Raw genomic sequence first — 57,671 nt, forward strand, 5'->3', positions numbered from 1 at the left:
GCGGTTAGGACAGCGCCCTTTCACGGCGCAGACAGGGGTTCGATTCCCCTTGGGCGTACCATTGCTGGTTTTTCTTTTTCCCTTATAATTCAATCCATTAGCGCTTGATTGGCGCCGTTTCGTGCTGCCTGAACTTATTCACAGACAGGTGAAAAAAGGGGCTTGCATGTCAGAAATTTCCTGACTATAAGCGCCCCACACCAGCAGGCGCCCATCGTCTAGCGGTTAGGACAGCGCCCTTTCACGGCGCAGACAGGGGTTCGATTCCCCTTGGGCGTACCATTGCTGGTTTTTCTTTTCCTTTAGAATTGACGCAAATATTACTGGCTGAATTGCCAGGATGCTGTTACGCGCCGGGCTGCAACCTTTTCGAAAGGACAGCATAATGTCGAAAGCAACAGCAATCGTTCCCACCGCCCATGCCAGCCGCTACCTTCAGCAGCTCTGCAAACATTGGGCGCACAAATTCGCAGTCGAATTCACGCCGGAACACGGCACCATCGATCTCGGCGAGAATCGTCTCGTGATTCTCGATGCCGATGCGGAAAAACTGACCACAACGGTTGAAACCTCGGAAGAAAACCTCGCCCGCCTCGAAGAGGTCGTGGCAAGTCACGTCGTCCGCTTCGCTTTCCGCGAGGAACTCGTCTTCAATTGGGTAAAACAGTAACACAAGCGGGGCGGCGTTTACCCTATCTGTAAAAAGCCCGCAAATTGCCCGGAATAGCCATTATCGCATCACAATCCGGGCAAATTCTCCCGCGAAATTCTTCCCAACTTCGAACAAGTGATTTGATGGGGAAGAATAATGACAAGCGAAACAAGAACCACCCTCACCTTTCTCGGGGCCGGCCTCGTTGCAGCCGCAATGGTTCTCGGTGCGGATATGAGCTGGGCCGACGTCGTTAAGGCGCTGTTCTAGGCCAACTGCTCTCGTTCACTGACTAATTTCGCAACGTAATCAGAAAAGCCTTTCGCGCACGCGCCGAACTACTCTAAATCGGCACATGATTTTTCAAACACCTTTGGTTACCGGCAGGCTGGAACGCCGCTACAAAAGATTTCTGGCCGACGTCACACTTGACGATGGGCGTTTCATCACTGCTTCCGTGCCCAATACCGGCTCCATGCTCGGATTGACCGCTCCAGGTTCTCGCGTCTGGCTGAGTGTTTCGGATGCCCCTCACCGGAAATATGCCCATACGCTGCAGATTGTCGAAGCGGATAACACACTGGTCGGCGTGAACACCGGCTTGCCGAACAGGATCGCCGAAGAAGCAATCCTCAACGGTCTCATTCCTGACCTCGCAGGATATGCCAGCCTCAAGCGTGAACAGAAATATGGCCGCAACTCGCGCATCGACCTTTTATTGGATGACGGCCCGCGCCAGCGAGCCTATGTCGAGGTCAAGAATGTACACTTTATTCGCACGCTCGGATTGGCGGAATTCCCCGATACGGTGACGGCGCGAGGCGCAAAACATCTTGATGAACTCGTCGACGTTGTTGCCGCTGGTCATCGGGGCGTGATGCTGTTTATTATCCAGCGAAACGATTGCAGCAGATTCAGCATTTCGGGTGATCTCGACCCCACTTACGCACGCGCTTTTGAACGTGCGCGTGCAAACGGGGTTGAGGCTTGGGCCGTTCGGTGCCACATAACGGACAAAAGCATTGATGCCAGTAAGCTGGTGCCAATTGAGTAGATTAAGACGGATCGAGTGATGGTAACCTATATCGAAGCAACAAGCGCACCCATGAAATATACGGGCCAGATCAGGCTCTATGGCCCCGAGGCTTTCGAGGGTATGCGCACGGTCTGCAACCTGACGGCACGCTGTCTCGATGCCCTCAACGATATCGTCAAGCCGGGCGTGACCACCAATGAAATCGATCGCTTCGTGTTCGAGTTCGGCATGGATCACGGCGCGTTTCCGGCAACGTTGAACTATCGCGGCTACACGAAATCAACCTGCACGTCGATCAATCACGTCGTCTGCCATGGCATTCCGAACGAGAAGCCACTGCGCGAGGGTGATATCGTCAATATCGACGTGACTTATCTCCTTGATGGCTGGCACGGCGATTCAAGCCGCATGTATGCGGTAGGCGAAATCAAGCGCGCCGCTGAGCGGTTGCTTGAAGTCACCTATGAAAGCCTTCTGCGTGGGATTGCCGCCGTAAAGCCTGGCGTGAAAACCGGCGCTATCGGCGCCGCAATTCAGACTTTTGCCGAAGGCGAGCGCTGTTCCGTTGTGCGCGATTTCTGTGGTCACGGCGTGGGACAGCTGTTCCATGATGCGCCGAATATTCTCCATTACGGCACGCCGAATGAAGGTGTTGAGATCAAGGAAGGCATGATCTTCACGATCGAGCCGATGATCAATCTCGGCAAGCCGCACGTGAAGGTTCTCGCCGACGGCTGGACCGCGGTTACCAGAGACCGTTCGCTGACGGCACAATATGAACATACGGTGGGTGTTACGAAGGATGGCTGCGAGATATTTACACTCTCTCCGGCCAATGTCTTCGGCCCATCTTCCATGAGATAACAACGAAGAGATATAGTTCTCGGTAATTGTCTGGTCTGTTTTTGCGGGGGTTTAAACAGGATGGCAAAGAGCAAGAATGAGCCGGGTAACATTGAGTTGCCCGGTTTCAGTGATACACTTCAACTTACGCCGAAGATCGACAAACCGCATTATGCCGGGCATCGTGATCGTCTCAAACAGCGCTTTCGGGATACTCCCGATGCGCTGGCGGACTATGAACTGCTCGAAATGTTGTTGTTTCGCGCCATTCGCCGCGCCGACACCAAGCCGCTTGCCAAAGCTCTGCTGATGCGGTTCGGCTCGATTGCCGAAGTACTGGCCGCCCCCGAAAAGCTGATTGCCGAAGTTCCCGGCGCCGGTCCTACTGTGGCGCATGAACTCAAGCTTGTAGAGGCTGTCGCCAAGCGAAGTGCGCGCAGCACTGTCATGGAGCGCGAAGTACTCGGCTCTTGGAACAAGGTGATCGAATATTGCACCGCGGCCATGGCTTACGAGACCCGCGAGCAGTTCCGCATCCTGTTTCTCGACAAGAAGAACAAACTGATTGCCGACGAAGTCCAGCAGACGGGCACGGTGGACCACACGCCGGTCTATCCGCGCGAAGTGGTCAAACGGGCTCTGGAACTCTCCGCCACCGCCATTATTCTGGTCCACAACCATCCTTCCGGTGATCCCACACCATCGCGCGCCGACATCGATATGACCAAGCAGCTCGTCAACGCTGCCAAAGCACTCAACATCACGGTGCATGATCATGTCATCGTCGGAAAGCACGGCCATGCCAGCTTCCGTGGACTGGGATTGATCTAACAAAAATTTCCGCATCCAGCAGTTACCGATTGTTAAGCATAGCGCGAAGAATGGTTGCGCATTGCATGGAAATCGCTCGAATTTTCTTAAATTTGGACACAATCAGAGGTGAGACGAGAGCCAGTTCGAAGGCACGGCCTTTCGATGGGTATAATGAATTCAGGCATGTTTCCCGCCAACGTTTCCAGACGGGAAAATCGGAGTAAAAAATGTTGAAGCGTTCTATCACCGCAGTGGCGCTTGGCGCCGCAATCGTTGCTTTTGCAGGTTCGGCTTTCGCTGCCGACATGATGGGAGCAACCGACTATTCCTATAATGATCCTGTCGCCGCAGGCCCGCATGACTGGTCCGGCAACTATATCGGCGCACAGGTTGGCGCTTCTTCGTCCAGGGTTCCCGGTCCTTTCACCAACCGCACTGGTGCTCTTGGCGGCGTTGTCGTGGGCAAAAACATGCAGAGCGGCAATGTCGTGTTTGGCGGAGAACTCGAAGGAAACTTCGCCGAAGCCGAACATCGCATCGGCAATGGCGGCAGCCTTCAGCAGTCATGGAACGGCAATGCCAAGGGCAAGGTCGGCTATGCTTTCGACAAGACGCTCGTTTACGGCACGGCTGGCTACGGCGTGACCCGCTTCAAGGCCAAGGACAACACCACCTCGGCTCCGGGCTGGGAAGGTGGCGCACTGGTTGGCGCTGGTGTTGAACAGGCCCTGAGCGGCCCGCTTTCCGTAAAGGCCGAATATGACTTCCAGCGCTTTAACGATGTGAAGTCCCGTGTCAACGGCGTGGAACAGCGCAACAATCTGAAGAACCATTCGATCAAGGCCGGTCTGAACTACAAGTTCTAGGCCTCGCGATCCGATGCGAAACTTCATTCTGTTTTTGCATCAAGCAATTCTGCATTTGCACAAAGGGCTGCGTTTCATAGCGCAGCCCTTTCGTTTTGCATAAATTTATCTTCATTTCGCAGTCTGACTACGTCATTCGATGGCTTGACTCCGACAGGCACTAACCGATTATAAATTGGTAGTGGAAGTGCGGGGAACAATAAGAGCGAAAAGCTCAACCACCATATCGGGAGGTTATCTTACCTTGCCGTGTTGTTTCCTCGCGCCTGAACACTTGGATATGTGGCTCTGCTGTCGCAGACCATGCAGTCAGGAATGAAAGAATGCAGCGCGTTTTTGACGGACACAACGATGTCCTTCTGCGGCTTTGGGAAAATGCCCGCAAGGGCCAAGACCCGATCAAGGAATTTATCGACGGGACGGATATCGGCCATATCGATCTGCCCCGTTCGCGCAAGGGCGGTCTCGCCGGTGGCATATGCGCCATCTACATACCTTCGGGCGAGCATATCGAACTGGGCAAGCCTGATGCCAATGGCCACTACGAAACGCCGCTTTCAGTGCCGCTGGAACGTAGCCCCTCCCTCGACATCGCTCTCGAAATCGCAGCCATCGCGTTGAAGCTGGAAGCTGCCGGGGGCTGGAAGCTCTGCCGCAACGGTCGTGAACTCGACGAAACGCTGAACAGCGACACATTCGCCGCCGTGCTGCACATGGAAGGCTGCGAAGCCATCGATGCCGATCTGGCTGCTCTTGAGGTCTTTTATGCTGCCGGCTTGCGTTCGCTCGGACCGGTCTGGAGCCGCAACAACGTTTTCGCTCACGGTGTTCCATTCGCCTATCCGATGAGCCCCGATACTGGCCCGGGCTTGACCGATGCAGGCAAGCGCCTGGTCAAAGCGTGCAACACCAAGGGCATTCTGATCGACCTGGCGCATATCACCGAAAAAGGTTTCTGGGATGTGGCCAAACTGAGCGATCAGCCGCTGGTCGCCAGCCATTCCAACGCACACGCCCTCACTCCTGTCGCCCGCAACCTGACCGACCGTCAGCTTGATGCGATCCGCGAGAGCAAGGGTCTTGCCGGACTGAACTACGCCACGACGATGCTGCGCGCGGACGGTAAGGAAGACGCCAACACGCCGCTGTCCGATGTAGTTCGCCACGTGGATTACATGGTTGAACGCATGGGCATCGACTGCGTAGCGCTCGGTTCGGACTATGACGGCGCAACAATTCCAGCCGAAATTGGCGATGCCGCAGGCACGCAAAACCTTGTCGATGCACTGCGAAAAGCGGGCTATAGTGAACAAGAGCTAGCAAAACTTTGCCAGGACAATTGGGTACGGGTTCTGAAACAGGCTTGGCACGAAGCGGCCTGATCTGGTGCGCATCCCGAAAAGTGTGAAATGGTTTTCGGAATAAGATGCGCAAAAAAACAAAGACAAAATCCCAAACAAAATCATAGGAAGGGGACTCTCAACATGATGCATTTCGGACGTTTTCGTATTCTGGCTGCGGGTGCAGCACTTGCCGCGGTACTGGCCGCAAATCCAGCCTGGTCGGCCACGCCAGCCGACACACTGGTTCAGGCATGGGCCATCGATGACACGATCACGCTGGACCCGGCAGAATCCTTCGAACTGAGCCCGGCCGAATTCATCGGCAACGCTTATGACATGCTCGTTCGCCTCGATATCAACGACACGTCGAAAGTCATACCGGGCGTCGCTGAAAGCTGGACCGTTTCTGACGATGGTCTCACCTATACGTTCAAGCTGAAGAAGGACATCAAGTTCGCCTCCGGCAACCCGATAACGTCTGCCGACGTGGCTTATTCTTTCGAACGCGCTGTGCGTCTCGACAAGAGCCCGGCTTTCATCCTGACCCAGTTCGGCCTGACCAAGGATAACGTCAACGAAAAGGCGAAAGCCGTAGACGATACTACCTTCGTCTTCACCGTCGACAAGCCATATGCACCAAGCTTCGTGCTGAACTGCCTGACCGCGACCGTGGCCGCAATCGTCGACAAGAAGCTCCTCGAAGAGCATGCCGCAAAGGTCACGCCGACCGACGATTACAAATACGACACCGACTATGCCAACGCATGGCTGAAGACCAAGTCGGCAGGCTCGGGCCCGTTCACGATCCGCGAATGGCGCGCCAATGAAGTCGTCATTCTGGAACGCAACGACAATTTCTACGGCGAAAAGGCAAAGCTCAAGCGCGTTTTCTATCGTCACGTCAAGGAAAGCGCGACGCAGCGCCTGATGCTTGAATCCGGCGACGTCGATGTGGCGCGCAATCTGGAACCGGGCGACTATGAAGCCGTTCTGAAGAACGACAAGCTGACGACCGCCAGCGCTGCCAAGGGCACGGTCTATTACATCAGCCTCAACCAGAAGAACGAAAACCTGGCCAAGCCGGAAGTTCGCGAAGCGTTCAAATATCTGGTCGATTATGATGCAATCGGTTCAACCCTCATCAAGGGCATCGGTGAAATCCGTCAGACCTATCAGGCAAAGGGCGTTCTTGGTTCTCTCGATGCTGCACCCTACAAGCTCGACGTAGCCAAGGCGAAGGAACTGCTCGCCAAGGCAGGCCTGAAGGATGGTCTATCGGTCACGTTCGACGTCCGTAACGGCCAACCGGTCACCGGCATTGCCGAATCCTTCCAGCAGACCGCTGCTCAGGCTGGCGTGAAGATCGAAATCATCCCCGGCGACGGCAAGCAGACACTGACCAAGTATCGTGCCCGTAACCACGACATGTATATTGGCCAGTGGGGCATGGACTATTGGGATCCGAATTCCAATGCCGAAGCTTTCACCAGCAACCCGGATAACAGCGACGACGCATCGACCAAAACGCTTGCATGGCGCAACGCCTGGGACATTCCTGAGCTGACCAAGCAGACGCAGGCAGCTCTTCTGGAACGCGATAACGACAAGCGTGCTGAACAGTACAAGAAGCTTCAGCAGGAAGCTCTCGACCAGAGCCCGTTCGTCATGCTGTTCCAGCAGGTTGAAGTTGCAGGTATCGCCGGCAACGTGAAGGGCTACAAGCTCGGCCCGACATTCGACTCCAATTTCCTGGCGCCCATCAGCAAGGAATAGTTGGCTGCGCCTCAGCGCATGAAAGCTTTTCATGCGCTGAATCGGCTTAAAAACAAAAGGATGGAGCGGTTTTCTGAATCAAAACGGAAAGCCGCTCCAGAGCATTTCCAGCGAACCGGTTTCGCTCCCGGAAATGCGTCACAACAGGAAATGGAACGGCTCATCGAAACCGTTCTAGGGCTTTTCAAGCAAAGATGACTGAGGCTTCAGACCAGAACCTGTTCTGAAATGCTCTCATTGTCGGAAGCGGTCAAAACATTGAGCAACACTGGAACCACCAAAAAGGTAAGGCGAGCGCCACGGCGTTCAACGGTCCTTGCCGCGTCGTTAGCCAGTTTTCTGGTCATCGTCGTCACGACCTATCTGGGCCTTCTGGCCGTCACATTCTTTATCGGCCGTGTGGTGCCGATCGACCCTGTGCTTGCCATCGTCGGCGACCGCGCTCCTGCGCATGTCGTGGCGCGCGTGCGGGAAGAAATGGGCTTTAACCTGCCCTATTACCAGCAGTTCTATCTTTACGTTAAGGGTGTGCTACAGGGCGATTTTGGCACTTCGGTACTGACGACCAATCCGGTCATGACCGACATTCGCCGCGTTTTCCCCGCGACCATGGAACTCGCTACCGTCGGCACCATCATCGGCGCTTTGTTCGGCATTCCGCTCGGCGTTCTCGCCGCCGTGAAGCGTGGTAGCCTCGTCGACCAGATTGTGCGCGTGATCGGCCTCGTTGGCTATTCGGTGCCGATCTTCTGGCTCGGTATGCTGGCACTTCTGATCTTCTATGCGCGGCTCGGCTGGACCTCGGGTCCCGGACGTATCGACATCACATTCGAATACACGTTCACGCCGATCACCGGTTTCTACCTGATCGACGCGATCATCCAGCGCGACTGGCCAGCTCTCAAGGATATCGTCTCCCACCTTATCCTGCCGTCGGCTTTGCTCGGCTATTTCTCCTTGGCCTATATCAGCCGCATGACCCGTTCCTTCATGCTCAACGAGCTGGAACAGGAATATATCGTTGCTGCTCGTGCCAAGGGTATTTCGGAAACCCGCATCATCTGGGGCCATGCGCTGCGCAATGCCGCCGTCCCGCTCGTGACAGTGATTGCGCTTTCCTATGCCGGACTTCTGGAAGGTTCGGTTCTGACCGAAACCATCTTCTCCTGGCCCGGCCTCGGACTCTATATCACCAATTCCCTCCAAAACGCTGATATGAATGCCGTTCTCGGTGGCACTATCGTTATCGGGTCGGTCTTTATCGCGCTCAACCTCGTGTCCGATCTTCTCTATCGGGTTCTCGATCCAAGGACGCGCGTACGATGAGCCAAATGACAGATACTTCCAACCTCTCATGGCGTGAATGGCTGCTTACCGAGCGGCCACAATCACGCACGCAAGCCCGTCTCGGCCGGGCCTATATGGTCTGGCGGCGTTTCACCGCCAACAAGCTGGCGGTTCTCGGCCTCCTGATCATCATCGGATTGCTCGTCGTTGCAGCGCTGGCCGATGTGCTGGCGCCGCATTCGCCGGTTATCGGCGATCTGGCCAATGCCCGCCTGCTGCCGCCGGGAACACCCGGCTATCTGCTCGGCACCGACGATCAGGGCCGCGATATTCTTTCGCGTCTGATCTATGGCTCCCGCCTCACTCTCTATGTGGTGTTGCTGGTCGCCATCATCGCCGCGCCTATCGGCCTTCTGGTTGGTACTGTCGCCGGTTATGCCGGCGGCTGGGTCGATGCCGTACTGATGCGCATCACCGATATCTTCCTTGCCTTCCCGAAGCTCATTCTCGCGCTGGCCTTCGTTGCTGCTCTCGGACCCGGCATCGAAAATGCCATCATCGCCATCGCGATCACCTCATGGCCACCCTATGCGCGTATTGCGCGCGCGGAAACGCTCACGGTGCGCAACTCGGATTATATCTCCGCTGTTCGCCTGATGGGCGCTTCGCCGATCCGTATCGTCGTGCGCCACATCATGCCGCTCTGCACATCTTCGCTGATCGTGCGTGTGACGCTCGACATGGCAGGCATCATCCTGACGGCAGCGGGCCTCGGCTTCCTCGGCCTCGGCGCTCAGCCGCCATTGCCTGAATGGGGCGCGATGATCGCTTCCGGTCGCCGCTTCATTCTCGACCAGTGGTGGGTTGCAGCCATGCCGGGTATTGCGATCCTGATCGTCAGCCTTGGCTTCAATCTTCTGGGCGATGGCCTGCGCGATGCGCTCGATCCGCGGGGTAACAATCAATGAAGCCTCTTCTCACTGTTGAAGACCTGCGCGTCACCTTCCCGACGCGCACAGGCGCAATCGAGGCCGTGCGCGGTGTCAGCTTCGAGCTTGGCCGCGAGCGTCTCGGTATTGTTGGCGAATCCGGTTCTGGCAAATCCCAGACCGGCCGCGCCATCATGGGGCTTACCCCGCTCCATGCGAAGATCACCGCCAGAAAACTCGAGTTCGATGGCATCGACCTTCTAAACGCGTCGGCCCGTGAACGCCGCGCCTTGCGCGGTGGCCGCATAGCCATGGTGTTGCAGGACCCGAAATATTCGCTCAACCCTGTCATGACCATCGGCAAGCAGATCGCCGAAACGCTGAAGGCCCATGGCAAATTCAGCAGCGATGAAATCCGCAAGCGCTCAATCGCCATGCTCGAAGCCGTGCAGATTCGCGATGCTGAACGCGTCATGAGCCTTTATCCGCACGAAGTTTCGGGCGGTATGGGCCAGCGCGTCATGATCGCCATGATGCTGGTCGCCGAGCCGGAAATGCTGATCGCCGACGAACCAACTTCGGCCCTCGACGTGACGGTTCAGCTTGAAGTGCTCGGCATTCTGGACAAGCTGGTTGCCGAACGCGGCATGGGGCTGATCTTCGTCAGCCACGACCTGCGCCTCGTTTCTTCATTCTGCGACCGCGTTATCGTCATGTATGCGGGCAAGATCGTGGAGGAAATTGCGGCGAAGGACCTCGCCAATGCGAAACATCCCTATACGCAAGGATTGCTGAACTGCATGCCGAAAATCGGAGCCGATCGCCATCCCCTGCCAACCTTGCAGCGCGAGGAGGCTTGGAAGCTATGACAGGGGAAACTATGAGCACGGCATCTGCACTGAGCGTCGACAATATCGACGTCTATTTCGACCATTTCCATGCGCTGAAATCGGTGAGCATCGACGTAGCGCGCGGCGAATCCTACGGCCTCGTGGGTGAATCCGGTTCCGGCAAGTCGACCCTGCTACGTGCCGTTGCAGGACTGGCACCCGTTGAAGACGGCGAAATCCGCATAGACGGGCAATTGCTGAAGACGCCGCGCGACAAGGCATTCTATCGCAATGTCCAGATGGTGTTTCAGGACCCTTACGGCTCGCTGCATCCCCGGCAAACGGTGGACCGGCTGCTGCTGGAACCGCTTGCCATCCACGGCGTCGGCGACACCGAACAGCGCATCGTGAAGGCGCTCGATGAAGTCGGCCTCGGTTCCGGCTTCCGCTTTCGCTATCCGCACCAGCTTTCAGGCGGCCAGCGCCAGCGTATTGCCATTGCCCGCGCCCTGATCGTTGAGCCCAGCATATTGCTGCTCGATGAGCCGACCTCGGCGCTCGATGCATCGGTTCAGGCGGAAGTGCTGAATCTGCTGGAGCAGGTTCGGCGTGACCGCAACCTGACCTTCGTCATGGTCAGCCACGATCTTGGCGTTGTGACCCATATGTGCGACCGGCTTGCTGTCATGCGTAATGGAGAGGTCGTGGAACAGCTGCAGGCAGACGATCTTGTTAGCGGCAATATCCATGCCGACTATACGAAGAACCTGATGCAGGCCAGCGAAGGCTTCCGCAGGTAATGCAAAAACTTGTCTCCCAAAAGTGGTAATCGGTTTGGGGGATAAAGACATGCAAAAAACAAAGGGGACCTGCCGGTCCCCTTTTTCATTGCATCAATCGTCGGATGCCTTGCGCGGTGTGTCGCCATCCTGCCCGCGCCGCCAATAGGCGACAATAAGCTGGCGATCCTTCGCAACATTACGTTCCTTGCGCATATAGGTGCGGATCGACCGGAATGCGTTGAACTCGCAACCGGCCCAGACGTAAATGTCTTCCTCGTCTTCCGGTAGTTCGACTGCGCGGACCGCATCCTGCAACAATGTCGTCGTTCCGGCTTCCGCACCGTCACGGTTCAGCCACTGCAGATCGACATCGGCACGAGAGACAAGTTCCTGCTCTTCCGAAGCACTGCCGATCTCGACGCGCACGACCGCCTTGGTCCCTTCCGGCAGACGCTCCAGAATGCGCCCGATGGCAGGTAGCGCGGTTTCGTCACCCGCAAGCAGATACCACTTCGCATCGCCCGCATCGCCACCGCCCGGCCCCGTCATCCCGACAATATCGCCCGGCTTGGCGCTGACAGCCCAGCCGGAACCCGGCGCGTCGCAATCATCGCCATGGACGACCATATCGATATCCACCCAGCCGGCTACGCTATCGATGTTGCGGATCGTATAGACACGTGTGGCAAGCTTGGCTTCGCCATCCGGCCAGACAGGACGGCCATCTTCGCCGGTTGTGGGCCATTGCGGTTTGGCAAGACCTTCCGGCGGAAACAGCAGGCGGATATGAAGACCCAACTGCGAGAAGCGGAACAGGTTGTCGCCCTTCAGACGAATACGACGCATATGCGGCGTTACGTTCGATACTGCAACGACCTGCATCTCGCGGAAGTAAGGCAGCGGCAACCCGGCGGCCCCATCACCTTCCCAGATGATTTTCGGTTTGGCGCTGCCCTTGTCGAGAAATTCCAGCACATGCTCGGCGATGGAATATTTCATATAGGCAAGACCGGTTTCGTCCTCGCTTTTGACGTCGACGCTAACCGTTTCATCATCCCATTGCACATCAGCCTGACCGAAGCTCAGCACCAGCTTGGCCGTGCTGCCCTGCCGATGCACGTCGGCATGCTCGACAAAATGATCGAGGAGCTGATTGACCACATGACCGGCATTTGTGAGCGCAAAGCGGGTATTGGCGTTGAGTTCGGACATGCCCCGTCCTCCTTTGGGAAACAATTTCCCCAGCCTTACCCGAATATAACATGACTATTCAAGTCATCATTTCGATTTGAACCCGCAATAAATTGTGACGGGCAGTGCCTGTCGCCAGACATCGAAAGAGCCAAGTGCACCCGCTTGCGCAACGCCAAGACGCGTCAATTCTCCGCCGAATTTCTCACGCCAGTTGAAAAGCAGCATCTCGCTTTGCAAGGTCACTGCATTCGCGACAAGCCTGCCACCCGGTTTCAGCGCGTTCCAGCAGGCTTCCAGAACGCCGTCATCCGTTACACCGCCGCCGATGAAGATCGCATCCGGCGCTTCCAGCCCTTCCAGTGCACAGGGCGCCCCGCCCTTGACCAACTGCAATCCGGGGACACCCAATGCCGCGCGATTTCGCTCGATCATCCCCTGCCGCTGTTCGTCCGCTTCTATGGCAATCGTGCGACATGAAGGATGAACACGCATCCATTCAATGCCGATCGATCCGCAACCGGCGCCGACATCCCAAAGCAATTGACGCGGCAATGGCTGCAATCGCGATAGAGTGACAGCACGAACGTCGCGCTTGGTCAGTTGTCCGTCATTCTCAAACGCTTCATCGGGCAGACCCGCGACGGGAGAAAACACGCGCGCATCCGGCGCAGCAACACATTCAATCGCCAGTACATTGAGATCGGCGCATCGCTCATGGGACCAGTTTTCGGCGGAACCCTGAACCCGGCCTTCCTTTGGCCCGCCAATATGTTCAAGCACCGTCATCAGGCTTTGGCCAAAACCCTTGTCCTTGAGCATTGCCGCGGCTTTTGCTGGCGTCGAACCATCATTGCTGAGCACGAGAAGTTTCTCGCCGGGCAGAATGTGCGGGAGCAAAAGTTCGAACGGGCGACCGTGCACGCTAACAGACCGCACATCCTGAAGAGGCCAGCCCATGCGCGCAGCGGCGAGTGAAAGAGAGGACGGATAGGCAAGAACAAGCATTTCCTCTGGCGAGAAATGCCGGGACAAAGTCGCTCCCACACCAAAAAACATTGGATCGCCGCTTGCCAGCACAACCACCGGCTGGCCGCGATACGCCTCAATCATCACGAAAGCTTCGTCGAATGGAGATGGCCAGGCTACGCGCTCGGCTTTGATATCGCCACTCAGAAAGTCCAAATGGCGCTTGCCGCCGAAAATGACCGCAGCAGAGTTGAGCGCGGCGAGCGCGGTTTTCCCAAGCCCGTCAAACCCATCCTCACCGATTCCGATCACTGTCAGCCAGCGTGCCATGCGCGATGCTCCTTTTCCCTGTTCGTATGGCGGGGCAGTAGCAAGTGCAAGCGGCAAGGCGTATAAGGCTGAAATGTCGAGCCAGCAAATCACTCAGTCGCGGCAAGCCCAACCCGACAGGCGCAACGCCTGCCCCGGTCTTTCGCGTATGGTTATGGCCAGGGATGGGGCTATTGCCCGTATCAAACTGAGGCTTGGTCGCCTGTCAGCTGATCAGGCGCGTTCAATTGCAGCAATAGCCGAACGTTTCGATGCAGGCGCGATAGAGCTGTCGATTCGCTCCAATATCCAGTTGCGCGGTATTACGCCCAGACATTGGAACGATGCCGTCGCGGCACTTCACGAGGCTGGCCTTGGCGCCGACAATCCCGGTGCGGATGATATTCGCAATGTGATGGTCAGCCCCACCGCTGGCATTGACCGGGGCCAGATATGCGACGTCACCGGACTGGCATCGTCTGTGCTGGACATGCTGCAGGCGAATGAGGCTTTTTATGCCCTGTCGCCGAAATTCTCGCTGCAGATCGACGGCGGCGAAAACTGCGCGATGATTTCTCATCCGGGTGACATCTGGCTTTCGGCGATAGACGGCGAAACCTTTGCTTTTGGCCTTGCTTCGTCTCCCGACAGGGAAGCGCTGGGGGCCGTAGACGCGCAGCATGCCCTGCCCTTCATCGAAACGATGCTGCGTCGTTTTTTACGCCATGCCAGCTTTGCGCGGATGAAACATCTGTTTGAAGCCATCCCAGCATCAGAGTTTGTGGCAGGTCTGAGCCGGGAATTGTCGTTCCCGATTCATCCCGCAACCGGCTGGAAGCGCAAGGCACCGATGCCATTTTCGCATCTTGGCAACAACCAGCAGTCTGACGGTTCATTTTATGTCGGCGCCGTGCCGCTCCTGGGACGCCTGACATCGGCGCAACTAGCAGGTCTGGCAGATCTCTCCGACAGCGGAAGGCGTGGACTGCGTCTGACGCCGTGGCAAGGCGTTATCCTGCCTTATGCAGGCGAAACCCAGATTGGTGAACTAACCGAAAAACTTCGTTCGCTTGACCTCGAAACGACAGCCGAAGCCCCACATGCGCGGCTTCGTGCCTGTTCGGGATCAAATGGCTGCGTCTCCGCACTCGCCGACACACAGACAGACGGTAAAAGGCTGGCAACATATCTGGCGCCGGGAAAATCATCCGTGCACATCACGGGATGCGCCAAGTCATGCGCAGCACTTGCACCTTTGCCGCACACGCTTCTGGCGCGCTCGACAGGTCGCTACGATCTTTATGCGCAAGAGACGTTTCCGCAAGACGGGGCTGGACCATCGCGCTTTGGACGGCTATTGGCGACTGATATCACCATTGACGAAGCGGCGTGCCTTCTGAACGCCCGACACTGATTAGAGCGGTCACCATGACAGACTATATTCGCGATGGGCAGGCCATTTACGACCGGTCCTTCGCCATCATTCGCGCCGAGGCCGATCTAAGCCGGATATCAGCCGATCTGGAAAAGCTTGCAGTCCGTGTCATTCATGCCTGCGGCATGGTGGATGTGGTCAATGACCTCGCTTTCTCGCAAGGCGCTGGCAAAGCCGGACGCGACGCTCTGCTCGCCGGTGCGCCCATTCTTTGTGATGCACGCATGGTGGCCGAAGGCATTACCCGCTCTCGTCTGCCTGCCAATAATGAAGTCATCTGCACGCTGAACGACCCATCGGTTCCCGAGCTTGCAACGAAGATCGGCAATACCCGCTCGGCTGCAGCGCTCGACCTCTGGCTCCCGCATCTCGGCAACAGCATTGTTGCAATCGGGAATGCACCGACCGCCCTTTTCCGCCTATTCGAATTGCTGGATGCTGGCGCGCCAAGACCTGCGCTCATCATCGGCATGCCGGTTGGCTTTGTCGGCGCGGCAGAATCCAAAGACGAACTCGCCACAAACAGCCGCGGTGTACCTTATGTGATTGTACGCGGAAGACGTGGTGGCAGCGCCATGACGGCAGCGGCAGTCAATGCGCTCGCGTCGGAGCGCGAATAATGACGGTAAAAGGCAGACTGTTTGGCCTGGGCGTTGGCCCCGGCGATCCCGAACTGATAACGCTGAAAGCCCTGCGTCTCCTCAAAAGCGCACCGGTTGTGGCTTATCACGCAGCCAAGGGGAAGAGGGGCAATGCCCTCACAATAGTCGAGGAATATCTTTCACCGGAACAGGTTCTGGTGCCGTTGATCTATCCAGTGACGACGGAAAAGCTTCCCGCGCATATGGATTACGAACAGATCGTCAGCGATTTCTACGGCGAGATAACGAGCACGATAGCGAGCCACCTTGATAGAGGTCAGGATGTGGCCGTGATAGCGGAAGGCGACCCGTTTTTCTACGGCTCGTTCATGTATATTCATGACCGGCTTGCCGATCAGTATGAAACGGAAGTCGTGCCCGGTGTCTGCTCCGTTCTTGGCGCTTCAGCTGTGCTGGGCGCGCCACTGGTCTATCGCAATCAGACATTATCCGTTCTCTCCGGCGTCATGAGCGCAGAAGAACTGACGCGACGGCTCGCGGATACAGGCGCTGCAGCTATCATGAAGCTTGGCAAAAACCTCGATAAGGTCCGCGCTGTGCTGGGCGAGCTCGGTCTCATGGACCGTGCGCTCTATATTGAGCGCGCCACCATGGCCAATCAGCGCATTGTGCCACTTGCCGAAGTCAATGGTAGCGACTGTCCCTATTTCTCGATCATTCTCGTTCCGGGGCAAAAATGGAACGGCGCGTGATTCCCGCAATTCTGGTTCTCGGAGAAGCCGCGGTTCCTGCCGCGCGGCGGATCGCATCGGTGCTGGAACGTGCCGAAATACGCGGCCTCCAGAACCGTGTTGCGTCGCTGGATGAAACCTTCGTGCATTTCGGCGATGCGGTCAGGTCGCTTTATGAGGAGGGCCGCCCCATCATCGCGCTTTGTGCAGCCGGTATCGTCATCCGGGCGCTGGCACCATTGCTGCAGAACAAGCGCGTCGAACCGCCGGTTCTTGCTGTCGCCGAAGATGGAAGCGCAGTTGTGCCGCTTCTGGGTGGTCTCTCCGGTGTCAATGACATGGCCCGGCGAATTGCAGCGGCACTTGAGGTTGCGCCTGCCATAACCACGTCCGGCGAACTGCGGTTCGGAATCAATCTGCTGCACCCGCCTGCCGAACTGACCCTTGCCAATCCTGACGACGCGAAAAATTTCACGTCGAACCTGCTTGCGGGACAGAAGGTGCAGCTTGACGGAAAATCACGCTGGCTTGCAGATTCCAAACTGCCTTTCGCCAATGACGGTGCGCTGACGATCAGCATAACGCCCCACATCCGCACACCCCAGCCAGACGAGCTGATTTATCATCCGCGCAGTGTGGCGATTGGCGTCGATAGGGTCAGCGAGAACATTCAGAACGATATTGAAGATGCTCTCGCCAATGCAGGCATTGCCCCCGCGTCGCTGGCATTGCTTCTCGCCCACGAAAAAGACTGCACTTCGCCGCGGCTCCAAGAGGCTGCGGCGAAAATTGGTGTCCCGCTGCGCTATGTGGCGAATGCAACCGATGCTCGTGAGATCGTTCTTCATTCGGTGGAACAGCCGGTTCAACTGATGGAGAGCTTGGGGCTTGCCATTGCCGTGGCTGCCACCCCGGCAGATGTTCTGTTTGTCGGTCGAAAACGTGGCAAGCTGGTCGTTATCGGCCTTGGGCCCGGATCACGAGAGCTAATGACGCCTGCCGTTCAGCACGAACTGGAACAGGCCGAAGACATTCTCGGCTATGAGACCTATGTGCGGATGGCGGAAGAAAACCTTCGTCCTTTCCGCGCCGATCAGATCGTTCATATGACTGATAATCGGGAAGAAATGCAGCGGGCACGTCATGCATTCGAACTCGCTGCTTCCGGGCGACATGTCGCCATGGTTTCTTCGGGAGATCCCGGTGTCTTCGCCATGGCTGCGGCAGTCGTGGAGGCGCTTCACGAAACGGAAAATGCGGCATGGCACGGCGTGGAGCTCGTCATCCAGCCCGGCATTTCCGCTGCAATGGCCGCCGCATCGCGGATCGGAGCGCCGCTCGGACACGACTTCTGCATCGTTTCACTGTCGGACAATCTGAAACCCTGGGAAATTATCGAAAAGCGCCTTGCGCTTGCCGCCGAAGCCGATCTCGCCATGGCGTTCTACAATCCCATTTCCAGGGCACGTCCGCATCAGCTTGGTCGCGCGCTTGAAATCCTGCGGCAATATCGGTCTCCCGAAACGCCCGTTGTCCTTGGGCGCGACATAGGCAGACCGGCTGAGACTACACGGACAACCACGCTCGGCGCACTGACACCAGATGATGTCGACATGCGAACCGTTGTGATTGTCGGCTCGTCCCACACGCAGGTTTTTGCGAAATCTGATGGCAGGGAGTGGGTTTATACACCGCGCTGGTACGGCGAAAAGCCAGAGAAATGACAAACAAAAAAGGCAGGGAAAACCCTGCCTTTTTCATGTGTTATCCCTGATTGTTGAATCAGTTCTTCTTCGCCTTAGCCTTTTTCGGCTGGGCAGCGGCGGCTGCATCGGCCTTGGCTGCTGCCGCTTCAGCTGCAACCTGATCGGCGCTCTTCGGCGACGTATCGATAACAGCGCGCACACCGCCCTTGGCGGTCAGCTGGCAAACAGCGGTACGCAGATCGACCTTGAGATCGACATCGGTGCCGCCTGCTGCACCCGGACGGGAGTTGATGGCAGAGATAGCGTGTTCCGGCAGGAAATACTTGTTGGCAGCGGCAGTGATGCACGGCTGCGCGAGCGCCGGATCGACATAAGCTGTCGGCGTGAAGCGAGGCATCGAAATCGTCGGCGCGCTGATCGGGGCATCGGTCTTGCCCGGCGTCGCCGTCGTGGTTGGTACAGTCGTCGTGCAGGCAGCGGCAAGCGGGGCCAACATGGCAATGGCTAGAAAACGGGCTCCGGTGCGGGCGCGTCCGTACATGATCTACCTCATAGGATCTGCTGAGTAGGTAAAATTTTAAGTTCGATAACTATTCGGTTTTGCTCGATTGTCGAGTGGCAGGAAGGTCACATTGCCAGAATTTCGATTCGCATCCACAGTCTGGCATCACTGTTTTGCTAGAATCCAGTTCAGCATCTCGCGCCAGTCGGACATGCGGATCGGCGTGCCGTGATTACCACTTTCGAAACGCCGGAACTGGACCGGATAACCCGGCGCGCGCTTGCTTATCTCGCGATAGAAGGCTTCCTGCTTGTCGATTGCAAAAACCGGATCACGGCTGCCATGTCCGAAGAAGATCGGCACACGTTTCTTGAATGCGGGTGACTTGAAAAATCCGTCATCCCAAAGCGAGCCGAGCAGAATAAGTCCTGCGAGCTGGTTCCCCGCCTTTTCATTAGCCGCTATGCGCCAGCATAGTGTTCCGCCTTGCGAGCCGCAGGACAGGATCAACGGAGCGCTCGGTGATGATGCCTTGGCTGCTTCGATCAATCCGGCAATCTGCGCCTCACCCGCATCGGCAAAATCCTTGAAATCCGGCGTGATATAGAGACCGCCATTCAGTGCCGCGAGATTCTTCACACGGTTGAAATTGCCGCCAAAGGTAAAATCATTCATACCTTGCAGGCGATTACCGCCCCTACCATGCAGGTAGATGACGATAAAGGACGCGCCTTCGCGCCTGCCTGCTGTCATGGCCTTCACCGGCCCGGCAGCAGTCTGAAAGGTAACGTCCTTCTGGTAAGCGCGCGCCTTCAGCGAGACATAGGCATCTTTCACGCGCTTTTCAGGCACCGCATCGCGCCCGTTGATATCGCGCATCTCGTTGTAATCGATAACCTTGTAATCATCATTGTCAGCGCTGCTGATAATGCCGGGATAGGCGAAATAATCGTCCTTGTATGGCGGCAAAGACGCTGCCCCGGATGCCATCACAGTTGAAAACAGAAACAATGCCCCAAACAGGCCACCTATTCCATGCTTCAACATTCTATGGCTCATCGGATTACAGCTCCAGCGTATGATAGCGCCTGTTGAGATAGACCAGCGCCTCGTCCTCGGCTTTGGACCGCAGGCCCACGACTTCCCCGAAAAGGACGTGATGCGTGGAGTGATCCTGCACGCTGACCACCCGGCAATCGAAAGCAGCAAGTGCACCCTGCAATATGGGTGCTCCGGTCACCTGAACATCCCAGCGCGCCAGTTCGAACCGCTCATCCTGGGTCAGGCCGATACGGCCCGAAAAAGCGTCTGCGAGCTGTTGGTGCGACCCCGCGAGCGTGTTGACGGCGAACACGCCGTTTTCGATGAACAGCCGGTTTTCTTCATGAATCTTTTGCAGGCAAATTAGGATCGTCGGCGGATTATCCGAAACCGAACAGGCCGCCGTCAGCGTCAGACCACGCCTTCCCGCACTACCGGCAGTCGTGACGATCTGTACTGCGCCGGCGTAATGGCTCATGGCATCCCGATAGGACTTGGATTCCACCGAAGCTGCACTTGAAATGATGTTCTTAATCGTTTGCACGTCCAACAGAATCCGTCTCGCCCTATGGCATGTTATCTGAAGCCAGCTACCTTGGTAACAAGCCCGCATAACGAGCCCAAATAAGGGCCCCACATAACGGGCATTGCACAAAGGCCAGGAAACAGCTACCCACTTTTCGTTGAAAATGCCACGAATTGTTTAATGAAGACGGATCACGTGATCGAGCTTGGGAAACGTCCGACCGCAGTACTGACAAGTATCATCCTTATACTGCTGGCCAGTTCAGTACTGGCGCAGGCGGAGGATATGCGCGTCGGGCTCGCAGCACCGCTGTCCGGAACGTTCGCTCCATTGGGCAATCAGCTGGCGGAAGGCGCTCGTGTAGCCGCCACGGCAAAAGGCGCAGAACTTGTTATTTTCGATGATCGCTGCGATGCTGAAGGCGGCAAGGAAGCCGCAGAACGCTTCGTCAAGGAAAACGTCCGGGTCGTCACCGGCTTTCTGTGCCCGGAAGCACTTGAAGCAGCACTTCCGGTTCTCGCAGCCGGCAACATACCTGTTGTGACATCAGGCGTCAGCGAAGCCACGCTAACTGAAAGACGTGCGCCCGCGCCGATGGCGGTATTCCGTCTTGCAACCGGCCTAGACAAGGAAACGCAGGCAACCGGGAGCTTCCTTGGCAGCCTTTGGCGCGCGCAATCTTTCGCAATCATCGATGATGGCACCATCGAAGGACGTGAACGAGCTGCACGCGTTTTAGCCAGCCTTAAAGAGCAACAACTACAGCCGGTTTTCACAGACACCTACCGACCGGGTCTCGATAACCAGAATGCTCTGGTCGCCCGGTTGCGGCGCGCAGGCGCTACCCATGTTTATGTCGGCGGTGAGCGCGACGATATCGCCGCTATAGGCGCAAGCGCTGCCGCGCTCAACTATTCCCTGACGATTGCTGGCGGCAGCCTTCTTGACGCAGCACCTGGCACACAGCCCTTAAGTCAAGGCACGTTGATGATTGCCCCGCTCCGTCCGCAGGAACTCTCGACGGCAAAGCCAGCAATCGATGCATTGCGTCAGGCCGGGAAACTTGCAGACGCCTATGCAATCATTGGTTATGCCAGTGCGGAAATCCCTGCGGATGTGATCAAGCGTGCCGACGAGCAGAAGCTGCCGATTATCGACACACTCCGCAATAATTCCTTTGAAACCGTTCTTGGCTCGATCAAGTTCGATGGCAATGGTGTCCGAACCGACAACCCGAACCGCCTGCAACGTTTCGATGGCAAGCGGTTCGTGCTAGCCGACAAGTAGCCCAATCAGGCTCGCAGCAATCACCAGTCCGGTCATCAGGCTCATCGTCGACCAGAAAAGATGAAGCGCGGCATCGATATCATCAGCGTTGGCGTCGCGCTTGCCGGATGCATTCAGCATCGGCCCTTCGACTTTCTCCGCCCCATATTGGCGCGGACCGGCAAGCGCCAGCCCCAGCCCGCCTGCAAAAGCCGATTCCGGCCAGCCAGCATTGGGCGAGCGATGCAGACGTGCATCACGGCGCATGACGGAAAACGCTTCTTTGCCTGAAAGCCTGTCTTTCGTGATCGCGGTGGCAAGGGAGGCGAGCAGTCCGGTCAGTCTGGCTGGGATATAATTAGCGACATCGTCCAGCTTTGCGGCAAAACGACCAAAGTCACGATAGCGATCATTCAGATGGCCGATCATGGAATCAGCGGTATTGATCAGCTTGTAGGCGAACAAACCGGGTAGCCCACCGACCAGAAACCAGAACGCAGGTGCAACGATACCATCTGAAGCGTTTTCCGCGAGGCTTTCTATCGCTGCACGACTGACACCGCCTTCATCGAGATGTTCGGGATTGCGCCCGACGATCATCGACACAGCCCGACGACCGCCTTCGATCCCTTCCTCACGCAATGCCAGTGCGACCGCCTGCACATGATCGGCAAGGCTTTTCTGTGCAAGCAGCACCGTCACGATCAGGATTTCGGCAACTGCACCGGCAGTCCCGGCGAAGGGTAACGAGAGTTCAAGGATGAGCCCCAGAACCACACAGGCCATCACCAGCCCGATCGTCAGCCACATGCCGTTTCGGCGAAGCACCGAGGCAGAGAGATTGCGATTGTTCCAGCGCTTTTCGCCCCACGAAATTGCTTTCCCGAACAGGACGACGGGGTGCGGCACCTTCTGCCATAGCTGCGGCGGGTCGCCGACAAAGCGATCCAGAAGAAGCGCCAGCGAAAGAATAATCAGCTTTATTTCCATGAGCTTGACCAGAAAAACTGAATCAAAATTTCAACGCCTTTTCGAACCGCGCAAGCGCCACATCATCCAAAGGCAAACCAATGCGCAACCAGCGCGGGGCGTAATCGAATTTCCGGATCAGAATATGTCTCTCGCACAATCTGGTGTAAATCCCGATTGCATCCGCGTGTTCGACGAGAGAAAACAACGCCGTGCCGCCAATTTCCCTCAGACCGCTTTTGTCCAGAACAGCCGACAATTCCGCCCGCCGCAGATCAATACGTGTGCGATAATCCGCAAGCGTTCCGGCATCGCTGAAAGCATGATTGGCGATTGCCAGTGCCGGGCCAGAAACCGCCCATGGTCCAAGCCGCCGCTCCAACGCTTCAACAAAACGACCGCCTGTAATTGCAAAGCCCAGACGAACGCCAGCAAGCCCGAAAAACTTGCCGAAGGATTTCAGCACGATCATCGGTGCATCTTCTGCATTTGCCGCAATGGTGACGGCCTCATGCGCGTCGGCGAACGCCTCATCAACAACCAGAAAGCCCCCGCGAGCACCGAGTTTCTGTGCAAGTTGCAGGAGAGCCTCTTTCGAAATCACGCGACCGTCTGGATTGTTCGGATTAACGATGACTGCCGCTGTTGCCTCACTCGGAATTTCATCAAGCGTCACACATTGCACAACCTTCCAGCCGGAAGCGGCGAACGAAGCAGCGTGTTCCTGATAGGTCGGTCCGAGGATGGCTACCGTCGACGGCGCGATCAGCGTTGGAACGAGCTGGATCAAAGCCTGCGTGCCCGGCGCTGCAACGATCGGTGCTTTCTCGTTCAGCCGATAATAGCTGCGGGCCAGTCGCAACGTTTCCTGTAACAATCCTTCATCAGGCAGACGGTTCCAGATTTCAGGTGTCAGTTCGGGAAGCGGAAAATGCTCTGGATTGATGCCCGTCGAAAGGTCGAGCCAGTCTTGCGGCCTGCCACCAAAACGCGCGACGGCCTTGTCGAGCGCGCCGCCATGCTCGATTTCTGCACTCAAGCTTTCTCTCCGCAAAAATCGATGACATGCATGAACGAGCCTGAAACGGAGCCGACTCTCAGGCCTGCCTCGCCAACATCGTCGCCGACAGCATCACGCACACGGAAAAGACGATCAGCCTTTCCTTCACGCACGATGCTGGCATAGTGAAACTCATGCGCCTTCAATGTCTCGGTCCAAGGCGCACCTGCAAGCGGTTCCAGCATGCGGTAGCCGAGATGCAGCTTTCTTTTTGCAAAGCTCGTTTCTAGCGGCAGAAGATCCAGCATCGGGTGTATGACACCCTCTGCATCCTGCAAGCTTTCGCCGAGAACCATGTAGCCGCCACATTCGCCGTAAACTGTTACCCCACGGGCTGCAGCTTCGCGCATGCCCGCCTCAAAACGTCCTGCCTGCGCCAAACGCCCTGCATGCAATTCAGGATAGCCGCCCGGCAGATAGATTGCATCGGCATCCTGTCTCGGAGACTCATCGTCGAGCGGTGAGAAGAATGAAATCTCCACCCCTCGCCTGCGCCAGCCTTCAAACAAATGCGCATAGGCAAAGGCAAATGCGTCATCGCGGGCAACGGCAATGTGGTTGCCCAGCGGCTTCAAGCGCGGCACATTGGCCATCGCATCGAAGCGCTTCGGTCGCGACCAGATCGTTTGCAAAGCATCGAGATCGATATGCGTTTCCATTGCATCTGCAGCGTGTTCGAGAAAGCTCTCAAGATCAGAGTGCTCGCCCGCCTGCACCAGCCCCAGGTGCCTTTCCGGCAAGGAAAGAGCAGTATCGCGGGGCAATGCACCAAGAACCGGAATACGGAGCGGCTCCAATGCGCCGCGTAACATAGCCTCATGCCGGGAGCTGCCAACGCGATTGAGGATGATGCCCGCAATCAGCACATCCTTGCGAAACTGGCTGAAACCCCAGACAAGAGCGGCAATGGAATGTGATTGCCGGGCACAATCCACCACCAGCACCACCGGCAGATCGAGAAGCCGGGCAAGATCGGCAGATGAACCTTTGCCGTCCATCGCTCCGTCAAAGAGCCCCATCATGCCCTCGGCAACCAATAGCTTGGCACCACTTTCCGTCATGCGGGAGGACAGTGCACTGATAAGTTCAGGGCGCATCGCCCAAGGGTCCAGATTGAAGCAATCCACCCCGCTTGCAGCCTTGTGGTAGGCGGGGTCGATATAGTCGGGACCGGCCTTGACCGGCGCAAGCGCTTCTCCCCGCCGTTTCAGGGCGCGCAGCAAACCCAGCGTTACCGTTGTCTTGCCAGACCCGGAAGCCGGCGCTGCTATCATGAACCCCTTCATGCGCTTCTCACTCCCTCATTTTGATTTCGTCTGGCAAGCGGATCGCTGGACAGGATTTTACCGTTCAACGCACCCATCCAATCCAGCCCGGCGCGCAGACGAACCACTTCACCTACGACCACAATTGCAGGCGGGTTCAGCCCCGCCGCTTCAACATCTTTTGCAGCCCGCGCCAATGTCGTTTCAAGTACGATCTGGTTGGGGAGGCTTGCATTGCACACGAAGGCGACAGGCTCATCCGGCGAACGCCCGGCCTCGATCAGCCGCCCGGCGATAAGGTCTATATGTTTCATCGCCATATACATGACGATAACCGGCGCAGACTTGGCGATCCCAGTCCAGTTGATCCCGTCAGGTATCGAGCCGCTGGCATCGTGACCGGTCAGAAAGGTCACCGATTGATTGATATCGCGATGGGTAGCGGCAATACCCGCATAGGCGAGGCCGCCAATTCCGGCAGTCACTCCGGGAACGATGCGAAACGGAACGCCATGCTCTACCAAGGTCAGCGCCTCTTCTGCTCCCCGCCCAAATACGAACGGATCACCGCCTTTCAGGCGCAGCACCTTCTTTCCCGATTTTGCAAGTTCAACAAGCCGCAGGGATATATCACGCTGTTTTGGCGAAGGCTTGCCGCCGCGCTTGCCTGCATATTCCAGAGCGGCATCCGCATTCTTGAGAGACAGGCAGGCATCATCCACCAGCGCGTCGTAAACGATGACATCTGCCTGCTGTAAGGCGTTGACAGCGTGAAGCGTCAAAAGACCGGGATCGCCCGGCCCGGCCCCAACGAGCCAGACATGGCCGGGTTCCATCGCAGGCAAGGTTACTTTGCTCCTCGCAATGACACATGCAGCCGTTTCTTCAGCCTTGTTCATTTTCATCAACCACTATTCTATCTGGCGGCACAGCTATCAGATACATTATAAGGCGTCCATGAATGACGAAACCGCTCCAACGAATAAAAGTCAGGAAAAAGCCGAACTCCGCCGCGGCTGGACCACGGGCGCCTGCGCAACCGCTGCCACCAAGGCGGCATTGACGGCGCTTATTACCGGTGAATTTCCTGATCCCGTCGGTATAATTCTGCCCAAGGGGGAAGTACCCTATTTCCAGCTCGCCTATGAAGGGCTGGGCGATGGCTATGCGATGGCAGGCATCGTCAAGGATGCCGGCGACGATCCCGACGTGACCCATGGTGCCACGATCATCTCGACCGTATTCCCGGCCCCACCCGGAACCGGCGTCGTCTTTCGTGCAGGTGAAGGCGTTGGCACAGTTACGCGGCTCGGCTTGCAGATTCCTCCGGGTGAAGCTGCCATCAATCCGGTCCCGCGTCGTATGATGACCGAAATCTGCGAGCAGATTTGCGCCGAATACGGCCTGCCCGCGGATATCGTCATTACGATATCGGTGCCCGGCGGCGAAGAGATTGCCAAAAAGACATGGAACCCGCGTCTCGGTATCGTCGGCGGTATTTCCATTCTCGGCACCACTGGTGTGGTCCACCCATTTTCCTGTTCAGCCTGGATACATTCGATCCATCGCGGCATCGACGTTGCCCGCGCAGCCGGGCAGAAACATGTCCTCGGCGCGACAGGTTCGACGTCCGAGGATGCTGCGCAGGCGCTCTATGATCTGCCCGATTTTGCCATTCTCGACATGGGCGATTTCGCTGGCGGTGTGCTCAAATATCTGCGCGAGCATCCTATCGACAAACTTACGATCGCAGGCGGTTTCGCCAAGCTGACGAAGCTTGCGCAAGGTGCGCTCGACCTCCATTCTTCACGGTCGCAAGTGGACAAGAGTTTCCTTTGGACCATCGCCGAAAAGGCTGGCGCGCCGGAAAGCATGAAGGATCAGATTCTCTTTGCGAACACTGCGCTGGAAGTGCTTGAACTGACTCAATCAATCGGGCTCGACATAGCCACGCCAATTGCGCTCAAGGCGAAGGAAACCGCGCTCGAAACCCTTCGCGGCGCGCCGGTCGCAGTCGAGATTATCGTAACTGATCGCAGTGGGAATATCCTTGCGCGCGTCTGACCCCAAGATACTCATTCTCGGCGGAACGACCGAGGCTGCGGCACTTGCAACGGCCTTCGCAGGGCTGCCCGTCAATGCCATTACCTCGCTTGCCGGGCGTACCAGCAATCCAGCCAAACTGACCGGAACGGTTCGAAGCGGTGGCTTCGGAGGTGTTGATGGTCTTGCTGCCTATCTCGACGAAGAACGGATAGACCTCATCATTGACGCGACCCATCCCTATGCCGCACGCATCTCGCAAAATGCAATGCAGGCGGCAGGCAAGCGCAGCATATCATTGGTGAGGCTGGAGCGCCCTGCCTGGGAGGAAAAGCCGGGCGACCGCTGGATCAATATTTCCGATGAAGCCGAGGCAGTAAATGCTATCCCATCCGGTGAGCGTGTATTTCTGGCGCTTGGTCGCCAGCACATCGCGCCTTTCGCGGAGCGCGCTGATGTTCATTTCGTCATCCGCATGATCGATCCACCGGATGTGGCACTACCACAGGATTGCGAAATCGTTCTGGCGAGACCCGGCGATTACGCTGCGGAGAAGCGTTTTCTGGAAGGCCGCAGGATCGGGCTGATCGTCAGCCGCAATTCGGGCGGCACCATTTCCTATGCAAAAATCGAGGCTGCCTGTGCACTGGGACTTCCGGTCATGATGATTTCCCGTCCACCGGTTGCGGCCAGAAACGTTGTCACCTCGCCAGAAGAGGCAATCATATTCGCCCGCAAAGCACTAGGTTTTTGAACGCGCCGCGTGGTTGTGCGCTTCATGGTAAAGCGCTGAATCGCGAAAGCTTTTAGGGTCCAGTCCGCGCCCGACAAAAATCATTGCCGTACGTTTCAACCCGAATGCAGCCACCTTCTCCGCTATATCTGACAGCGTACCGCGTAGAATTTGTTCATCAGGCCATCCAACGCGATAGGCGATAACCACCGGACAATCAGCACCGTAAAGAGGTGTCAGCTCGGCCTCGATTTTGTTGAGGTTCCGGATGGAAAGATGGATCACCAGCGTCGCACCCGACCGCCCGAGTGTGGTAAGGTCTTCGCCTTCAGGCATGGCAGACGATTTCATCGAGGTACGGGTCAGGATGATTGTCTGATTGACCTCGGGAATGGTCAGTTCCTGCTTCATGGCAGCGGCAGCGGCTGCAAAAGCTGGCACCCCCGGCGTCACATCATATGGAATGCCTAGACTGTCCAGCCGACGCATCTGTTCGGCCATAGCGCCATAAATCGACGGGTCGCCCGAATGCACTCGCGCAACGTCGAGGCCTTGCACATGTGCTGCTTTCATCTCAGCGATAATCTCGTCCAGCGTTAGCGATGAACTGTCGACCAGACGCACATCCTTCGGTGCTACGGCAACAACCTCCTTCGGCACCAGCGACCCCGCATAGATGCAGACGGGACATTGCTCGATGAGGCGCAGACCGCGCACGGTGATAAGGTCCGCCGCGCCGGGGCCGGCTCCAATGAAATGAACAGTCACGATTTCCCCTTCCTGAACTGCGGACATGACTTTCCGTGATGTCGAAAGTCAATCCGTTTCCGGCAGAAGCTCTTCGATATCGTTGAAGATCGACTGCCATTCCTCATCCGTCAGTTCGAAGAAATTGAAGCTGCGCAACAGGAATGCACCTTCATTGGCTATGAAGGCCAGCCGAGTCCTGCGCCCTTCCGGTGTGGAGACATCAAGCCCATCCCATTGCTTGCGATACCAGAGACGGGTTTCATCCAGATGTTCGGTGTTGGGAATGAGACTGGTCATCATGGCCGCAAAGCGCGAGTCGTCTTCGGCATCGCTTTCGCGGGTCACGCGAATATGGGCGGCGATATGAGAAAGCGCGTCCATGCGGCCTTGCTTTTTCTTGTCGACCTGTGCGTCGAAACGATCGCCCCACCGCCCGATCATCGCTTTCAAAAGCCCGTCCTTATTGCCGAAGCAATACTGAACGCCTCCTTTGGTCACACCAGAAGCCTGTGCGACGGCATCCATGGTGAGGGCGACCAGCCCACCTTCGGCGACGAGCTTTTCAGCCATATCGAGCACATGGTCACGGTCGATTGAGCGCGGCCTGCCTATTTTGTGCAAATTTTCACTTTCCATACAGACGGATTTATATTAAGTGAGCCCTCCTCGCAAGTTTGAATACAAGCGTATTGAAAAGGTGCTATCCAATGTTGCCGAAAAATCGCTGGCTGGTTCTGACCATTGTTTCCAGCGCATTGTTTCTGATCGTCGTGGACATGACGGTGCTTTATACGGCGCTACCCCGCCTCACCCACGATCTCGCGGCCAGCGCTTCCGAAAAGCTCTGGATCATGAACATCTATCCGCTCGTCGTTGCAGGTCTCCTGCCCGGCCTAGGAACGCTTGGCGACAAGGTCGGCCACAAGCGTATGTTCATGTCTGGACTCGCAGTTTTCGGACTTGCCTCTCTTTGCGCGGCCTACTCGCCAAACCCGGAATTCCTTATTGCCGCTCGCGCATTTCTCGCTTGCGGCGCAGCCATGATGATGCCCGCAACGCTCTCCATCATTCGGTTGACGTTCACCGATGACAAGGAGCGCTCGCTTGCAATCGGCATCTGGGCGGCTATTGCATCAGGCGGTGCCGCCATCGGCCCTGTGGCAGGCGGCGTTCTGCTGGAATATTTCTGGTGGGGATCGGTCTTCCTTATCAACGTACCCGTCGTACTGGTTGCGCTGTCACTCTCCGTCTTCACACTTGAAAACCGTCCGCTCGGCTCCAAGCGCAAATGGGATTTGATCGGTTCGATCCAGATTATGGTTGGATTGATTGCACTCACCTATGCCGTGAAGGAACTCGCAAAGCGCGATGCGTCCATGACTGTATTTACAGCCGCGCTGGCAATCGGGTTGGTCGCATCATTCATCTTCGTGCGCAGGCAGCTCGCAAGCGAAGCACCGCTGATCGACTTCTCTCTGTTCAACAACAAGCTGTTTTCGATGGGTGTTTTCGCAGCTCTGGTGGCGTCCGGTTCAATGACGGGGATGGAACTCGTCTTCAGCCAGCGCATGCAGCTGATCGAAGGCATGACACCCTTGCATGCCGGATTATCAATCCTGCCTATTCCTCTGGCCGCTTTCGTTGCAGGGCCGCTCGCTGGCATCATGCTGCCGCGCCTTGGTACCGGCAAGCTTCTGTGGTCGTCGCTGGGGATCACAGCACTTGGCGTTATTGTCTACATTCTGACTTACAAGACTTCGGCATCGTTCTATCTGGTCGGGCTTGCGATTCTCGGCTTCGGCGTGGGAGCTGCCATGACAGGTGCATCGTCGGCGATCATGACCAATGCACCGGTTGAAAAGGCAGGCATGGCAGCTTCCGTTGAAGAAGTTTCCTTTGAACTCGGTAACGCTCTCGGTGTCACGGTTTTCGGAAGCATTCTGTCCGTATTCTACACGGCAAGCCTTGTGATCCCTGAAGGCGCAGGTATCCCCGCAATCGTGCGCGACAGTCTGGATGAAGCACTTCTGGCAGCTCAATCCCTACCGCCAGCAGATGCACAAACTCTGACGGCACTGGCATCGGCGGCTTTTGAGAGTGCTTATGTTGCCGTCATCACAGCGACCGCAACTCTGCTTTCGATCGCTACGCTCGTGGCCTACATTATTCAGCGACGTAAGACTGTTACCGCATAATCCGAAGTCGGGACCGGGCGACAGCCAATGCGGCAGTTGCCCGGCCTGATACGGTTTTTTCGACCACAAGAAAGCCATTCGGACCGGTGGCAGCAAGCGCAGCCGCTTCAGCGACACCATGACATCCAACTGCCTCGAGAACAGTCTCCGATGGGTTTTCGAGACGCGGAGTTTCCTTTTCCAGCCGCTCGGCATCGAAGAAACACAGCGCACATTCATAGTGCGCTGCAAGCTCGTTCCATGCGAGCTCGCCACACTTGGTACTCAACGTTGCGATAGCGTCAGGCCGCGAACAGCAGCCTTGCGACAACACCTGATCGGCCAAAGCCAAAAGCTCGTCGAATGTCACGCCGGACGAACCGCCCATGCCGAGGACTGTGCTGTAGTTTTTAGAACCCACAGGGCGACGACTGGCGTGCTTTGTGCAGCTCTTCCGGCTTGACGCCGAGTGTATCGGCAATGCGCTGGATCATCGTTGCCTCGGAACGGTCAAGCCGGTGATCGGAACAGGCAATCTTTACGAGGTCACTAAGCAGCGCCAAACGGCGATCCGGCGCCATCTCGGCCAGCATGTTGGCAGCTTGCTTGGTTGTGGTCTCGTAAGCGAAATCCTTGAGATACTCGGCCACTTCCGGAAGCTCTTCCGGCGGAATGCCGAAATTCCTTTCGGCAATTTCCTTGAACGCCGCTATTTCAGCCGGATGCTGGTCGCCATCGGCAAACACCACATGCAACAGCAAAAGCAATTCAGATGCGAGCGCCGGATCATCGGCCACGCGCTGCACGGCGCTCTTCTTGCTGAGAAAAGCGGTAATCCGCTCAAAGATGCTCTCGCTCATGGAACCCCTCAAAACTTTCAGCCTGAATATAATGAATAGCGCCGGATACACCGGAAAACAATCTCGCTCAACGCACTGGCTTTCTTCGGAGATTATCCTTGTCCGACTAGCGTTAGGAAAGCAGCTGCTCTATGTTGCGCCCACCTCTCCCTTGGGCTTCCCCGATGCTTGAATTTTTCGATACGCTTACCCTGCTCCTGACGGCTGCGGCATTCATCGCCGGGATCATCGATTCCATCGCCGGTGGTGGCGGAATGATTACAATTCCCGCCTTGTTGCTGGCCGGAGTTCCACCCGTTGAAGCGCTTGGCACGAACAAGCTGCAAGGCTTGTTCGGCTCGTCATCGGCAACCATCGCCTATGCGCGCAAAGGGCATGTAAACATCAAGGAACAGTGGCCTGAAGCACTTGCATCGCTCATCGGCTCAGTGTTCGGCGCTTTACTCGCAACGGTTCTGCCGGTCGACATCATGCGTGCAGCGCTGCCAATCCTCCTCATCGCGATTGCGGTTTATTTTGCCATCAAGCCGAGTCTTGGCGATGTTGATCGTGCGCGACGTATCGGCCCGTTTCTTTTCGGCGTAACGCTTGTCCCGCTGATCGGATTTTACGATGGCCTCTTTGGTCCCGGAACCGGATCGTTCTTCATGCTCGCATTCGTGGCACTGGCCGGTTTCGGTGTGCTGAAAGCTACGGCCCATACGAAACTTCTCAACTGCGCGTCCAATGTCGGCGGCTTTGCAACCTTTGCCGCTGTCGGCGTTATCAACTGGAAGATCGGTATCTGTATGGGCGTCGCCCAGTTTATCGGTGCACAGATTGGCGCAAGCCTCGCCATGAAGGTCGGCTCACGCATTATCAAACCGCTTTTGATCGTTGTCAGTCTGGCACTGGCAGTTCGCCTTTTGATGGACGGAACCAATCCGCTGCGCCAGTGGGTTGGGTTTTAGAGCGCGTTTCGATCTGATTGGATCAGATCGGCGCTCTAAATATTTGTTTTGAATCGCGCATCTTTTCCGAAAACCGTTTCACACTTTTCGGGATACGCTCTAAACCCGAAGCGCGACTAGCACCACGCCACAGCCGATAAGCAGAATGCCAAACCAGTTGAGGGTGGACATGCGCTCGCCAAGGAATGCCGCACCGAACAGTGCCACCAGCACAACCGACAATTTATCAATCGGCGCGACGCGCGATGCATCCCCGATCTGCAAGGCCCGGAAATAGGCAAGCCACGAAGCACCGGTCGCCAGACCTGAAAGCACCAGAAACAGCCACGACTTTCCGGAAATCTCGCCGGGTTTCTGCCATTGGCCGGTAACGGTCAGGAACAGGCACAACGCGCCAATGATGACCAGCGTGCGCACGAGCGTGGCGAAATCAGAATTGATGCCCTGAATACCGACCTTAGCGAAGATGGCGGTCAATGCGGCAAACACCGCCGACATCAGTGCCCAGAATTGCCAGCTAGCAATCATCAAAACTCAATACCCTTCTGTGCCTTCACACCAGAGCGGAACGGATGCTTTATCATTTCCATCTCCGTCACGAGGTCGGCCGCTTCAATCAGCTCATCCTTGGCATTGCGACCGGTAATGATGACATGCTTCATCTCCGGCTTCGCTTCGAGAACCTCGATCACTTCCTCGACCGGTAGATAATCGTAGCGAAGCACGATATTCAGCTCATCACAAAGCACCATATCGTAGCTTTCATCCAATATCATGGCTTTGGCTTGTTCCCATGCCCCACGCGCCATGGCGATATCTCGCGTCCGGTCTTGAGTCTCCCAGGTAAAGCCTTCGCCTAGCGCTGAAATAGTCACCTGTTCGGGGAATTTTTCGAGCACCCAGCGCTCACCCGTGTCCCACGAGCCTTTGACGAACTGCACGACGCCGATTTTCATTCCGTGACCCAGCGCACGGAAAACCATCCCGAAACCGGCAGTCGACTTGCCCTTGCCTTTACCGGTATGGACGATCACCAACCCTTTTTCTTCAGTCTTTGTCGCCTGAATCTTGTCGCGGGCAGCTTTCTTCTTGCGCATCTTGTCCGCATGGCGTGCATTCAGTTCCTCTTCCGTCATCGAAAGAAGTTTTTCCGATTTCTCAGCCATTTACCGCCCTTTCCGGATTCAATTTTTGAAGATTTGAACTCAATGTTTCCAGCTCGAACCGCGCAGAGTTGGAGCGAGGCGTCCAGAAGCCGCGCAAGATAGCATCGTTGAGTTTCGCTGCCGTCTCGGCAAGTGCTGCCGGGTTTTTCTCGGCCATGAAATCATGCACCGACTTGTCGGCGATATAAGCCTGATAGACCGCCTCGAAATGATGGTTCCCAACCTTGCCGGTAGTCGCCGCGAAGGCGAACAGATAGTCGACAGTTGCCGCAATCTCTGCCGCACCCTTATAGCCGTGGCGCATGACGCCTGCGATCCATTTGGGGTTGGCTGCGCGACCGCGTACGACGCGCGAAAGTTCTTCTTCCAGCGCACGGATCACTGGCTTTTCCGGGCGGGAATGGTCGTTATGATAAACTGCGGGCATTGCGCCACTCAAACTTTCAACGGTCGCAGCCATCCCACCTTCGAACTGGTAGTAATCGTCGCTATCGAGAAGGTCGTGCTCACGATTGTCCTGATTTTGCACAACAGCCTGAACCGAACGCAGCTGTTCTTCGAGAAGGCCGCGCTCAGCCTGCCCTTCCTCGCCTGCGCCATAGGCGTAACCGCCCCAGACAAGCCAGGCTTCCGCCAGATCGTTGCGTCCCGCCCAGCCGTTCTCGTCGATCAATGCCTGCAGGCCTGCTCCATAAGCGCCGGGTTTGGCCCCGAAGACACGATAGCCTGCACGCCGCTCCGCAGTCTTTTCGTCTGCCCCTTCTGCAACGAGGCGCGCTTGCTCAATCCGCATGCGTGCTGCGATTGGATTGTCTTCGGCATCCTCATCAAGAGCGCCGACTGCACGCACGGCCTTGTCGAACAATGCAATCTGTTCTGGAAACGCGTCGCGGAAAAAGCCGGAAATGCGCAATGTCACATCGACACGTGGACGACCAAGCTTTGCAATCGGAACGATTTCGTATCCAGTCACCCGGCGTGACGCCATATCCCAGACCGGTTTGACGCCGATCAACGCCAGGGCCTGTGCAATATCATCGCCGCCGGTGCGCATATTCGATGTGCCCCACGCGGTTAGGCCGAACGATGTCGGCCATTCACCATGATCTTGCGTGTAGCGGGTAATCAGGAGCTCCGCCGATTTGCGTCCCAGTTCCCATGCTGCCGGAGTGGGAACGGCGCGACTATCAGCAGAGAAGAAATTGCGACCGGTTGGCAGCACATCGGGACGGCCGCGTGTCGGTGCACCGGATGGTCCCGGCGCCACAAACCGCCCGCCAAGTGCGGCAAGAAATCCATCTATTTCCGAAGGCCCGCAGGAAACCACCATGGGGCGCAGATGTTCTTCTATGGATTGGAGAACCGCCTGCGCCTGCGGCCAGTCTGCGGGGCACTCTATCGCGCCTGCAACAAAGCTGGCGGCCAGCAGTTCGATACGCTCCACCGTATCGCCCGCAATGCGCCATGTTGCAGGGCTCGCAGCCAGCAGGAGTTCCGGTTTGGCGCCTGTCCACGCCTCTGCCATATTGCAGTCCAGCGGATCGAATGTTTCGCCAAGCCCACAATCCGCAGCGATTGCACGCTGGAGACTTTGATCGCCCGGCGCGCCGCCAAGCGAAACCGGCACGCCACGCGGCACACGTGCCAGCGCAACCAGAAGATCCGTCAGCAGCCTGCCTTCAGGCGCCAATCCGAAAATATGCAGACCGTCGCGTATCTGCATTTCCTTGAGATCGCAGAGATAGGCGTCAAGCTTTTGCAGCGCCATGTCTTCATCGTCATGGTCGTGAATGCCCGCATCGCGATCAAGCCCGATGTCGCGCACGAGATCGAGTATCTGTCCTTTCAGTCTGAGCAGGCGGCGCGGATCGACGCCGGAGGCCTCGTAATATTCGTCCACCAGCGCTTCAAGGTCTTTCAGCGGCCCATAACTTTCAGCGCGCGTGAGCGGCGGCGTCAGGTGGTCGATAATAACCGCGCTGGCGCGACGCTTGGCCTGCGTGCCTTCGCCCGGATCATTCACGATGAAAGGATAGATATGCGGTGTAGGACCGAACACGGCCTCGGGGTAGCAGTTTTCGGACAGCGCAAGCGCCTTCCCTGGCAGCCATTCCAGATTTCCATGTTTGCCCATATGCACAATGGCATCGATGCCGGCGACCTCGCGCAGAAAAGCGTAGAAGGCAATATAGCCGTGCGGCGGCACCAGATCAGGCGAGTGATAAGTCTCTTTCGGGTCGATATTGTAGCCCCGTGCGGGCTGGATACCGACAAAAGTTTCGCCCAGCCGCATCAACGGCAATGCGAAAGCGACAAGCTCCTGCGCAAAATAAGGGTCATCTTCCGGCGCCCCCCATCGCTCTTCGATTTCTTTCTGAATCGCAATGGGAAGTCTTTTGAAGAAAGCCTTGTATTGATTCAGTGAAATCGTTTCGCGAATCTCACGTCCGTCACGCGCAGCATTGGTCGGGCCTGCCGTCAACGCACGCATCAATGCATCACCGTCCACGGGCAGGTCAGCGACGGGATAGCCGCCCTTCGCCATGGCGTGCAGTACTTCAACCGTTCCGGCTGGCGTATCGAGCCCTACCCCGTTTCCGAGCCGCCCGTCGCGGTTCGGATAATTCGCAAGGATAAGCGCAACACGTCTTTCATCGGGCGATTTCCGCTTCAACCGCGCCCAGTTTGCAGCGAGCTGCGCCACAAAACCCACGCGGTTTTCATGCGGCTCGTGCGTCACGATATTCGCTTCCACTGCCGCATCAAACTGCTTTGCAGACTTGAAGGATACGGCACGCGAAAGCACACGCCCGTCCACTTCGGGCAAAGCGACATTCATCGCCAGATCGCGCGCCAACAAGCCCTGCTGTGACGTTTCCCAAACTGCCTTCGGTGTGCCGGAGAAGATCACCTGCAACACCATATTGCCGCGCTTGTCGAGGACAGTCGGCTTGCGCTCCGCCCCCGGCGAAGAAATTGCAAACCCCGTGGCATTCAAAACGATATCCGGCGGACAATCCTCGAACAGACCGTCGACGACCGCCGCAGACAATCGATCCTTGAGGCTCGAAACGAATATCGGGAGCGGATTGAGACCTTTTGCCTGCAAAGCAGCAATCAGTGCATCGACCGGCTGCGTCTGTCCGCTTTGCACCAGCGCCCGATAGAAAATAATGCCAGCGACAGGTGCTTTTGCATCGCTCCAGTGCGTGCGAATACTATCCAGCGAGGAGACATGCTCTCCCGGCCACCACAGACCAGCCTTGAGCAAAGGAGCCGCACTTTCCGGCTTTTCGGAGCCTGCAACCAGTGCGGCGCAATATTGAAGAAATGCGCCGGCATTCACAGCCCCGCCCTCGATCAGATACTGCCAGAGTTCATTTCGCTCGTGCGCAGAGATCGTTGAAAACCGGTCCAGCCCATGATCCGGCTTGTCGTCTCCCGGCAATACGGCAATCTTGATACCGTGATTGAGTGCGCAAGCATGCAGCGCTTCTAACCCGTAAGGCCAGTATGTCTCGCCGCCAATGATGCGCACCACGATGAGGCTCGCATATCTGGCAGTACGCTCCACATAAGCGTCCACCGACATGGGATGGGTGAGACTCAAGAAATTCGCCAGTCGCAAGCTTGGCAAATCCGGCGCAAGTCTGTGTGCCTGCGCCAAACTGGCCAGTTCGGTATCGGCAGCGGAAAGGAACAATATCTCTCCCGGCGTTTGGCCGAGATCGACGGCTTCATTGCCGTCGCTGATTGTTCCTTTCTGGGCAAGAAGAAGATGCATCGGTCAGACAGCGTCTTTCACGGCCTTGGCGATGGCTGCTTCATCGATATCATGCAGCCCGATCACAACCAGTCGCGTGGAGCGCGCTTCATCCTTGCCCCATGGACGGTCGAAATAATGCTCAATACGCGGACCAACCGCCTGCACGACCAGTCGCATCGGCTTGCCCGGCACATCGACAAAGCCCTTCAGACGAAGAATATCGTGTTTCGCAATGACCGCTTTCAGCTTTTCCGTGAACAGCTTGGGATCGGCCACAGAGCCCGCTTCGACCACGAAGCTCTCGAACTCGTCATGATCGTGCTCGTGTCCATCCGCATGATGGATTTCATGGTGGGATTTGCGGTTGGCGATGTCGTCTTCCGTGCCGACGCCGAGGCCGAGCAGAACGTCAGCTCCAAGCTTGCCAAAGCTCGCAGGAACCATATTCACCCGGCGCGGTGAACGCTCGGCCACATCGGCTTTCACACTATCCAGCCTTGAGGCGTCGATCAGGTCAGCTTTGTTGAGAACAATCAGATCGGCTGCATGAATCTGATCCTCAAAAAGTTCCTCCAAGGGGCTTTCATGGTCAAGAGATTCGTCTGCTGCGCGCTGCGCATCCACCTTGTCGTGGTCATCGGCAAAACGCCCCTCGGCCACCGCTGCGGCGTCGACCACGGTTACTACACCGTCGACTGTTACCTGCGTCTTGATTTCAGGCCAGTTGAAAGCTGCGACCAGCGGCTGCGGCAAGGCCAGACCGGACGTCTCGATCACGATATGATCGGGGCGATCAGCGCGGTCCAGAAGCTTGGTCATGGTCGGGATGAAATCATCGGCAACGGTGCAGCAGATGCAACCATTGTTGAGCTCGATCACATCTTCTTCACGACATGCCTCGATACCGCAACCTTTCAGAATACCGCCATCGACACCGAGGTCGCCGAACTCATTGATGATCAACGCAATGCGTTTTCCATTGGCGTTTTCCAACAGGTTGCGGATCATCGTCGTTTTGCCCGATCCGAGAAAACCCGTGATGACTGTTGCGGGAATTTTCTGTCCCTGCATCGATTTATCCCTTCATCCTGAGCGGCAACCCTGCCGCCATGAAATAAACTTCATCCGCAATCGCGGCCACTGCCTGATGCAGAAAGCCTGCATGATCGCGAAATTCCCGTGCCATGCGATTTTCAGGCACGATCCCAAGTCCAACTTCGTTCGAAACAAAAACCACAGGCCCGGCAAGATTCGGCAGCATGGCGACAAGACTTGCCGTCTCTGTCGTTATATCGCGCTCGGCCATCATCAGATTGGTCAACCACAGGGTCAGGCAATCGACCAGCACGAACCGATCCGTAGCAGCATTCAATGTCAGTGCACCGATCAGATCGAGTGGCTCCTCCACCGTCTGCCATTCGGAACCACGTCGGTCACGATGAATGGCAATGCGGTTTTCCATTTCCTTGTCGAAGGCACGTCCTGTTGCCAGATAGAGCGGCTGAAGCCCCGAGGACTCAACCATTTTCTCGGCATAGGACGACTTACCCGAACGGGCTCCGCCAAGAACCAGAACCGATTTTCCCGGCGAAGCCATTTTCATCAGCCCTCAATCTCGGACGATGCGTAGTGCTGGATGAACCAGCCAAGTGCGAGGCCGATCACGGCCCACATGAACAGGTTCGTCGCCAGCGATGCGACTGCATATTGCGAAGCAAGCAATGACGGAATCGGTGACGAGATGTCTTCCGGATGCGGAGCACCGTAAAGATGCGGCGCCACGATCAGCACCAGACCGAGGATCTTTGCCCAGCCTTCCTGGCGCAACACGATGAGATAGAGGCCTAAACCGCTTAGCACCACGGTAGCGAGCCACCAGAGCTGGCGTTCAGCCAGATCAGCCGCAGGCATTGCCGGCAATTCCGGCGATAAACCCAATGCAGGCAGAAACGCGACCGCGAAGAAACCGGCAACGCCCCAATAAATCCCATTCTGCACCGTAATGCGGCGTCCGAGAAGCAAGGCCACGCCACCAAGCAGCAAGGCAAAACCTGCACCTGCTACGAGATTGGCAAGGATCGTATTGCCCAACCGCCCAAATGGTAGTTCAGCCCCTTCTTCCTCGGCACTTTCGGCAGCGGCGCCATGATCATGCGGTGTGGCTTCCGCCTCGCCGTGACTATGGCCACCGCCAGCATCTTCATAGGTTTCGGCCTGCAGGATCAAAGGCACTGTCTTCAAATACATGGCGGGAGTAACCAGCAGCCCGGCCAGAAGCCCCGCAGCAAGCGTCGCCAACAAATAACGGATCAACATTTCTGTCCCTCAATAGCAATTTCGCGCCGATGGCCGTCCACCATCGAGCTTTGCTCAGCTTCAATTCCGAAAGATGTTAAACTGCTCAGTGGCAGGGAAAACCATAGGAATGGCGCGTATCGTGCGCTGAATCGTGCAACGTATCAGAATGGGCAAGCCCTACGCCGTAGATCAGGAACGCGCCGAGAAGCAGTGAAACCACAGCCGTGCCCAGACGAGCAGCGAGCGGCATTGCGAGTGTGCTGGAAACAGAATTTTGAGTACGTGCAGCCATGACAACCTCCGTGCAGGCAGCAGGGAAAAACCTCCCATGGGGCTCGGGCTCGATGCCCTCACGCAGCAGGCAGGTCTCCTGGCTCACGGGTCACGGGGATTGAAACTACCTTCCCAGAAGCTTTACAGCCTCCAGTGGTTACCGGTTGCCCGGCTTGCCTCATCCCTCTCCGCTCTACAGTCGCGGGGTCGGCTGCGATAAAGACGCCCGGATTGGGTCCGTCCGTCGCATTCCCTTTTTGGTATTGCCGGGATTCGTCCCGGCAAAAACCTGTTGCATGGTTTCGACACTAGGCTTTCGCCCCATCGTCGTCAATCGCGACCGATGATTGACGACCTCATTTCAAGTTAAACAGTGCATCGATATCGAGACATGCGTCCAGCCCTTCGGCCAGCTCATCCAATGCAGCCTCAACGCCAGCGCGATAGTTTACTGAACTGCTACGCACACCAAGATCCTCCAGAAATCTCCGGCGAAATTCGTCTGCATTGAAAACACCGTGGAGGTAAGTTCCCATTATGTGCCCATCTGGCGATATGGCTCCATCGTCATGCTCGCCAATTCGGGCGAAAGGCCGCCCCATATCCGGTCCGGTCGTTCGTCCGATATGGATTTCATAACCTTCCAGCGGCACATTATGGAGAAGCGCGGTCGCCTGCACGTTGCGGACCACTTTTTCAGGTTCCATCACCGTTTCGATATCGAGCAGCCCAAGACCATCAATGTCGCGTACATGCCCCTCGATACCAGCAGGATCGCTGATGTGGCGACCAAGCATCTGGAACCCGCCGCAGATACCAAGCACATGACCGCCTCGTTTCACGTGGGCAGATAATTGGCGATCCCAGCCATTGTCCCGAACCGCCTGCATATCGGCTATCGTGGACTTTGTCCCCGGCAGAACGACAAGGCCCGCATCGCCGGGAATGCTCGAACCAGGCGGCACCATGACCACTTCTACATCCGGTTCAGCCTTTAGCGGATCAAGATCATCGAAGTTGGCGATGCGCGGCAACATCGGCACAGCAACCACAAGCGGCTTCTTGTCTCCGCGTACAGCACGCTCAAGAACGACAGAATCTTCGGCTGGTAATCGCGATACCGCTTTCAGCCACGGGACAACGCCGAAAGAGCGCCAGCCGGTAAACCGGGTAATGGCAGCCAGCCCGTCATCAAAAAGCGAAATATCGCCCCGGAACTTGTTGATCAGAAATCCGCGAACCATGGCGCGGTCCTGTTCGGACAGAATAGTGTGCGTGCCGACGAGAGACGCAATCACGCCACCTCTGTCTATGTCACCGACCAGAACAACCGGGACATCGGCCTGTGTGGCAAACCCCATATTGGCGATATCACCGGCCCGGAGATTGATTTCAGCCGGTGACCCTGCCCCTTCCACCAGCACAAGGTCCACGCCTTCGCTGACCTTGGCGAAAGATTCCATGACAGCCGCCATAAGTTGTGGCTTCAATTCCTGATAATAGCGCCCGCGCGCCTCGCCTCGCACTTGTCCCTGCACGACAACCTGACTACCCATGTCAGTCTGCGGTTTGAGGAGTACCGGATTCATATGGACAGACGACGACACACCGCAAGCCAGCGCCTGCAGCCACTGCGCCCGACCAATTTCGCCGCCGTCGTCGCTGACCGCCGCATTGTTGGACATGTTTTGCGGCTTAAACGGCCGAACATTCAGGCCGCGATTGCGCGCAACCCGGCATAATCCGGCAACAAGAACACTTTTGCCGACGTCTGAACCCGTTCCCTGAAACATGATTGCGCGTGCCATGGACTGCTGCGTAGCTTAAACTGAACTTTCTGGCAACGGGACCTCAATCGGCGAGCGTCTATGCAAAAATGCGCATCAGTTTATTACAAATGTGAGCAACATTATTCCAATGGAGCGTTGGCAGTCTCACACGGTTATGATCTAGTCCGGTGACAAGGTGCGGTGCTACAGGGAGGAAACCATGGATGCTGCCGACCAGAACCAGTACGAGCTGAACGAAGATCAGCTTGCCATTCAGGATATGGCGCGAGCCTTCGCCAGTGATCGCGTTGCCCCGCATGCATTGCAATGGGATCGCGACAAGCATTTCCCCGTCGACATATTGCAAGAGACCGGACCGCTCGGCATGGGCGGCATTTATGTGCGTGAAGATGTGGGCGGCTCGGCGCTGAAGCGGCTCGACGCAGTGCTCATTTTTGAAGCACTGGCAACTGCATGCCCTTCATTCTCGGCTTTTGTCTCCATCCACAACATGGCTGCATGGATGATCGACACTTTCGGCAATGACGAACAGCGCCTGCGCTTTCTGCCGAAGCTCACGTCAATGGAATGGCTTGCCAGCTACTGCCTGACCGAGCCCGGATCGGGTTCGGATGCGGCGGCGCTCAGAACACGCGCTACACGCGATGGCGATCATTATATCCTCAATGGTTCCAAGCAGTTCATTTCCGGTGCAGGCGCCACGGATGTCTATGTGACGATGGTGCGTACCGGCGAGGACGGCCCCAAGGGGATTTCCACCATCGTTGTGCCAAAAGATGCACCCGGCCTTTCGTTTGGTGCAAATGAATTCAAGATGGGCTGGAACGCACAACCGACAAGAACCGTCATTTTCGACAATTGTCGCGTCCCGGCTGAAAACCTTCTCGGTGAAGAAGGAACAGGGTTTCGCATAGCGATGGCCGGGCTTGACGGCGGTCGGCTCAATATTGCTGCCTGTTCGCTCGGCGGCGCACAATCGGCGCTCAACAAGTCACTGGAATATTGCAGCCAGCGCAAAGCCTTCGGTCAGACAATTGACCGTTTTCAAGCGCTGCAATTCCGCCTGGCGGACATGGAGACGGAACTCTCCGCGTCACGCCTTCTTCTTTACTCCGCTGCCAGCAAGCTTGATCGCAAAACCCACGATGCGGGCAAATGGTCGGCAATGGCCAAGCGCTTTGTCACTGACACGGGTTTCAATGTGGCGAACGAAGCGCTGCAGCTCTTCGGCGGCTACGGCTATCTGCATGAATACGGGATCGAAAAGCTTGTCCGCGATCTGCGCGTACACCAGATCCTCGAAGGTACGAACGAGATCATGCGTGTGATCATCGCACGCCAGATGATCGGACGCTAGTTCTGAATTAGTAACCGCCAAGGGAGGATTTTTTTATGGCCACAATAGCATTTATCGGCCTTGGCAATATGGGTGGCCCGATGGCCGCCAATCTTGTGAAAGCCGGTCACACCGTTCGCGGCTTCGACCTCCTGCCGCAACATCTCGATGAGGCAAAGGCCAATGGTCTCTCGATAGCCTCGAGCGCGCAGGATGCGGTTGCCGACGTTGACGTGGTGATCACCATGCTGCCCGCCGGAAAGCACGTTCTCTCCGTCTATAAGGACATTGCACCAAATGCTCGAAAAGACTCACTTTTCATCGACTGCTCGACAATCGATGTAGATTCAGCACGCAAGGCACATGAGCTGGCCGCAAGCCACGGACATCTTTCCATTGATGCGCCTGTTTCCGGTGGCACCGGTGGCGCTTCCGCAGGGACATTGACTTTCATGGCTGGCGGCAGCGACGACGCATTCACACGCGGAGAGCCGATCCTGCAGCCAATGGCTGGAAAGATCGTGCATTGCGGCGGTGACGGCGCAGGACAAGCGGCGAAAATCTGCAACAACATGATCCTCGGCATATCGATGATCGGTGTCAGCGAGGCCTTTGTTCTGGCTGAGAAACTGGGCCTGTCCCACCAAGCGCTCTTCGATGTGGCGTCAACATCATCGGGGCAATGCTGGTCACTGACAACCTACTGTCCGGTTCCGGGACCGGTTCCAACATCACCTGCAAACCGCGACTATAAACCCGGTTTTGCGGCAGCTTTGATGCTGAAAGACCTCAAGCTCTCGCAGGAAGCCGCGCAAAGCGCTGGCGCTGAAACACCGCTCGGTGCACATGCACAGGAGCTTTACAGTCTTTTTGATGGTGAAGGCCATGGCGCCGAAGACTTCTCAGGCATCATCAATTACCTGCGCTCCAAATCAGGAGCAAAGTAAACAATTGCCCACGCAAAAAAATCGCATTGTTTAGATTTGCTTAAGTCTCTGATAACCGTACGGTAACGATGTTGAGCTAGAAAGGAGCACGAGACGGGTTCACCCGGCTCGACGCTCCGGATCTGGTACTGCGTACCGGAGCTCAGTATATCCCGCCAGTGTATTGTTCGGCGGAGATGCCATGCGTAATTGGCAAAACCGTGCACCTCTGGCAGCGCGGTTTTTGCCATTTCAGCCTACAAATAGTTGCCTGAAACTGGCCCGTTGCCCTTGATCACAAGGGAATGCACAATTACACGCCTTTGTTACAAAACATTTAGAGCTGTTCGATTGAAATCCGGACATAATCCTGTGAAATGCAGAACGCTTCCAATGAAGCCTGCTACACAGGTGATTTTTATTCAGGGCAATGAATTTGACTGCACAACGACCAGCCACCGCTGTTTCCACTGCCGATAAGAAACTTTTCGGCCTGCCTTTGGCTGTAATATTTGTGCTGTGCTATTTCGCGTTCCAAACCATTCTCGTCACCGTTGTTTCCAACGGCGCAGGCCTTGATGACGCCGAGCAGTTGGCCAATATTGGCTACCTGGACTGGGGGTATGGCGGATCACAACCCCCTCTCTATACCTGGATTACCAATCTGGTTGCATCGGTGCTGGGCACATCGATGCTCACACTCCAGATCGTGAAATTCAGCATTCTTGCAAGCCTGTTCCTAAGCGTTTACGGCGCTATGAGACTGCTCGGTTTTTCGCGCATCGTCGCGTCAGCCGGTATGCTTGGTCTGTTTCTCATCCCGCAAATCGGCTGGGAATCACAACGCGCCCTGACCCATTCAGTTGCAGGCACCGCCGGTTGTGGCTGGGCCTTCCTGGCCTTTGCCTGGCATATGCGCAGGCGCAGTGTCGTCTCTGCCGCCGCATTAGGCATCGCGATGGCTGCAGCTATCCTCGGCAAATTCAATGCCTCATTCTTCCTGATCATGCTGATCATGACAGGACTTCTCATTCCCGAATACCGCCGGATACTGCTCTCCAAGCTGAGTTTCGTTACGATTCTGGCATTCGCCATCTGCTTCGGACCAACTGCGCTCTGGATGTTCGCACACAAATCCAGCGTCATGGCGCGCGCGAGCAAGTTTGAAATCGGCGCTTCCGGCAATGTCTTCTTCGACCGGCTGATGGGCGTCGAGAGCCTGATAGAAGCAGCCTTTCTGTTCTCGATCCTTGCCCTGGCAATCGCGGGTATCATCGCACTCATTCACTGGCAGAAGAAAACCGCCCCCTCCGTTCCGCTGACCACCGGCGAGAAATTCCTGCGGCTCTTGATCCTAGTCGGACTGGTTATTGTTCTCGTTGGCGTTATCGCCACCGGCGCAAATAACGTGAAAGATCGCTGGCTGCAGCCCGTTCTGTTCCTCACTCCAGCACTGATAGCGAGCCTTTTTGCTCGTTACAGGACCGGAAACCGGGCCTTGATCGACTTCGCTGTCGTGAGCGCTGTCGTAGCTCTTATCGTCCCACCGGTGCTAAGCTATTACCTGACCTATGGCTCCAGCTCTCCGCCTTACGGTCAGCTCGACTATCGTCATTTCTACGAGGAAGTGCAGGCGAAAGGCCCGTTCAAGACGATCTTGACGGACAATGCACAGATACCGGGCAATTTCAGACTATTTGATTCGTCGTTGCGTGTGGTTCATCCCGAAACGCCAGATGCCAGAGCTCACCTGACATCACCCGTACTCGTTATGTGGTTCGGTGGCGCTGAACCCAATGAACGCATTGCTACCTTGTTGCAAAATGCGAACATCACAATACCTCATGACGGTATCGCTACCACCGAGATTGAATATAAAACCCGACCAGACAAGCACATAACCGTCAGCTATTTTCTGGTTCCATAAAGGAAAGGCCCGGGAAACCCGGGCCATTTATTCTCTTATTCTACTGTTTCCTGAACCGCATTAGCGGTGCCTTTTACGTCGCGGCCAACGCCGCGTACAGTATTTGCACAGGACGCAAGCGTGAATGCGCAGAGAACGATAGCAACTGGGACAAGTCGGGTCAGCTTCATGACAGTCTCTCCAATGGGATGTGCAATCCTCCCCCTTCAGGGTTAGGTGCATAGAGTTCCAAGTCTATTCAAACCAGTTATGCCTCCCGCCACATACGAAGCCCCTGCCCGGCATCTGGCGGTGAAGCCGATTCACTCGGCTGTCACAAAAGAAATCTAGCGCAGCGTTTTTCGCTGGCAAGAGAATGCATTAGTTCCCGTCCCAATAAACTGTGATCTGTCATCAGCTGGAACGAAAAGTCTCAAACCGGCCGGAACGGCGATAACCTTCGAAAACATTCCGCAGATGGTCAGCAACGACCTGAATGTGCGGCCCGGCTTCCGGCTTCACAATTATACCCAGCTGATAACGTCCCAGAGCGGGCAAACCATGTTCCGGCCCCAGAGCGACAATTCCATCGCTCAATAGCGTTTTACCAAATGGCGCAATGGCAAGATCAGCCATGATCGCAGCCCGCTGTCCTGTCGAATGTGAGCTCATATAGGCAATGCGGTAAGGACGGCCGCTAGTCTCAAGCGCTTCAAGCGCATTGCCGCGCCAGGCACATCCTTCTTCCCAAATCGAAAGAGGCAGAGGCTCCCGACGATAAGCCGTACCACACTTGGCACCCGCCCAGACGAGTTCCTCATCCAGCAGAACTTCCACATCGCCTTTGTTTAGTATCGTATGAGACATGTTGATCAGCGTAACATCGAGCCGTCGCTCATCGAGCCGCTTGCGCAGATTGCTACTCTGGTCGATCACGACATCCACTGTTACGCCCGGATGGCTTTCGGCAAAACGCTTCAAGACAAGCGGCAATACGCATTCGCCGATATCATCCGGCGACCCAAGCCGAACCACTCCGGTCACTGTGGGCGCAACAAATTTCGAGACTGCCTCTCGATTGAGAGCCAGAAGACGACGCGCATATCCGAGCAGAATCTCGCCATCGCTGGTGAGCGTAACCGAGCGTGCGTCCCGATCGAAAACTGCAACACCAATCTGCTCCTCTAACTTCTTGATCTGCATCGAAACGGCAGAGGGCGTGCGGAACACCGCGTTCGCAGCAGAGGAGAAACTTCCCGTATCGGCAATTGCCACAAATGTGCGCAGCACATCGATATCGAGCATCGGAAGGGGATGTTGAACGGGCGCTGTCATGACGGACTCCGTTTTCCACTCTTTGTTCAAATTTTCTGATCTTAAGCCTTTCTATATTTCGTTTGATTGAACGTCAAGCAGAATGCACATTGAGGACACGAACAAGCAGAGCTGCAGCGAGCGTATCAACCGAACTTCCTGAATGAGGAGATAGAAAATGACCGTTCAATGCCAATCCGCTCCCAACGGCCGGGCATCAGTCGTGCGCTTTACATCAACGTCATCCGTTGCGAACGCACAGTCATGGTTTCTGGCATTTTACTCCGAAGTGCAAAAACAGATCGAAGCCTGGTCGTACGAACGTCGGGTGAAACGCAGCCGTCGTGTGCTGGAATCGCTACCTGAACACATATTGCACGATATCGGCTGGCCAAACGTTGATGATCGTCTGCCGGGCATCGCCAAAAACACAGCAGAGTTCAAGCGTGGGCAGTAAAGCCAATTGAGGGCGGTCATGCGATCCGCCCTCAATTTCCCGACATTAAAATACCTTTTCGCGGCAGGCATTTAGCCGCACTTTGCAACCTACCCGTTCTGTGTCTCAATAGAACACTATCTTGTTTGCGCCATCGCCCTCCCCCTGCGAATCCGGGCCAACGCAGCAAGATTGCCGGTCTGAAAGCGACCGGAGAAAACCGGGCCCAAAAGACCCGGAGTCGTGACGGAGACACAAGGCTTCAACTGCGTCGGGAACCGCAGCCAGAGCCTTTCGAAAATGGGAACGATCGGGCATGATCCAAGCTTCATCGGTTAAGCGGTCTATTGTCTTTTTCCTGGTTCCAAACTTTTCGATGATTGCATTCGCAACGGCCATTGAGCCATTGCGCATTGCAAATCGGATGCTGGGTTATGACGCCTATAGATGGCGACTGACATCGGTTGATGGAAAACCGGTGACCGCATCCAACGGTGTGGAATGCGCCGTCAATGCATCGTTGGAAGACGAGCGACGTTTCCTGCAGCGCGAGCAGCGCCCCTCGATGGTATTCGTCTGTTCCGGCGTCTACGTGGAAGAATTCAGAAACAAGTCGGTCTTTGCGTGGCTGCGTGAGGAATATAATCGCGGCGTGGCAGTCGGTGGACTTTGTACCGGCGCCCATATACTGGCCGCGGCCGGGCTTCTATCTGGCAAACGCTGTGCCATTCACTGGGAAAATCTCCCTGGTTTCTCGGAAGCCTTTCCCAAGGCCGAGGTCTATGCCGATCTCTTTGAGGTCGATGGCAACCTTTACACCTGCGCGGGCGGAACCGCCTCTCTCGATATGATGCTGAAGCTGATTGGAGATGATTTCGACGCCAATCTGGTCAACAAGATCTGTGAACAGGCACTGACCGACCGTGTCCGCAGCCCACAGGATCGCCAGCGCCTGCCGCTGCGGGCCCGTCTCGGCATTCAGAACTCCAAGGTGCTCACCATCATCGAGATGATGGAAGCCAATCTTTCAGAGCCGCAGGCACTGATCAATGTAGCCCATACGATTGGTCTTTCGCGGCGTCAGGTGGAGCGTCTTTTCCGACAGGAGATGGGCCGGTCTCCGGCACGTTATTATCTGGAAATTCGACTCGATCGCGCACGGCATCTATTGTTGCAGTCATCCATGCCTGTGGTCGAGGTCGCCGTCGCCTGTGGCTTTGTTTCGGCGTCGCATTTTTCCAAATGCTATCGGGAATTATACGGACGCTCGCCGCAACAGGAACGGGCCGAGCGCAAAATGCTCATCGCCGCTTAAGCACGACACTAAAGAAAGATAGAGCTGCATCTTGAATGGAGCAGCTCCACTACTGTCAGCTTTCAGAATAAAATCAAAACCATACAGGCTTTTCCGGAATCAGTTCTACAGACCGACCATCTGTGGATGCAGGATTGTTGGATATGTCGCGAACAGGACAGCCGATGCTCAACCTTCCGGGATTTCCAGAAGCTGACATGCAGTCGTCTGACGCTGCGAATATGTCGTATAAAGGCAAATGTCGCGACCGGGCAACGACTATGGTTTTGTCAAATACCAACGAGAGCGGTTTCAGGTAATACGGAGTCGTTGGAACCGCTCTATCCATCTTTTTCACGCATTATCCGACGCAAAACCGCTACGCACTTTTGCTGGAAATGCTCTAGGGACGCATAAAATGGCAGAGTTTCCTAAGAAGGCAAAAGTTGTGATCGTCGGGCTTGGCGGTATCGTCGGCGCCTCGGTGGCACACCATCTGATCGAGCGCGGCTGGGACGATATCGTCGGCATCGACAAATCGGGTATCCCGACCGACATCGGCTCTACTGCCCATGCATCGGACTTCTGCTATGCGACCAGCCATGACTTCCTGTCGTGCTGGACAACGCTCTACTCCATCGATTTCTATGAAAAGATGGGGCATTACGCCCGCGTCGGTGGCATCGAGGTAGCGCGCGTCGGTGACGATGCCCGCATGGACGAAATCAAGCGCAAGGTCGCATCGGGTAAAGCTTTCGGCACTCGTGCTCGCCTGATGGAACCGTCAGAGATCAAGGAAAAATTCCCGCTCATCGAGGAAAGCCTGGTTCAAGGCGGCCTGTGGGACCCCGATGCCGGTCTGGTCATTCCGCGCTCGCAGACCGTCGCCGGCAAGCTGATTGATCAGGCTGAAGCTGCAGGCAAGCTACAAAGCTTCGCCAACACACCGGCCCAGTCGCTAATCGTCGAAAACGGACGCATCAAGGGTGTCGTCACGCATCGCGGCACCATCGAAGCTGACTATGTCATCATCTGCGCTGGCCTTTGGGGACGTCTGATTGCCGAAATGGTTGGTGAAGACCTGCCAGTCATGCCAATTGACCATCCGCTAACATTCTTCGGTCCCTATAACGAGTTTGAAGGCACCGGTAAGGAAATCGGCTGGCCGCTCATGCGCGATCAGGGTAACTCCGCCTATATGCGCGACACCGGCGATCCGAAAACTGCCGAAGGCGGCCAGATCGAATGGGGTTATTACGAAGAAAAGAACCCGCGCTTGTGCCATCCGCGTGACCTTCTGGAAAAGCATGAAGCACGTCTCTCGCCATCACAGCGCGATCTTGAGATGGACCAGATTCTCGAACCGCTTGAGCGCGCCATCGAGCTGACGCCCATTCTGGGCGAGCTTGGCTACAATGAAAGCCACTCCTTCAACGGCTTCCTGCAGGTCACGACCGACGGCGGCCCATCCATGGGCGAAAGCCAGAAGGTGCGCGGCCTATGGTATGCAGTCGCCATCTGGGTCAAGGACGGTCCCGGCATGGGTAAGCTCATTGCCGACTGGATGACCGACGGTCGCACGTCCATTGATCATCACGCCGTCGACTATTCCCGTTTCTACCCGCATCAGATGACCGAGCAGTTCATCTGGGATCGCTGCACGGAAACGGCGATGAAGGTGTACAATCCGGCGGTTCATCCGCGTGAACCCTTCTCCAAGGGCCGCAATATCCGCCGCTCACCATTCTATGAACGCGAAGTCGAACTCGGTGGCCATTTCATGGAGCTTGGCGGCTGGGAACGCGCGCACGGCTATGCCGCCAATGAACACCTTCTCGAAAAATATGGTGATCGCGTACCGGTGCGCGAAAACGAATGGGATAACCGCCACTTCTGGCGCGTCTCCAATGCCGAACACCTCGAACTGACCGAAAATTGCGGTATCATCAATCTCTCGCACTTCGCCATGTACGACATTGAAGGCCCCGACCATGTCGAGCTGATGGAGTGGCTCTGTGCAGCTAAAATCGGCGGCGACGCCAATATCGGCAAGGGCATCTATACCCACTTCCTCGACGACGAAGGCATGGTGCGGGCCGACTTCACGGCAATCCGCATGACAGACCGCATCCGTATGATCAATGGCGCCGATGCCGGGCCTCGCGACTTCCACTATATGCGCCGCGTGGCCGAAGATAAGGGCTTTGACGTTACGATCACCGATGTGACGGAAAAATACGTCACCATCGGCATCTGGGGTCCGAATGCGCGCGAGAACCTGAAGAAGGTCGTTGAGAGACCTGAAGGTCTTGATGCGGAAAACTTCCCCTTCGCTGCCATCAAGCCAATCCGGATTGCGGGCAAGGATGTTACCGCGTTCCGCATTTCCTATGTCGGTGAACAGGGTTGGGAATTGCATATGCGTTACGAAGACGGCCTTGCCGTCTGGGATGCGCTTCGCTCCACCGGCGTAATTGCGGTAGGCGTCGAGACCTATGCCAACACGCGTCGCATGGAAAAGAGCTTACGCCTGCAGAATGCCGATCTGCTGACCGAGTATAACCTTCTCGAAGCCGATCTTGCTCGCCCGAAGGTCAAGGAGGCGGATTTCCGCGGCAAGGCAAAGCATGTGGAATATCGCGCCCGCGAGCATCAGCCTGCCATGCTCTGCACGCTGGTCATAACCGACAATGTCGATTCGAAAGGTGTGGCCAGGTATCCTGTCGGCATCATGCCAGTACAGGATTTGGATACCGGAGAAACACTCATTGACGAACTTGGCCGCCGGTCTTTCACGACCTCAGTCGCCTATGGCCCGACGATTGGCAAGAACATCGCGCTCGCGTACCTGCCATGGGCCTATTGTCAGGAAGGTCGCAAGCTGAATGTGGAATATTTCGGTGAGACTTATCCGGTTGAAGTGCTCTCGATAGGTTACAAGCCTCTCTACGATCCGGAAAACCTCAAGCCTCGCAGCTGACCGAGACACTTTCCATACAAAAAAGCCGAGGCAACACCTCGGCTTTTCACATTTCGCAATGGGAAAACTATTTCAACGTGGCTTTGCCACCACTGATCGTGATCGTTTCATCGCCGGTCAACGCTTCGCGGTCCCCGTTCGGAAACGTTACGAAGCAGCCCGAGGCGCAGAATTCAACAGTTTCACCGGGCGCGACAATCATTTCGCGCTTGGAAGCGCCTTCCGTAACGACAATCGTCTGAGGGCCGCTATCATTATTGGAAATCTGCGCGGCGTAGGCGCTGCCAGCCGAAACCGCAAAACCGATTGCTGCACCAAGAACGAGCTTCCCCAAGCTGTTGGCCTGATTTCTGTTCATACCGTCCCGACCTTTCCATCGCTCCCGCCGCGATATGTCCAATGTCGCAAGAGCCCTATTGCCCTCTGTCATCCCCTTTATAAGCGGACAAAACTGAACTGCAACTGAACGAAACGTTCATCAAGCCCGGTCGTCGGCATCCTCGTCGACTTCCGGCTTCTCTGCCAGGGCCTTTTTCTTCTTGGCTGATGATGAGGGCTCTTTCTCCTTCTGCATCAAATCGGAGAGTTTTTCGATTTCAGGCACACTGAGAACGAGATCAGTCCTGGTAGACGACAGGTGTAATCCTTCCTCATGGAAGCGCTCTACAATCTGGAATCGCAACTCGTTCTTGATACCACCCGTCGCTGTAATATCGGCCACATAGGCGTAGATATCAAAAATCATCAGTGAATCGTTCATGTTCTGAAACGAAACGAACGGCTCAGGATTCTTCAAGATCGACGGATGACCGCGAACAATTTCGAGAAGCAGCGCGTGGACCCGGCGTGGCTCCTCCGTATAAGAGGCTTGTACATTGATATCGATGCGCCCGAGCTTGTTGCGATGGGTCCAGTTGCCGACGTTACCGTTGATAAGCGTCGAATTCGGCACGATGATCGATTGCTTCTGGAAAGTTTCCACTTCCGTTGCGCGCACGCTGATCTTCTTGACGATACCGCTGACCGTGCCGGCTTCTACCCAGTCGCCGACCTTGAACGGACGTTCGGCGAGCAGAATGAGACCAGAAACAAAATTCTGGACGATATTCTGGAGACCAAAACCGATGCCGAGAGACAAACCACCGGCGATAAGGGCCAGGTTCGACATATTGAACCCGGCTGCCGATACACCAACCAGAGCGGCAAGACAAAGGCCAACATAGCCTATGACTGTGCGGATTGAATTGCGTACACCAGAATCGACCCGCCCGCGCGCCATAACGCTGTTGTCGAGCCAGTTCTGGAACCAGCGCGTCAGAAGATAGCCGATCACGAACAGCAGCACGCCGGTCAATAGTCCCATGAGCGAGATCGAAATATTGCCGATCTGGAAGCCGGTCATCAACTGATAGAAGGTGCTTTTAAGTTCGGCCCACTGGAAGCCGAGCTGCATCAAAACAAGCGGAATGCCGATCAAGGCAACGACGAGATTGATCAATATGCCCGCCACAAGGCCAAGCTGATCAAGGGTTGCGTCGTCGAAATGAAAACGCTCTCGCATTGCCTTGCCAATCTGGCTGGATGCGAAAGCCTGCTCTTCGGAAATTGCACGCCCAGTCAAGAAGCCCATATACATCGTAACCAGAAATGCGCCCGTCACCACGATCTGCTGCGATATGAAGCGCGCCATGCCGATATAGCCAAACAGCGCGGTCAGAATGGGTAAAAGCCCCAATATGATCAGGAATGTTCTGAATGCGCGCGGCCATGAACGGACAGCGCCATCCTTTTCGCGCTCAACCGGTTTCAGAAACGCAATCGCCAGAATCAGAACGCCGACCATCACCGTGGCAAGCAGGCTTTTCGCCATCGTCAGCGACAGAGGCGATGACAAAATCTGGTTGACCTTTCCGAAGAAAGAATCGAGCCCGCTTGTCAGCGCCGTGGCAGTTATCAGCAACCCCAACACGCGTCCTGGACGTGGTGCGACCGGAACCAGTCGCCACTGCGGCATATCCGAGCTGATACAGGCAGACGCCAGCCTATGAATGAAGAAAACGAGCCCAAGAACGAGAAAAAGCGACTGAATCAGAGCGGCAATATCTGTTCTCAAAACGTTGAAATAGTTCATTAAAAAGTAAGTCGTCGCCAGAAAAACGCCCACGGCTGCGGACGGTATAACCGTAGACCAGAAAGCCACTGAGAGGCGACTTAGATAGGAGGGCGATTCGATCGTTGGATCGCGTTGATAGAGCGTTCCGAGGACGCGCCTTGCACCCAGCTGGATGACCAGCGCCGCCGCAAACGCAAAAAACGCGGCAGCGAGAAATGACTTGAGCTTGAACGTACTTACAAAACGCCACCACGACTGAACGATGCGCCAGAGTGAAACCATCTGGTTACTGGCAGCCGAAGCAACCTCTGTACCCAGCGTCGTATCGAGATTCACGCGTTGTGAAAGTGTGCGTGCAAAAAGGTCTCGGCGCATGTCGCCGATCTTTGCGGACATCTGATTGACGGAAAGCGATGTGTCCTCCGTCTCACCGACAATGGCATTGATCTCGGCCTTTTCGGCGGTCAGTCGCGCGCGTTCTTCACTGACGATTGTCGGTTCTGGCGGCTGATCGCCAGAGGGTGCGGGGCCAAGCTGTTCCAGCCGCGTATTTATTTCGGTCAGACGCGGACGGAATGAAACGCCAGCATCCAGAAGCTTCTTCGAAAGAGAGTCCAGCTGGAGCTTGAGATTGGCCAGCGTTTCATCGTTCGAAGTGGCCTTGGGAAGCTGATCACTGATCCGTTTCGTCTGTTGCTTCAGATCGTTGATGACAGGCTTTTGTTGCTGAACAACGCTGGAAACAGGCGCTGGTGCCTGTTGCTGATCGGTGGCAGCGGGCGCTTGCTGGGCTGAGTCGTTTTGCGGAGCGGCAGCGGGCGCAGTTTGTGCCGCCGGCGGAGTCGAGGGCTTGTTATCCTGCGCAAAGGCAGGCGCAATGCCACCCGGCGACAGAACGCCGATCAGAAGAGAAAATGCAAGAACACGAAACGTCGATGAATATGCCAATTCAATTCTGCCGTTAAACAAGACATGGTTTCAACATAAAGCGCCCTAAAACGGATGCAAGGCGTAGGCCGTCTACAAGATTTCACGGTGCGCAGGAAGCGGACCCATAACGTATAAGACGAGCCTTGATGCCAGTATTTCCTTGTTCGTGCGAACACAAATGATTAATGAGGATTCGCAATGAGTGTGAAAAGCTGGCTCAACTCCACGGATAGACTCTAAAGAAAGTCTTGGCGATTTGATGAAGGGCATGAAAAACACGGAACAGCACAAGCGGCATGGTTTCATGCTGTTCGTTACGTGCGTTCTGTCGTTTACGGCTTTTCTGTTTGCCGTGGATTTTTCAACGCCGGACGAAGATGTTGCCCGTGGTCACTCCGGCGGCATCGTCGCAAGACAGGTCGAAGGCACTCCGACAACCCCTGTTCGCCAGCAATCCACCCCCTCGCCGCAGCCCATGCGGGCGATCTTGATCGAAGCGATCGCAGCCAAGATCAAAGCTGTTTACCTTGATGGCACCGGAGCAGCGCTGCCCGTGGCGGCAGTGGCTTTTGCTCTTCCAAAGTCGGCAGCAGCCAAAGCGGCGCTGAATTTCCAGCGCCTCGCAGTTTTGCAGAGACATTTTGGCTCTGCCCGTGCGCCTCCTAAAAGCGCATAATATGCCATCCTCGAAGATTGGCTTTAACCAATCCTGACACCATTACAAACGATGCCCGCACCGCTGCTTGATGAGTGGCAATTGGGGCGTACCAACCGGAACCTTAATCCATGCGTACTTCCAAATGGGTGGTTGTGCTTTATAGCCTGATCGTTGCGATCGGCGTTATCATTGCCTTGCCCAACTTTTTCACCCAAAAGCAACTTGAGGCGATGCCGTCCTGGTTCCCGAAGCGTCAGGTCACGCTCGGCCTCGACTTGCGCGGCGGCTCGTATCTCGTGCTCGAAGTCGATGCAGCGAGCCTGAAGAAAGACCGTTTGCGCTCTCTGCTTGACGATGCCCGCAGCAAGCTGCGTGCCGAACGCATCCAGCCGCAGTCGATCCGTGCTGTCGGAGATGCGGTCGTCGTGACCATCCCTGATGCGGACCAGCGTTCCAAGGCGGAAACTGCACTTCGCACCTTGATTTCGCAGGTCAATACCAGCGGTTTCGGCACGGCGATCAACGACATAGATGTTGCCTCGAACGACAATCAGGTACGCCTGACCCTCACCGAAGCAGGTTTCAACTATCGTCTTGATGCCGCTCTTCAGCAGAGCCTTGAAATCATCCGTCAGCGCGTCGACCAGGTCGGCGTTGCAGAACCGTCCATCCAGCGCGTAGGCTCGGACCGTATCGTCGTTCAGCTTCCCGGTCTTCAAGACCCGGCGCAGCTTCGCCAGCTTCTCGGAAGCACGGCGAAAATGAGCTTCCATATGGTCGCCGATGCCAATCCGAACGATGCGCCGCCTCCGGGCGTGACCATCATGCCGGATTCCAAGGATCCGAACATCAAGTACCCGATCGAGGATCAGATCGCCCTTTCCGGCGAGCGTCTCACCGACGCGCGTGCAGGTTTCGACCAGCGCACCAACGAGCCGATCGTGTCTTTCCGTTTCGATAGCCTCGGTGCACGCCAGTTCGCGGACATTACGACGAAAAACGTCAATCGTCCGTTCGCAATCGTGCTCGATGGCAAGGTGCTAAGCGCCCCGGTCATCCGTGAACCGATCACCGGCGGCTCGGGCCAGATTTCCGGCAGCTTTACGGTTCAGGACACAGTTGTTCTTTCGGCACTCCTGCGCGCTGGCGCCCTGCCCGCTCCGCTGACCGTTATCGAAGAACGTACTGTTGGTCCTGATCTTGGCGGCGATGCCATCAAGATGGGTCTGATTACAGGTATCGTGGGCTTCGTACTCGTCGCGGTCTTCATCCAGCTCCTTTATGGCGTCTGGGGCACGATTGCCAACGTGGCGCTGTTGCTCCACACCTTGCTTACCTTCTCTGCCTTGAGCCTCATTGGCGCAACGCTGACATTGCCCGGTATCGCCGGTATTATTCTCGGTATTGGTATCGCGGTTGACGCCAATATTCTCATTAATGAACGTATCCGCGAAGAAACGCGACGCGGCCTCGGGGCCATGGCCGCGCTGGACAAGGGCTTCCATAGCGCCTTCTCTACCATTGTGGATGCTAACGTCACGTCCCTGATCTCGACCTTGCTGTTGTTCACCTTCGGCACAGGCCCGGTTCGCGGCTTTGCGATTACCATGATGCTCGGTATCGCGATCTCCATGTTCACTGATGTGACGTTGGTACGCATGGTCATGGCGTGGTACGTTCGCAAGCGTAAGCTGAAAGTGCTCGTCATCGAGCCGTTCCTGAAATTCGTTCCTGAGAAGACGAATATCAGCTTCATGAATGCACGCTTCATCGGCATTGGCGTCTCGATTGTGCTGTCTATTCTGTCCATTGGTCTGTTCTTCAAACCGGGATTGAATTACGGCATTGACTTCAAGGGCGGCATTCAGGCGGAAATCGTCACGTCACAGCCAGCCGATCTGGCGCAACTTCGCGCCAAGCTAGGCGCACTGGGTCTTGGCGAAGTAGCGCTTCAGTCAGCCGGTAGCCCAAATGATGTCCTGATCCGCGTCCAGCGTCAGGAAGGTGGCGAGGAAGCGCAGACCGTTGCCGTCAACAAGATGCGCGAAGCCGTGACCGAACTTGATCCAGGTGTGAAAATCGAGCGGACAGAAGTCGTCGGCCCGAAAGTCTCCGGTGAACTGGCCCGTTCAGGCTTCATCGCCGTCATCCTGTCGGCACTCGGCATGCTCATCTATCTCTGGTGGCGCTTCGAGTGGTTCTTTGCGATGGGCGCAATCATCACGCTTATCCTCGACACCACGAAGATG

General features: G+C 56.3%; 53 protein-coding genes, 1 tRNA gene and 1 riboswitch (1 of these 55 running past the window's edge). Of the genes, 29 read left to right on the plus strand and 25 right to left on the minus strand.

Features of this window, described 5'->3' with window-relative positions; genetic code table 11:
- The first annotated feature begins 207 nt into the window (after positions 1-207).
- The 12 genes from AC1RHM_RS02585 to AC1RHM_RS02640 all read left to right on the plus strand — a co-directional run bounded on the left by AC1RHM_RS02585 (position 208) and on the right by AC1RHM_RS02640 (position 11,172).
- Positions 208-282, plus strand: a tRNA-Glu gene (locus tag AC1RHM_RS02585).
- 103 nt (positions 283-385) lie between these two features.
- Complete coding sequence (locus AC1RHM_RS02590; protein WP_010659874.1) at positions 386-670, plus strand: DUF2218 domain-containing protein; 285 nt, start codon at positions 386-388, stop codon at positions 668-670.
- 337 nt (positions 671-1,007) lie between these two features.
- Positions 1,008-1,706, plus strand: coding sequence for a DNA/RNA nuclease SfsA (gene sfsA, locus AC1RHM_RS02595; protein ID WP_010659872.1), 699 nt, complete (start codon positions 1,008-1,010; stop codon positions 1,704-1,706).
- 18 nt (positions 1,707-1,724) lie between these two features.
- Positions 1,725-2,552 (plus strand): type I methionyl aminopeptidase, encoded by an 828-nt coding sequence (gene map / locus AC1RHM_RS02600; protein ID WP_010659871.1) that lies wholly within the window; start codon positions 1,725-1,727, stop codon positions 2,550-2,552.
- A gap of 60 nt (positions 2,553-2,612) precedes the next feature.
- Entirely contained in the window at positions 2,613-3,362 is a 750-nt protein-coding gene (radC, locus tag AC1RHM_RS02605; protein WP_010659870.1) for a RadC family protein, read from the plus strand.
- 209 nt (positions 3,363-3,571) lie between these two features.
- A complete protein-coding gene (locus AC1RHM_RS02610; RefSeq protein WP_010659869.1) occupies positions 3,572-4,210 on the plus strand; it encodes an outer membrane protein in 639 nt (212 codons plus the stop codon).
- 323 nt (positions 4,211-4,533) lie between these two features.
- A complete protein-coding gene (locus AC1RHM_RS02615) occupies positions 4,534-5,592 on the plus strand; it encodes a dipeptidase (RefSeq protein WP_029928876.1) in 1,059 nt (352 codons plus the stop codon).
- Between the two features lie 102 nt (positions 5,593-5,694).
- On the plus strand, positions 5,695-7,326 hold the full coding sequence (locus tag AC1RHM_RS02620) for an ABC transporter substrate-binding protein (RefSeq protein WP_010659867.1): 1,632 nt from the start codon (positions 5,695-5,697) through the stop codon (positions 7,324-7,326).
- Positions 7,327-7,554: 228 nt separating this feature from the next.
- On the plus strand, positions 7,555-8,652 hold the full coding sequence (locus AC1RHM_RS02625; protein ID WP_373418737.1) for an ABC transporter permease: 1,098 nt from the start codon (positions 7,555-7,557) through the stop codon (positions 8,650-8,652).
- Positions 8,649-9,581, plus strand: a complete 933-nt coding sequence (locus AC1RHM_RS02630; RefSeq protein ID WP_010659865.1) for an ABC transporter permease — start codon at positions 8,649-8,651, stop codon at positions 9,579-9,581. Before AC1RHM_RS02625 ends, AC1RHM_RS02630 begins: the two co-directional genes overlap by 4 nt.
- Positions 9,578-10,411, plus strand: a complete 834-nt coding sequence (locus tag AC1RHM_RS02635) for an ABC transporter ATP-binding protein (RefSeq protein ID WP_010659864.1) — start codon at positions 9,578-9,580, stop codon at positions 10,409-10,411. Before AC1RHM_RS02630 ends, AC1RHM_RS02635 begins: the two co-directional genes overlap by 4 nt.
- 11 nt (positions 10,412-10,422) lie before the next feature.
- Positions 10,423-11,172 (plus strand): ABC transporter ATP-binding protein, encoded by a 750-nt coding sequence (locus AC1RHM_RS02640; protein ID WP_029928879.1) that lies wholly within the window; start codon positions 10,423-10,425, stop codon positions 11,170-11,172.
- Between the two features lie 93 nt (positions 11,173-11,265).
- Here the strand turns inward: AC1RHM_RS02640 and AC1RHM_RS02645 are convergent, their stop codons facing one another.
- Entirely contained in the window at positions 11,266-12,366 is a 1,101-nt protein-coding gene (locus tag AC1RHM_RS02645; RefSeq protein ID WP_010659862.1) for a siderophore-interacting protein, read from the minus strand.
- A 66-nt stretch (positions 12,367-12,432) separates the two neighbouring features.
- Positions 12,433-13,644: a bifunctional cobalt-precorrin-7 (C(5))-methyltransferase/cobalt-precorrin-6B (C(15))-methyltransferase gene (locus tag AC1RHM_RS02650; protein WP_010659861.1), complete on the minus strand. Its 1,212-nt coding sequence runs from the start codon at positions 13,642-13,644 to the stop codon at positions 12,433-12,435.
- A gap of 73 nt (positions 13,645-13,717) precedes the next feature.
- Between AC1RHM_RS02650 and cobG the strand changes: the two genes are divergently transcribed.
- Genes cobG through cobJ form a run of 4 tightly spaced genes read left to right on the plus strand, consistent with a single transcriptional unit; the run spans position 13,718 to position 18,115 of the window.
- Positions 13,718-15,037 (plus strand): precorrin-3B synthase, encoded by a 1,320-nt coding sequence (cobG, locus tag AC1RHM_RS02655; protein WP_029376084.1) that lies wholly within the window; start codon positions 13,718-13,720, stop codon positions 15,035-15,037.
- A gap of 14 nt (positions 15,038-15,051) precedes the next feature.
- Positions 15,052-15,678, plus strand: a complete 627-nt coding sequence (locus AC1RHM_RS02660) for a precorrin-8X methylmutase (protein WP_010659859.1) — start codon at positions 15,052-15,054, stop codon at positions 15,676-15,678.
- Positions 15,678-16,412, plus strand: coding sequence for a precorrin-2 C(20)-methyltransferase (locus AC1RHM_RS02665; RefSeq protein WP_010659858.1), 735 nt, complete (start codon positions 15,678-15,680; stop codon positions 16,410-16,412). The genes AC1RHM_RS02660 and AC1RHM_RS02665 overlap by 1 nt, the downstream gene beginning before the upstream one ends.
- A complete protein-coding gene (cobJ, locus tag AC1RHM_RS02670) occupies positions 16,397-18,115 on the plus strand; it encodes a precorrin-3B C(17)-methyltransferase (RefSeq protein WP_151576250.1) in 1,719 nt (572 codons plus the stop codon). The genes AC1RHM_RS02665 and cobJ overlap by 16 nt, the downstream gene beginning before the upstream one ends.
- 58 nt (positions 18,116-18,173) lie before the next feature.
- On the opposite strand, the gene AC1RHM_RS02675 is transcribed toward cobJ, so the two are convergent.
- The 3 genes from AC1RHM_RS02675 to AC1RHM_RS02685 form a co-directional block, all read right to left on the minus strand.
- The gene (locus tag AC1RHM_RS02675) at positions 18,174-18,638 is read right to left on the minus strand and encodes a hypothetical protein (RefSeq protein ID WP_010659856.1); all 465 of its coding nucleotides are present in this window, start codon (positions 18,636-18,638) and stop codon (positions 18,174-18,176) included.
- Positions 18,639-18,764: 126 nt separating this feature from the next.
- Positions 18,765-19,658, minus strand: coding sequence for an alpha/beta hydrolase (locus AC1RHM_RS02680; RefSeq protein WP_105529070.1), 894 nt, complete (start codon positions 19,656-19,658; stop codon positions 18,765-18,767).
- A gap of 4 nt (positions 19,659-19,662) precedes the next feature.
- On the minus strand, positions 19,663-20,184 hold the full coding sequence (locus tag AC1RHM_RS02685; protein WP_010659854.1) for a flavin reductase: 522 nt from the start codon (positions 20,182-20,184) through the stop codon (positions 19,663-19,665).
- Positions 20,185-20,361: 177 nt separating this feature from the next.
- Between AC1RHM_RS02685 and AC1RHM_RS02690 the strand changes: the two genes are divergently transcribed.
- A complete protein-coding gene (locus AC1RHM_RS02690) occupies positions 20,362-21,453 on the plus strand; it encodes a branched-chain amino acid ABC transporter substrate-binding protein (protein ID WP_010659853.1) in 1,092 nt (363 codons plus the stop codon).
- On the opposite strand, the gene cbiB is transcribed toward AC1RHM_RS02690, so the two are convergent.
- The 4 genes from cbiB to cobA are packed head-to-tail and all read right to left on the minus strand — an operon-like array spanning position 21,439 to position 25,625.
- Positions 21,439-22,422: an adenosylcobinamide-phosphate synthase CbiB gene (gene cbiB, locus AC1RHM_RS02695; protein ID WP_010659852.1), complete on the minus strand. Its 984-nt coding sequence runs from the start codon at positions 22,420-22,422 to the stop codon at positions 21,439-21,441. The genes AC1RHM_RS02690 and cbiB overlap by 15 nt on opposite strands.
- 22 nt (positions 22,423-22,444) lie before the next feature.
- A complete protein-coding gene (gene cobD / locus AC1RHM_RS02700) occupies positions 22,445-23,440 on the minus strand; it encodes a threonine-phosphate decarboxylase CobD (protein ID WP_010659851.1) in 996 nt (331 codons plus the stop codon).
- Positions 23,437-24,747 carry a cobyrinic acid a,c-diamide synthase CobB gene (locus AC1RHM_RS02705; RefSeq protein WP_010659850.1) on the minus strand — a complete coding sequence of 437 codons (1,311 nt, stop codon included), beginning with the start codon at positions 24,745-24,747 and terminating at the stop codon, positions 23,437-23,439. The genes cobD and AC1RHM_RS02705 overlap by 4 nt, the downstream gene beginning before the upstream one ends.
- Positions 24,744-25,625 (minus strand): uroporphyrinogen-III C-methyltransferase, encoded by an 882-nt coding sequence (cobA, locus tag AC1RHM_RS02710; RefSeq protein ID WP_036579711.1) that lies wholly within the window; start codon positions 25,623-25,625, stop codon positions 24,744-24,746. Before cobA ends, AC1RHM_RS02705 begins: the two co-directional genes overlap by 4 nt.
- 58 nt (positions 25,626-25,683) lie before the next feature.
- Between cobA and AC1RHM_RS02715 the strand changes: the two genes are divergently transcribed.
- Entirely contained in the window at positions 25,684-26,790 is a 1,107-nt protein-coding gene (locus AC1RHM_RS02715; protein WP_010659848.1) for a cobalt-precorrin-5B (C(1))-methyltransferase, read from the plus strand.
- Positions 26,777-27,523, plus strand: a complete 747-nt coding sequence (locus AC1RHM_RS02720) for a cobalt-precorrin-6A reductase (protein ID WP_010659847.1) — start codon at positions 26,777-26,779, stop codon at positions 27,521-27,523. Before AC1RHM_RS02715 ends, AC1RHM_RS02720 begins: the two co-directional genes overlap by 14 nt.
- Here AC1RHM_RS02720 and cobM read toward each other — a convergent pair.
- Together cobM and AC1RHM_RS02730 are read right to left on the minus strand one after the other, a co-directional pair.
- The gene (gene cobM, locus AC1RHM_RS02725) at positions 27,512-28,270 is read right to left on the minus strand and encodes a precorrin-4 C(11)-methyltransferase (RefSeq protein WP_010659846.1); all 759 of its coding nucleotides are present in this window, start codon (positions 28,268-28,270) and stop codon (positions 27,512-27,514) included. The genes AC1RHM_RS02720 and cobM overlap by 12 nt on opposite strands.
- A gap of 48 nt (positions 28,271-28,318) precedes the next feature.
- Entirely contained in the window at positions 28,319-28,873 is a 555-nt protein-coding gene (locus tag AC1RHM_RS02730) for a TetR/AcrR family transcriptional regulator (protein ID WP_010659845.1), read from the minus strand.
- Positions 28,874-28,959: 86 nt separating this feature from the next.
- Between AC1RHM_RS02730 and AC1RHM_RS02735 the strand changes: the two genes are divergently transcribed.
- Entirely contained in the window at positions 28,960-30,447 is a 1,488-nt protein-coding gene (locus tag AC1RHM_RS02735) for an MFS transporter (protein WP_010659844.1), read from the plus strand.
- On the opposite strand, the gene AC1RHM_RS02740 is transcribed toward AC1RHM_RS02735, so the two are convergent.
- Together AC1RHM_RS02740 and AC1RHM_RS02745 are read right to left on the minus strand one after the other, a co-directional pair.
- Positions 30,437-30,814 carry a cobalamin biosynthesis protein gene (locus AC1RHM_RS02740; RefSeq protein ID WP_010659843.1) on the minus strand — a complete coding sequence of 126 codons (378 nt, stop codon included), beginning with the start codon at positions 30,812-30,814 and terminating at the stop codon, positions 30,437-30,439. The two genes, AC1RHM_RS02735 and AC1RHM_RS02740, sit on opposite strands and share 11 nt — an antisense overlap.
- Before the next feature lie 22 nt (positions 30,815-30,836).
- Positions 30,837-31,286 (minus strand): tellurite resistance TerB family protein, encoded by a 450-nt coding sequence (locus AC1RHM_RS02745; RefSeq protein ID WP_010659842.1) that lies wholly within the window; start codon positions 31,284-31,286, stop codon positions 30,837-30,839.
- Positions 31,287-31,450: 164 nt separating this feature from the next.
- Here AC1RHM_RS02745 and AC1RHM_RS02750 point away from each other — a divergent pair, with 164 nt between their 5' ends.
- Positions 31,451-32,236, plus strand: a complete 786-nt coding sequence (locus AC1RHM_RS02750) for a TSUP family transporter (protein WP_029928915.1) — start codon at positions 31,451-31,453, stop codon at positions 32,234-32,236.
- Between the two features lie 99 nt (positions 32,237-32,335).
- Here the strand turns inward: AC1RHM_RS02750 and AC1RHM_RS02755 are convergent, their stop codons facing one another.
- The 8 genes from AC1RHM_RS02755 to AC1RHM_RS02790 all read right to left on the minus strand — a co-directional run bounded on the left by AC1RHM_RS02755 (position 32,336) and on the right by AC1RHM_RS02790 (position 41,547).
- On the minus strand, positions 32,336-32,764 hold the full coding sequence (locus AC1RHM_RS02755) for an EamA family transporter (RefSeq protein WP_010659840.1): 429 nt from the start codon (positions 32,762-32,764) through the stop codon (positions 32,336-32,338).
- Complete coding sequence (gene cobO, locus AC1RHM_RS02760) at positions 32,764-33,402, minus strand: cob(I)yrinic acid a,c-diamide adenosyltransferase (RefSeq protein ID WP_010659839.1); 639 nt, start codon at positions 33,400-33,402, stop codon at positions 32,764-32,766. Before cobO ends, AC1RHM_RS02755 begins: the two co-directional genes overlap by 1 nt.
- The gene (gene cobN, locus AC1RHM_RS02765) at positions 33,395-37,186 is read right to left on the minus strand and encodes a cobaltochelatase subunit CobN (protein WP_010659838.1); all 3,792 of its coding nucleotides are present in this window, start codon (positions 37,184-37,186) and stop codon (positions 33,395-33,397) included. Before cobN ends, cobO begins: the two co-directional genes overlap by 8 nt.
- Before the next feature lie 3 nt (positions 37,187-37,189).
- On the minus strand, positions 37,190-38,239 hold the full coding sequence (gene cobW / locus AC1RHM_RS02770) for a cobalamin biosynthesis protein CobW (RefSeq protein WP_492332443.1): 1,050 nt from the start codon (positions 38,237-38,239) through the stop codon (positions 37,190-37,192).
- Between the two features lie 4 nt (positions 38,240-38,243).
- Complete coding sequence (gene cobU, locus AC1RHM_RS02775; RefSeq protein WP_010659836.1) at positions 38,244-38,765, minus strand: bifunctional adenosylcobinamide kinase/adenosylcobinamide-phosphate guanylyltransferase; 522 nt, start codon at positions 38,763-38,765, stop codon at positions 38,244-38,246.
- A 5-nt stretch (positions 38,766-38,770) separates the two neighbouring features.
- Positions 38,771-39,484, minus strand: coding sequence for a CbtA family protein (locus tag AC1RHM_RS02780; protein WP_010659835.1), 714 nt, complete (start codon positions 39,482-39,484; stop codon positions 38,771-38,773).
- Between the two features lie 85 nt (positions 39,485-39,569).
- On the minus strand, positions 39,570-39,758 hold the full coding sequence (locus tag AC1RHM_RS02785; RefSeq protein ID WP_006467114.1) for a CbtB domain-containing protein: 189 nt from the start codon (positions 39,756-39,758) through the stop codon (positions 39,570-39,572).
- A gap of 51 nt (positions 39,759-39,809) precedes the next feature.
- A riboswitch (cobalamin riboswitch) is annotated at positions 39,810-40,047 on the minus strand.
- 48 nt (positions 40,048-40,095) lie between these two features.
- On the minus strand, positions 40,096-41,547 hold the full coding sequence (locus tag AC1RHM_RS02790; RefSeq protein ID WP_036579691.1) for a cobyric acid synthase: 1,452 nt from the start codon (positions 41,545-41,547) through the stop codon (positions 40,096-40,098).
- Positions 41,548-41,728: 181 nt separating this feature from the next.
- Here AC1RHM_RS02790 and AC1RHM_RS02795 point away from each other — a divergent pair, with 181 nt between their 5' ends.
- From AC1RHM_RS02795 to AC1RHM_RS02805, 3 genes are all read left to right on the plus strand, one after another.
- Positions 41,729-42,886 (plus strand): isobutyryl-CoA dehydrogenase, encoded by a 1,158-nt coding sequence (locus AC1RHM_RS02795; RefSeq protein WP_010659833.1) that lies wholly within the window; start codon positions 41,729-41,731, stop codon positions 42,884-42,886.
- A gap of 35 nt (positions 42,887-42,921) precedes the next feature.
- Positions 42,922-43,812: a 3-hydroxyisobutyrate dehydrogenase gene (gene mmsB / locus AC1RHM_RS02800; RefSeq protein WP_010659832.1), complete on the plus strand. Its 891-nt coding sequence runs from the start codon at positions 42,922-42,924 to the stop codon at positions 43,810-43,812.
- Between the two features lie 409 nt (positions 43,813-44,221).
- A complete protein-coding gene (locus AC1RHM_RS02805; protein ID WP_010659831.1) occupies positions 44,222-45,718 on the plus strand; it encodes a glycosyltransferase family 39 protein in 1,497 nt (498 codons plus the stop codon).
- A gap of 35 nt (positions 45,719-45,753) precedes the next feature.
- Here the strand turns inward: AC1RHM_RS02805 and AC1RHM_RS02810 are convergent, their stop codons facing one another.
- Complete coding sequence (locus AC1RHM_RS02810; protein ID WP_010659830.1) at positions 45,754-45,888, minus strand: entericidin A/B family lipoprotein; 135 nt, start codon at positions 45,886-45,888, stop codon at positions 45,754-45,756.
- A gap of 223 nt (positions 45,889-46,111) precedes the next feature.
- Complete coding sequence (locus AC1RHM_RS02815) at positions 46,112-47,032, minus strand: LysR family transcriptional regulator (RefSeq protein WP_012091849.1); 921 nt, start codon at positions 47,030-47,032, stop codon at positions 46,112-46,114.
- A gap of 157 nt (positions 47,033-47,189) precedes the next feature.
- On the opposite strand from AC1RHM_RS02815, the gene AC1RHM_RS02820 reads away from it, so the two are divergent.
- From AC1RHM_RS02820 to AC1RHM_RS02830, 3 genes are all read left to right on the plus strand, one after another.
- Positions 47,190-47,468, plus strand: a complete 279-nt coding sequence (locus tag AC1RHM_RS02820; RefSeq protein WP_010659828.1) for a DUF1127 domain-containing protein — start codon at positions 47,190-47,192, stop codon at positions 47,466-47,468.
- A gap of 295 nt (positions 47,469-47,763) precedes the next feature.
- Positions 47,764-48,762: a GlxA family transcriptional regulator gene (locus AC1RHM_RS02825; RefSeq protein ID WP_012091847.1), complete on the plus strand. Its 999-nt coding sequence runs from the start codon at positions 47,764-47,766 to the stop codon at positions 48,760-48,762.
- Positions 48,763-49,159: 397 nt separating this feature from the next.
- Positions 49,160-51,721, plus strand: coding sequence for a GcvT family protein (locus tag AC1RHM_RS02830; RefSeq protein WP_036579678.1), 2,562 nt, complete (start codon positions 49,160-49,162; stop codon positions 51,719-51,721).
- 67 nt (positions 51,722-51,788) lie between these two features.
- On the opposite strand, the gene AC1RHM_RS02835 is transcribed toward AC1RHM_RS02830, so the two are convergent.
- Together AC1RHM_RS02835 and AC1RHM_RS02840 are read right to left on the minus strand one after the other, a co-directional pair.
- Complete coding sequence (locus AC1RHM_RS02835; protein WP_010659825.1) at positions 51,789-52,079, minus strand: hypothetical protein; 291 nt, start codon at positions 52,077-52,079, stop codon at positions 51,789-51,791.
- 120 nt (positions 52,080-52,199) lie between these two features.
- Positions 52,200-54,782, minus strand: coding sequence for a mechanosensitive ion channel family protein (locus AC1RHM_RS02840; protein WP_010659824.1), 2,583 nt, complete (start codon positions 54,780-54,782; stop codon positions 52,200-52,202).
- A gap of 241 nt (positions 54,783-55,023) precedes the next feature.
- Between AC1RHM_RS02840 and AC1RHM_RS02845 the strand changes: the two genes are divergently transcribed.
- Both AC1RHM_RS02845 and secD read left to right on the plus strand, forming a co-directional pair.
- The gene (locus AC1RHM_RS02845; protein ID WP_010659823.1) at positions 55,024-55,440 is read left to right on the plus strand and encodes a hypothetical protein; all 417 of its coding nucleotides are present in this window, start codon (positions 55,024-55,026) and stop codon (positions 55,438-55,440) included.
- A gap of 110 nt (positions 55,441-55,550) precedes the next feature.
- Positions 55,551-57,671 carry the 5' portion of a protein translocase subunit SecD gene (gene secD / locus AC1RHM_RS02850; protein ID WP_012091842.1) on the plus strand. The gene runs 414 nt beyond the window's last position, so only the first 2,121 of its 2,535 coding nucleotides appear in the window; the start codon lies at positions 55,551-55,553; its stop codon lies beyond the right edge, outside the window.

The sequence above is a fragment of the Brucella sp. GW823-FHT04E01 genome, from assembly GCF_058796175.1.

Coding starts and splice junctions, on each gene's coding strand:
- AC1RHM_RS02590 (WP_010659874.1), top strand. CDS start 386: ATGTCGAAAGCAACAGCAATCGTTCCCACCGCCCATGCCAGCCGCTAC.
- sfsA (WP_010659872.1), top strand. CDS start 1,008: ATGATTTTTCAAACACCTTTGGTTACCGGCAGGCTGGAACGCCGCTAC.
- map (WP_010659871.1), top strand. CDS start 1,725: ATGGTAACCTATATCGAAGCAACAAGCGCACCCATGAAATATACGGGC.
- radC (WP_010659870.1), top strand. CDS start 2,613: ATGGCAAAGAGCAAGAATGAGCCGGGTAACATTGAGTTGCCCGGTTTC.
- AC1RHM_RS02610 (WP_010659869.1), top strand. CDS start 3,572: ATGTTGAAGCGTTCTATCACCGCAGTGGCGCTTGGCGCCGCAATCGTT.
- AC1RHM_RS02615 (WP_029928876.1), top strand. CDS start 4,534: ATGCAGCGCGTTTTTGACGGACACAACGATGTCCTTCTGCGGCTTTGG.
- AC1RHM_RS02620 (WP_010659867.1), top strand. CDS start 5,695: ATGATGCATTTCGGACGTTTTCGTATTCTGGCTGCGGGTGCAGCACTT.
- AC1RHM_RS02625 (WP_373418737.1), top strand. CDS start 7,555: ATGCTCTCATTGTCGGAAGCGGTCAAAACATTGAGCAACACTGGAACC.
- AC1RHM_RS02630 (WP_010659865.1), top strand. CDS start 8,649: ATGAGCCAAATGACAGATACTTCCAACCTCTCATGGCGTGAATGGCTG.
- AC1RHM_RS02635 (WP_010659864.1), top strand. CDS start 9,578: ATGAAGCCTCTTCTCACTGTTGAAGACCTGCGCGTCACCTTCCCGACG.
- AC1RHM_RS02640 (WP_029928879.1), top strand. CDS start 10,423: ATGAGCACGGCATCTGCACTGAGCGTCGACAATATCGACGTCTATTTC.
- AC1RHM_RS02645 (WP_010659862.1), bottom strand. CDS start 12,366: ATGTCCGAACTCAACGCCAATACCCGCTTTGCGCTCACAAATGCCGGT.
- AC1RHM_RS02650 (WP_010659861.1), bottom strand. CDS start 13,644: ATGGCACGCTGGCTGACAGTGATCGGAATCGGTGAGGATGGGTTTGAC.
- cobG (WP_029376084.1), top strand. CDS start 13,718: ATGTCGAGCCAGCAAATCACTCAGTCGCGGCAAGCCCAACCCGACAGG.
- AC1RHM_RS02660 (WP_010659859.1), top strand. CDS start 15,052: ATGACAGACTATATTCGCGATGGGCAGGCCATTTACGACCGGTCCTTC.
- AC1RHM_RS02665 (WP_010659858.1), top strand. CDS start 15,678: ATGACGGTAAAAGGCAGACTGTTTGGCCTGGGCGTTGGCCCCGGCGAT.
- cobJ (WP_151576250.1), top strand. CDS start 16,397: ATGGAACGGCGCGTGATTCCCGCAATTCTGGTTCTCGGAGAAGCCGCG.
- AC1RHM_RS02675 (WP_010659856.1), bottom strand. CDS start 18,638: ATGTACGGACGCGCCCGCACCGGAGCCCGTTTTCTAGCCATTGCCATG.
- AC1RHM_RS02680 (WP_105529070.1), bottom strand. CDS start 19,658: ATGAGCCATAGAATGTTGAAGCATGGAATAGGTGGCCTGTTTGGGGCA.
- cbiB (WP_010659852.1), bottom strand. CDS start 22,422: ATGGAAATAAAGCTGATTATTCTTTCGCTGGCGCTTCTTCTGGATCGC.
- AC1RHM_RS02705 (WP_010659850.1), bottom strand. CDS start 24,747: ATGAAGGGGTTCATGATAGCAGCGCCGGCTTCCGGGTCTGGCAAGACA.
- cobA (WP_036579711.1), bottom strand. CDS start 25,625: ATGAACAAGGCTGAAGAAACGGCTGCATGTGTCATTGCGAGGAGCAAA.
- AC1RHM_RS02715 (WP_010659848.1), top strand. CDS start 25,684: ATGAATGACGAAACCGCTCCAACGAATAAAAGTCAGGAAAAAGCCGAA.
- AC1RHM_RS02735 (WP_010659844.1), top strand. CDS start 28,960: ATGTTGCCGAAAAATCGCTGGCTGGTTCTGACCATTGTTTCCAGCGCA.
- AC1RHM_RS02740 (WP_010659843.1), bottom strand. CDS start 30,814: ATGGGCGGTTCGTCCGGCGTGACATTCGACGAGCTTTTGGCTTTGGCC.
- AC1RHM_RS02745 (WP_010659842.1), bottom strand. CDS start 31,286: ATGAGCGAGAGCATCTTTGAGCGGATTACCGCTTTTCTCAGCAAGAAG.
- AC1RHM_RS02750 (WP_029928915.1), top strand. CDS start 31,451: ATGCTTGAATTTTTCGATACGCTTACCCTGCTCCTGACGGCTGCGGCA.
- AC1RHM_RS02755 (WP_010659840.1), bottom strand. CDS start 32,764: ATGATTGCTAGCTGGCAATTCTGGGCACTGATGTCGGCGGTGTTTGCC.
- cobO (WP_010659839.1), bottom strand. CDS start 33,402: ATGGCTGAGAAATCGGAAAAACTTCTTTCGATGACGGAAGAGGAACTG.
- cobN (WP_010659838.1), bottom strand. CDS start 37,186: ATGCATCTTCTTCTTGCCCAGAAAGGAACAATCAGCGACGGCAATGAA.
- cobW (WP_492332443.1), bottom strand. CDS start 38,239: ATGCAGGGACAGAAAATTCCCGCAACAGTCATCACGGGTTTTCTCGGA.
- cobU (WP_010659836.1), bottom strand. CDS start 38,765: ATGGCTTCGCCGGGAAAATCGGTTCTGGTTCTTGGCGGAGCCCGTTCG.
- AC1RHM_RS02780 (WP_010659835.1), bottom strand. CDS start 39,484: ATGTTGATCCGTTATTTGTTGGCGACGCTTGCTGCGGGGCTTCTGGCC.
- AC1RHM_RS02785 (WP_006467114.1), bottom strand. CDS start 39,758: ATGGCTGCACGTACTCAAAATTCTGTTTCCAGCACACTCGCAATGCCG.
- AC1RHM_RS02790 (WP_036579691.1), bottom strand. CDS start 41,547: ATGGCACGCGCAATCATGTTTCAGGGAACGGGTTCAGACGTCGGCAAA.
- AC1RHM_RS02795 (WP_010659833.1), top strand. CDS start 41,729: ATGGATGCTGCCGACCAGAACCAGTACGAGCTGAACGAAGATCAGCTT.
- mmsB (WP_010659832.1), top strand. CDS start 42,922: ATGGCCACAATAGCATTTATCGGCCTTGGCAATATGGGTGGCCCGATG.
- AC1RHM_RS02805 (WP_010659831.1), top strand. CDS start 44,222: ATGAATTTGACTGCACAACGACCAGCCACCGCTGTTTCCACTGCCGAT.
- AC1RHM_RS02810 (WP_010659830.1), bottom strand. CDS start 45,888: ATGAAGCTGACCCGACTTGTCCCAGTTGCTATCGTTCTCTGCGCATTC.
- AC1RHM_RS02815 (WP_012091849.1), bottom strand. CDS start 47,032: ATGACAGCGCCCGTTCAACATCCCCTTCCGATGCTCGATATCGATGTG.
- AC1RHM_RS02820 (WP_010659828.1), top strand. CDS start 47,190: ATGACCGTTCAATGCCAATCCGCTCCCAACGGCCGGGCATCAGTCGTG.
- AC1RHM_RS02825 (WP_012091847.1), top strand. CDS start 47,764: ATGATCCAAGCTTCATCGGTTAAGCGGTCTATTGTCTTTTTCCTGGTT.
- AC1RHM_RS02830 (WP_036579678.1), top strand. CDS start 49,160: ATGGCAGAGTTTCCTAAGAAGGCAAAAGTTGTGATCGTCGGGCTTGGC.
- AC1RHM_RS02835 (WP_010659825.1), bottom strand. CDS start 52,079: ATGAACAGAAATCAGGCCAACAGCTTGGGGAAGCTCGTTCTTGGTGCA.
- AC1RHM_RS02845 (WP_010659823.1), top strand. CDS start 55,024: ATGAAGGGCATGAAAAACACGGAACAGCACAAGCGGCATGGTTTCATG.